General features: G+C 69.1%; 59 protein-coding genes and 1 pseudogene (2 of these 60 only partly in view). 31 read left to right on the top strand and 29 right to left on the bottom strand.

What is annotated here, in order from left to right; genetic code table 11:
• Positions 1–57, bottom strand: the beginning of a protein-coding gene (gene mdcA, locus FVA80_RS01085) for a malonate decarboxylase subunit alpha (RefSeq protein WP_147910127.1). It extends 1590 nt beyond the left edge of the window; the window shows 57 of its 1647 coding nt (coding positions 1–57); its start codon is at positions 55–57; the stop codon falls past the left edge of the window.
• 224 nt (positions 58–281) lie between these two features.
• Between mdcA and madL the strand changes: the two genes are divergently transcribed.
• The 3 genes from madL to FVA80_RS01070 are packed head-to-tail and all read left to right on the top strand — an operon-like array spanning position 282 to position 2224.
• Positions 282–719 (top strand): malonate transporter subunit MadL, encoded by a 438-nt coding sequence (gene madL, locus FVA80_RS01080; protein WP_147910126.1) that lies wholly within the window; start codon positions 282–284, stop codon positions 717–719.
• A gap of 41 nt (positions 720–760) precedes the next feature.
• Positions 761–1525 (top strand): malonate transporter subunit MadM, encoded by a 765-nt coding sequence (gene madM, locus FVA80_RS01075; RefSeq protein WP_147910128.1) that lies wholly within the window; start codon positions 761–763, stop codon positions 1523–1525.
• A 27-nt stretch (positions 1526–1552) separates the two neighbouring features.
• Positions 1553–2224, top strand: a complete 672-nt coding sequence (locus tag FVA80_RS01070) for a GntR family transcriptional regulator (protein ID WP_147856369.1) — start codon at positions 1553–1555, stop codon at positions 2222–2224.
• A 402-nt stretch (positions 2225–2626) separates the two neighbouring features.
• Here FVA80_RS01070 and zapA read toward each other — a convergent pair whose 3' ends face one another.
• Both zapA and FVA80_RS01060 read right to left on the bottom strand, forming a co-directional pair.
• The gene (gene zapA, locus FVA80_RS01065; RefSeq protein ID WP_147910125.1) at positions 2627–3022 is read right to left on the bottom strand and encodes a cell division protein ZapA; all 396 of its coding nucleotides are present in this window, start codon (positions 3020–3022) and stop codon (positions 2627–2629) included.
• Between the two features lie 38 nt (positions 3023–3060).
• Positions 3061–3348: a DUF4164 family protein gene (locus FVA80_RS01060; protein ID WP_147910124.1), complete on the bottom strand. Its 288-nt coding sequence runs from the start codon at positions 3346–3348 to the stop codon at positions 3061–3063.
• Between the two features lie 549 nt (positions 3349–3897).
• Here FVA80_RS01060 and gap point away from each other — a divergent pair.
• The 7 genes from gap to FVA80_RS01025 all read left to right on the top strand — a co-directional run bounded on the left by gap (position 3898) and on the right by FVA80_RS01025 (position 9831).
• Positions 3898–4902 (top strand): type I glyceraldehyde-3-phosphate dehydrogenase, encoded by a 1005-nt coding sequence (gap, locus tag FVA80_RS01055; protein ID WP_147910123.1) that lies wholly within the window; start codon positions 3898–3900, stop codon positions 4900–4902.
• An 82-nt stretch (positions 4903–4984) separates the two neighbouring features.
• A complete protein-coding gene (locus FVA80_RS01050) occupies positions 4985–5461 on the top strand; it encodes a hypothetical protein (protein ID WP_147910122.1) in 477 nt (158 codons plus the stop codon).
• A gap of 25 nt (positions 5462–5486) precedes the next feature.
• Positions 5487–6689: a phosphoglycerate kinase gene (locus FVA80_RS01045; protein ID WP_147910121.1), complete on the top strand. Its 1203-nt coding sequence runs from the start codon at positions 5487–5489 to the stop codon at positions 6687–6689.
• A 22-nt stretch (positions 6690–6711) separates the two neighbouring features.
• The gene (locus FVA80_RS01040; RefSeq protein ID WP_147910120.1) at positions 6712–6906 is read left to right on the top strand and encodes a hypothetical protein; all 195 of its coding nucleotides are present in this window, start codon (positions 6712–6714) and stop codon (positions 6904–6906) included.
• Between the two features lie 165 nt (positions 6907–7071).
• On the top strand, positions 7072–8142 hold the full coding sequence (fba, locus tag FVA80_RS01035) for a class II fructose-bisphosphate aldolase (RefSeq protein WP_147910119.1): 1071 nt from the start codon (positions 7072–7074) through the stop codon (positions 8140–8142).
• Positions 8143–8158: 16 nt separating this feature from the next.
• A complete protein-coding gene (locus tag FVA80_RS01030; protein ID WP_147910118.1) occupies positions 8159–8803 on the top strand; it encodes a thiamine phosphate synthase in 645 nt (214 codons plus the stop codon).
• Positions 8800–9831 (top strand): tetratricopeptide repeat protein, encoded by a 1032-nt coding sequence (locus tag FVA80_RS01025; RefSeq protein WP_147910117.1) that lies wholly within the window; start codon positions 8800–8802, stop codon positions 9829–9831. The genes FVA80_RS01030 and FVA80_RS01025 overlap by 4 nt, the downstream gene beginning before the upstream one ends.
• Positions 9832–10194: 363 nt before the next feature.
• On the opposite strand, the gene FVA80_RS01020 is transcribed toward FVA80_RS01025, so the two are convergent.
• From FVA80_RS01020 to FVA80_RS31805, 9 genes are all read right to left on the bottom strand, one after another.
• Positions 10195–10644 carry a cupin domain-containing protein gene (locus FVA80_RS01020; RefSeq protein WP_147910116.1) on the bottom strand — a complete coding sequence of 150 codons (450 nt, stop codon included), beginning with the start codon at positions 10642–10644 and terminating at the stop codon, positions 10195–10197.
• Positions 10641–11051: a carboxymuconolactone decarboxylase family protein gene (locus tag FVA80_RS01015; protein WP_147910115.1), complete on the bottom strand. Its 411-nt coding sequence runs from the start codon at positions 11049–11051 to the stop codon at positions 10641–10643. The genes FVA80_RS01020 and FVA80_RS01015 overlap by 4 nt, the downstream gene beginning before the upstream one ends.
• Positions 11052–11061: 10 nt before the next feature.
• Positions 11062–11487: a DUF779 domain-containing protein gene (locus FVA80_RS01010; RefSeq protein WP_147910114.1), complete on the bottom strand. Its 426-nt coding sequence runs from the start codon at positions 11485–11487 to the stop codon at positions 11062–11064.
• Between the two features lie 150 nt (positions 11488–11637).
• A complete protein-coding gene (adh, locus tag FVA80_RS01005) occupies positions 11638–13161 on the bottom strand; it encodes an aldehyde dehydrogenase (protein WP_147910113.1) in 1524 nt (507 codons plus the stop codon).
• Positions 13162–13514: 353 nt separating this feature from the next.
• Positions 13515–13862, bottom strand: coding sequence for a DUF3325 domain-containing protein (locus tag FVA80_RS01000; RefSeq protein WP_147910112.1), 348 nt, complete (start codon positions 13860–13862; stop codon positions 13515–13517).
• Positions 13859–15349: a PepSY-associated TM helix domain-containing protein gene (locus FVA80_RS00995; protein ID WP_187193561.1), complete on the bottom strand. Its 1491-nt coding sequence runs from the start codon at positions 15347–15349 to the stop codon at positions 13859–13861. The genes FVA80_RS01000 and FVA80_RS00995 overlap by 4 nt, the downstream gene beginning before the upstream one ends.
• 29 nt (positions 15350–15378) lie before the next feature.
• On the bottom strand, positions 15379–15690 hold the full coding sequence (locus FVA80_RS00990; protein WP_147910110.1) for an iron transporter: 312 nt from the start codon (positions 15688–15690) through the stop codon (positions 15379–15381).
• A gap of 320 nt (positions 15691–16010) precedes the next feature.
• Positions 16011–16280, bottom strand: coding sequence for a hypothetical protein (locus FVA80_RS00985; protein WP_147910109.1), 270 nt, complete (start codon positions 16278–16280; stop codon positions 16011–16013).
• 94 nt (positions 16281–16374) lie between these two features.
• The gene (locus FVA80_RS31805; RefSeq protein WP_147957770.1) at positions 16375–17184 is read right to left on the bottom strand and encodes a cold-shock protein; all 810 of its coding nucleotides are present in this window, start codon (positions 17182–17184) and stop codon (positions 16375–16377) included.
• A gap of 313 nt (positions 17185–17497) precedes the next feature.
• Here FVA80_RS31805 and FVA80_RS00975 point away from each other — a divergent pair, with 313 nt between their 5' ends.
• From FVA80_RS00975 to FVA80_RS00960, 4 genes are all read left to right on the top strand, one after another.
• Positions 17498–17971: a response regulator gene (locus FVA80_RS00975; RefSeq protein WP_147908202.1), complete on the top strand. Its 474-nt coding sequence runs from the start codon at positions 17498–17500 to the stop codon at positions 17969–17971.
• Between the two features lie 127 nt (positions 17972–18098).
• A complete protein-coding gene (locus tag FVA80_RS00970; protein WP_147908203.1) occupies positions 18099–19181 on the top strand; it encodes a Ppx/GppA phosphatase family protein in 1083 nt (360 codons plus the stop codon).
• Positions 19182–19191: 10 nt separating this feature from the next.
• The gene (locus FVA80_RS00965; protein ID WP_147908204.1) at positions 19192–19920 is read left to right on the top strand and encodes an RlmE family RNA methyltransferase; all 729 of its coding nucleotides are present in this window, start codon (positions 19192–19194) and stop codon (positions 19918–19920) included.
• A 10-nt stretch (positions 19921–19930) separates the two neighbouring features.
• Positions 19931–20686 carry a hypothetical protein gene (locus FVA80_RS00960; RefSeq protein ID WP_147908205.1) on the top strand — a complete coding sequence of 252 codons (756 nt, stop codon included), beginning with the start codon at positions 19931–19933 and terminating at the stop codon, positions 20684–20686.
• A 405-nt stretch (positions 20687–21091) separates the two neighbouring features.
• Here FVA80_RS00960 and FVA80_RS00955 read toward each other — a convergent pair whose 3' ends face one another.
• The 5 genes from FVA80_RS00955 to FVA80_RS00935 form a co-directional block, all read right to left on the bottom strand.
• Positions 21092–22084, bottom strand: coding sequence for a DUF4167 domain-containing protein (locus FVA80_RS00955; RefSeq protein ID WP_348644609.1), 993 nt, complete (start codon positions 22082–22084; stop codon positions 21092–21094).
• A gap of 420 nt (positions 22085–22504) precedes the next feature.
• A complete protein-coding gene (prmC, locus tag FVA80_RS00950) occupies positions 22505–23398 on the bottom strand; it encodes a peptide chain release factor N(5)-glutamine methyltransferase (RefSeq protein ID WP_147908207.1) in 894 nt (297 codons plus the stop codon).
• Between the two features lie 8 nt (positions 23399–23406).
• The gene (gene prfA, locus FVA80_RS00945) at positions 23407–24492 is read right to left on the bottom strand and encodes a peptide chain release factor 1 (protein WP_147908208.1); all 1086 of its coding nucleotides are present in this window, start codon (positions 24490–24492) and stop codon (positions 23407–23409) included.
• 221 nt (positions 24493–24713) lie between these two features.
• Positions 24714–26975, bottom strand: a complete 2262-nt coding sequence (gene ptsP / locus FVA80_RS00940) for a phosphoenolpyruvate--protein phosphotransferase (RefSeq protein WP_147908209.1) — start codon at positions 26973–26975, stop codon at positions 24714–24716.
• A 307-nt stretch (positions 26976–27282) separates the two neighbouring features.
• Positions 27283–28518 carry an aspartate kinase gene (locus tag FVA80_RS00935; protein ID WP_147908210.1) on the bottom strand — a complete coding sequence of 412 codons (1236 nt, stop codon included), beginning with the start codon at positions 28516–28518 and terminating at the stop codon, positions 27283–27285.
• Positions 28519–28799: 281 nt separating this feature from the next.
• Between FVA80_RS00935 and ubiG the strand changes: the two genes are divergently transcribed.
• The 6 genes from ubiG to FVA80_RS00905 all read left to right on the top strand — a co-directional run bounded on the left by ubiG (position 28800) and on the right by FVA80_RS00905 (position 33108).
• Positions 28800–29561: a bifunctional 2-polyprenyl-6-hydroxyphenol methylase/3-demethylubiquinol 3-O-methyltransferase UbiG gene (ubiG, locus tag FVA80_RS00930; protein WP_147908211.1), complete on the top strand. Its 762-nt coding sequence runs from the start codon at positions 28800–28802 to the stop codon at positions 29559–29561.
• A 46-nt stretch (positions 29562–29607) separates the two neighbouring features.
• Positions 29608–30180 (top strand): YbhB/YbcL family Raf kinase inhibitor-like protein, encoded by a 573-nt coding sequence (locus FVA80_RS00925; protein WP_147908212.1) that lies wholly within the window; start codon positions 29608–29610, stop codon positions 30178–30180.
• 163 nt (positions 30181–30343) lie between these two features.
• Positions 30344–30961 carry a PAS domain-containing protein gene (locus FVA80_RS00920; RefSeq protein WP_147908213.1) on the top strand — a complete coding sequence of 206 codons (618 nt, stop codon included), beginning with the start codon at positions 30344–30346 and terminating at the stop codon, positions 30959–30961.
• A gap of 207 nt (positions 30962–31168) precedes the next feature.
• Entirely contained in the window at positions 31169–31294 is a 126-nt protein-coding gene (gene ykgO, locus FVA80_RS00915; RefSeq protein WP_003601867.1) for a type B 50S ribosomal protein L36, read from the top strand.
• A gap of 180 nt (positions 31295–31474) precedes the next feature.
• The gene (locus FVA80_RS00910) at positions 31475–32098 is read left to right on the top strand and encodes a tetratricopeptide repeat protein (RefSeq protein WP_147908214.1); all 624 of its coding nucleotides are present in this window, start codon (positions 31475–31477) and stop codon (positions 32096–32098) included.
• Complete coding sequence (locus tag FVA80_RS00905; RefSeq protein ID WP_147908215.1) at positions 32095–33108, top strand: alpha/beta hydrolase; 1014 nt, start codon at positions 32095–32097, stop codon at positions 33106–33108. Before FVA80_RS00910 ends, FVA80_RS00905 begins: the two co-directional genes overlap by 4 nt.
• A 3-nt stretch (positions 33109–33111) precedes the next feature.
• Here FVA80_RS00905 and pyk read toward each other — a convergent pair whose 3' ends face one another.
• From pyk to FVA80_RS00890, 3 genes are all read right to left on the bottom strand, one after another.
• Positions 33112–34548, bottom strand: coding sequence for a pyruvate kinase (pyk, locus tag FVA80_RS00900; RefSeq protein WP_147854294.1), 1437 nt, complete (start codon positions 34546–34548; stop codon positions 33112–33114).
• 119 nt (positions 34549–34667) lie between these two features.
• Positions 34668–35159: a DUF1036 domain-containing protein gene (locus FVA80_RS00895; protein WP_246692219.1), complete on the bottom strand. Its 492-nt coding sequence runs from the start codon at positions 35157–35159 to the stop codon at positions 34668–34670.
• Positions 35125–36438, bottom strand: a complete 1314-nt coding sequence (locus FVA80_RS00890) for a glycerate kinase (protein WP_147908216.1) — start codon at positions 36436–36438, stop codon at positions 35125–35127. Before FVA80_RS00890 ends, FVA80_RS00895 begins: the two co-directional genes overlap by 35 nt.
• A 194-nt stretch (positions 36439–36632) precedes the next feature.
• On the opposite strand from FVA80_RS00890, the gene FVA80_RS00885 reads away from it, so the two are divergent.
• The 3 genes from FVA80_RS00885 (at position 36633) to FVA80_RS00875 (ending at position 38165) form a co-directional block, all read left to right on the top strand.
• The gene (locus FVA80_RS00885; RefSeq protein WP_147908217.1) at positions 36633–37397 is read left to right on the top strand and encodes an N-formylglutamate amidohydrolase; all 765 of its coding nucleotides are present in this window, start codon (positions 36633–36635) and stop codon (positions 37395–37397) included.
• 61 nt (positions 37398–37458) lie between these two features.
• Positions 37459–37767, top strand: a complete 309-nt coding sequence (locus FVA80_RS00880) for a DUF1244 domain-containing protein (protein ID WP_147908249.1) — start codon at positions 37459–37461, stop codon at positions 37765–37767.
• A 116-nt stretch (positions 37768–37883) separates the two neighbouring features.
• Positions 37884–38165: a DUF2312 domain-containing protein gene (locus tag FVA80_RS00875; protein WP_187193696.1), complete on the top strand. Its 282-nt coding sequence runs from the start codon at positions 37884–37886 to the stop codon at positions 38163–38165.
• Between the two features lie 111 nt (positions 38166–38276).
• On the opposite strand, the pseudogene FVA80_RS00870 reads toward FVA80_RS00875, so the two are convergent.
• Positions 38277–40103 (bottom strand): annotated as a pseudogene (locus tag FVA80_RS00870) (alkaline phosphatase family protein).
• Positions 40104–40664: 561 nt separating this feature from the next.
• Between FVA80_RS00870 and FVA80_RS00865 the strand changes: the two are divergent.
• From FVA80_RS00865 to FVA80_RS00850, 4 genes are all read left to right on the top strand, one after another.
• Entirely contained in the window at positions 40665–41822 is a 1158-nt protein-coding gene (locus FVA80_RS00865) for an ABC transporter substrate-binding protein (protein WP_187193695.1), read from the top strand.
• Between the two features lie 105 nt (positions 41823–41927).
• Positions 41928–42800, top strand: coding sequence for a branched-chain amino acid ABC transporter permease (locus FVA80_RS00860; RefSeq protein ID WP_147908219.1), 873 nt, complete (start codon positions 41928–41930; stop codon positions 42798–42800).
• 5 nt (positions 42801–42805) lie between these two features.
• Positions 42806–44860 carry a branched-chain amino acid ABC transporter ATP-binding protein/permease gene (locus tag FVA80_RS00855; protein WP_147908220.1) on the top strand — a complete coding sequence of 685 codons (2055 nt, stop codon included), beginning with the start codon at positions 42806–42808 and terminating at the stop codon, positions 44858–44860.
• A complete protein-coding gene (locus tag FVA80_RS00850; RefSeq protein WP_050732417.1) occupies positions 44853–45575 on the top strand; it encodes an ABC transporter ATP-binding protein in 723 nt (240 codons plus the stop codon). The genes FVA80_RS00855 and FVA80_RS00850 overlap by 8 nt, the downstream gene beginning before the upstream one ends.
• Positions 45576–45651: 76 nt before the next feature.
• Here the strand turns inward: FVA80_RS00850 and FVA80_RS00845 are convergent, their stop codons facing one another.
• Positions 45652–46692 (bottom strand): aspartate-semialdehyde dehydrogenase, encoded by a 1041-nt coding sequence (locus tag FVA80_RS00845; protein ID WP_147908221.1) that lies wholly within the window; start codon positions 46690–46692, stop codon positions 45652–45654.
• A gap of 343 nt (positions 46693–47035) precedes the next feature.
• Between FVA80_RS00845 and FVA80_RS00840 the strand changes: the two genes are divergently transcribed.
• Both FVA80_RS00840 and FVA80_RS00835 read left to right on the top strand, forming a co-directional pair.
• Positions 47036–47866 (top strand): hypothetical protein, encoded by an 831-nt coding sequence (locus FVA80_RS00840; RefSeq protein ID WP_246692218.1) that lies wholly within the window; start codon positions 47036–47038, stop codon positions 47864–47866.
• A gap of 136 nt (positions 47867–48002) precedes the next feature.
• Complete coding sequence (locus FVA80_RS00835; protein ID WP_147908222.1) at positions 48003–48425, top strand: hypothetical protein; 423 nt, start codon at positions 48003–48005, stop codon at positions 48423–48425.
• Between the two features lie 264 nt (positions 48426–48689).
• Here FVA80_RS00835 and FVA80_RS00830 read toward each other — a convergent pair whose 3' ends face one another.
• From FVA80_RS00830 to ruvA, 7 genes are all read right to left on the bottom strand, one after another.
• Positions 48690–49658: a hypothetical protein gene (locus FVA80_RS00830; protein ID WP_147908223.1), complete on the bottom strand. Its 969-nt coding sequence runs from the start codon at positions 49656–49658 to the stop codon at positions 48690–48692.
• Between the two features lie 123 nt (positions 49659–49781).
• Positions 49782–50426, bottom strand: a complete 645-nt coding sequence (locus FVA80_RS00825; protein WP_147908224.1) for an alpha-ketoglutarate-dependent dioxygenase AlkB — start codon at positions 50424–50426, stop codon at positions 49782–49784.
• Entirely contained in the window at positions 50427–51065 is a 639-nt protein-coding gene (locus FVA80_RS00820) for a 2,3-bisphosphoglycerate-dependent phosphoglycerate mutase (RefSeq protein ID WP_147908225.1), read from the bottom strand.
• A 24-nt stretch (positions 51066–51089) separates the two neighbouring features.
• A complete protein-coding gene (dapB, locus tag FVA80_RS00815) occupies positions 51090–51887 on the bottom strand; it encodes a 4-hydroxy-tetrahydrodipicolinate reductase (RefSeq protein ID WP_147908226.1) in 798 nt (265 codons plus the stop codon).
• A gap of 139 nt (positions 51888–52026) precedes the next feature.
• Positions 52027–52524: a bacterioferritin gene (gene bfr / locus FVA80_RS00810; RefSeq protein WP_147908227.1), complete on the bottom strand. Its 498-nt coding sequence runs from the start codon at positions 52522–52524 to the stop codon at positions 52027–52029.
• A gap of 43 nt (positions 52525–52567) precedes the next feature.
• Positions 52568–52840, bottom strand: coding sequence for a (2Fe-2S)-binding protein (locus tag FVA80_RS30870; RefSeq protein ID WP_147908228.1), 273 nt, complete (start codon positions 52838–52840; stop codon positions 52568–52570).
• A 227-nt stretch (positions 52841–53067) separates the two neighbouring features.
• Positions 53068–53685, bottom strand: coding sequence for a Holliday junction branch migration protein RuvA (ruvA, locus tag FVA80_RS00800; RefSeq protein WP_147908229.1), 618 nt, complete (start codon positions 53683–53685; stop codon positions 53068–53070).
• Between the two features lie 154 nt (positions 53686–53839).
• On the opposite strand from ruvA, the gene FVA80_RS00795 reads away from it, so the two are divergent.
• Together FVA80_RS00795 and FVA80_RS00790 are read left to right on the top strand one after the other, a co-directional pair.
• The gene (locus FVA80_RS00795) at positions 53840–54460 is read left to right on the top strand and encodes a YceI family protein (protein ID WP_147908230.1); all 621 of its coding nucleotides are present in this window, start codon (positions 53840–53842) and stop codon (positions 54458–54460) included.
• Positions 54461–54673: 213 nt separating this feature from the next.
• On the top strand, positions 54674–54915 hold the 5' portion of the coding sequence (locus tag FVA80_RS00790) for a hypothetical protein (protein ID WP_147908231.1). 130 nt of this gene lie beyond the right edge of the window; the window shows 242 of its 372 coding nt (coding positions 1–242); the start codon lies at positions 54674–54676; its stop codon lies off the right edge, out of view.

Here is a 54915-nt window from a genome sequence, read left to right as displayed (position 1 = left end):
GCGCCCCGCCGCGATGCGTGCGTCGCGCGCCTCTCGTTCGCCGCGCCACTGGGTCATCCGCGCGTTCCCCTTGTGTATGCAGTGACCGAGATAAGGCGCTGGTCGGGCATTTTCTAGCACGTTCTAATCACGGTTCCGTATACGGGATTGCCGATCTGTCAACATCCTGCATATTTATCCCAACAAGACAGCAGGCGATTCGGGAGGGAACGCAGCATGCCGAGCGCGTCGAGACGGGCGCTGCCGCGCGCCGCAAGTACCGCCGCGGGAGGGCAAGGCCGATGATCGTCCTGGGTGTCGCCCTCCTCGCCGCGTGCACGCTGGTCGGCGTGTATCTCGGCGATCTCCTCGGCGTCGCGCTGGGGGTGAAGGCCAATGTCGGCGGCGTCGGCATCGCCATGATCCTGCTGATCGTCGCCCGGCTCTGGCTGTCCCGCCGGGGCGGCCTGACCAAGGGCGTGCAGTTCGGCGTCGAGTTCTGGGCCGGCATGTACATCCCGATCGTTGTCGCCATGGCGGCCCAGCAGAACGTGGTCGCGGCGGTGAGCGGCGGCCCGATCGTGGTCATCGCGGCCACCGGCTCCCTGGTCCTGTGCTTCGGCGCGGTGGCGCTGCTGAGCCGGATCGGCCGGCGCGATCCCGGCAGCCCGGAGGTCGAGCACGGCGGCTCGGTGATCGGCGGCGAGGCCGTTCCGGCGCCGACCGGGAAACAGGGGTGAGCGCCATGGAACACGCGATGGACAACGACCTCGGACATCGGATCTGGCACGACATCGAGCACGTCTTCATCGAGCAGAGCCTGGTGGCGGCCTTCGCGGTGGTGGGCGCCCTGATCCTGGTCTCCAACCTGGCGGCCAAACGCTTCACGCGGGGCCGCGTTCACGGCTCGGCCATCGCGATCGTGCTGGGGCTGGGGCTCGCCTATGTCGGCGGGCTCTACACCGGCGGGAAGAAGGGCGTCGCCGACATCCCGGCGCTGGCCGGGATCGGCCTGATGGGCGGCGCGATGCTGCGCGACTTCGCCATCGTGGCCACCGCGTTCGAGGTCGATGTGATCGAGGCGCGCCGGGCCGGGCTGGTCGGCGTGCTGGCGCTGGCGCTCGGCACGATCATCCCGTTCCTGGTCGGCACGCTCACCGCGGTGGCGTTCGGCTACCACGACGCGGTCTCGATCACGACCATCGGGGCGGGAGCGATCACCTACATCGTCGGCCCGGTGACCGGGGCGGCGATCGGAGCGGATTCCACCGTCATGGCGCTCTCCATCGCCACCGGGGTGACCAAGGCCGTGATGGTCATGGTCGGCACACCATTGGTTGCTAAGCTGATCGGCCTCGACAACCCACGGTCGGCTATGGCCTATGGCGGCCTGATGGGGACGGTGAGCGGGGTCGCGGGCGGGCTCGCGGCGACGGACCCGAAGCTAGTCCCGTACGGGGCGCTCACCGCGACCTTCCATACCGGGATCGGCTGCCTCGTCGGTCCCTCGATCTTCTACTTGACGGTGCGGGCTCTGGTCGGTTGACCAACCGCGGGGGCGCGGGACGAAGTGATGCACGGCGAGTTCCAGAAGATCGACACCGGGCTTCTCTCCGACCGGATCCGCAACGCGCTCACCGACGCGATCACGTCCGGTGAGATCCCGGCCGGCACGGCCCTCGACGAGCAGAACCTCGCGCAGCGCTACGGCGCCTCCCGCACCCCGGTCCGGGAGGCCCTGCGCCAGCTCGCGGCCTCGGGACTGGTGGAGGTCCGCCCGCGCCGGGGCGTGGTGGTGGCCCGGCTGACGCCGGAGCGCATCGCCGACATGTTCGAGACCACCGCGGAGATCGAGGCGATGTGCGCCCGGCTCGCAACCTACCGGATGACGCCGCTGGAGCGCGGCCGGCTGATGGACCTGCAGGAGGATTCCGCCGCCGCCGTGGAAGCCGGCGACGTCGACGCCTACGACCGGCTCAACCGCGCCTTCCACGAATCGCTCTACGCGGCGACCCACAACAGCTTCATGGCCGAGCAGGCCCTGGCGATCCGCGAGCGCCTGGCCGCCTTCCGCCGGACCCAGCTCCGCCACGGCGACCGGATCCGCCGTTCACGGGACGAACACGGCGAGATTCTCGCGGCTATCGCCGAGGGGGATGGGGAATTGGCGGCTCGGCGGATGCGGGCCCACATGCTGCGGGCCGCGGCAGCGTTGGGGCGGTATATTGCGGATACGGTGGGTTGATGGGCTTTCAGACTTCCATCGTCATCATGCTGGCTGCCGGTTGCATCAACCCGCAGGATGTTTTGGTTAAAAACTGGCATAAGCCCGAGTTTGTTGATTAAATTTGCGAATTAAAAACTCTACATCGCAATAATCTTCAGGCTAAAAGCTCACTTAAAGCTATCGTGCCTCGACCACGTCGCGGTATTCGACTTCGAAAAATGCGACCGGGCAAACAAAAGGCATCCGGCCAGATTCTTGATCGATGCGGCTGAGATGAAATACAGTCGCAGCATCGGGCATTGTTCCAGCATTCAACGGAGCGGCCCGCAATATATCAGATCACTGCAGAACTGCGTAACACCACGGTGAGGCGGCCAAGCTTAATGGTCTTGCGGCTCATACCGAAGATCATCAGGGCCTTTACACCACCTCCCGCGCCACGCCCCCCTTCCCGGCCCCGCTTCCACCCAGCGCCTCCGCCAGCTTCCCGATCCGCTCGGCGGCTCGCCCGATCCCGTCGGCGGCGCGGGCGGCGTCCTCGGCCCGGGCACGGTCGGCGGCTTCGGTGGCTTTGCGGAGATCCGCCGTCTCGGCCTCCAGGGCGGCGTGGCGGGTGCGCAGCTCAGCCAGCTCGTCGGCGATGGTCAGGGCGGCCATCACCTGGAGGCGCATGTCACCGATCTCGCCGAAACTCTGGCGCATCTCGCCGATGCGCGCGCCAAAGCTCTCGGCCAGCCCGGTGAGGTGGGCCTCCTCGCCGGCACCGCAGGCCATGCGGTAGAGCTTTCCGTCGATGGTCACGTTGATCTGGGGCAAGGATCGCTCCGATGGACGGCGGCGCTGGACGGAACCGGTCAGGCCCGGCCGAGCACGCCCTGGACGGTCTGGATCGCGCGGTCGAGCCGCTGGCCGACCAGTCCGGTCGTGGCCTCGACATCGGCCAGATGCGCGCTCGCGGCGTCGAGGGCGGCGGCGAGCCGGGCCCGGTCCTCGTCCATCAGCGCCAGCTCGGCGTCCCGGTCGTCGGGTTCGGCCTCGGCCTCCAGGCGGCGGGCCACCACCGCGTCCAGGCGGCTCAAGGCGGAGTCGAGCCGGGCGAAGGCCGCATCGATGGGGTTCGTGTCCGTCCTGTCGTCGGCCATGGGGCTCCGCTCGCCGGACGCATCGTCCCGACGGGCGGGCTCACGGGCGACGATGCTTCGGGGCCTCAAGTTTCGGCCGGATGCGTCCGGAATTCCAGTCCGAAATGTTGGTGGGTGTCCGCGCCGTCGCGCCTCAGCAATCGCCGTCGCACAACCCAGTTTATTGGATGTGGGAGAGAACCGTGTTTGTCACGGGCGTGCGTTTGACAGGTGGAGACGCCATGTTAGACAGCCGCGCGCTCCCGTAAGGGGCCGCCCAAGATATGCCGGATGGCCGGTCCATGACAGTCCCGTGGCCTCAGCCAACGCCGTCGGATCCGATCGGCGCGACCGGAGCGGCCCGGCCTGTCACGGCACGGTTCATCGCAGGTTCAAACCCGCCCGCCCAGATCGGCCCCGCCCGGTCGGCCTGGAGGCGGGCCGCCACGGCGTCATCCCGAAAGGCGGGGTTCGGCTTTCGGACAGGATGAGGCCACACGAACGACACTGCGCCGAGGACCGGGTGACCGGCCCGGTGCGCGGTGCTCCGCAGCAGGAAGGAGTCACACCGTGACGAAGGTTGCCATCAACGGGTTTGGACGCATCGGCCGCAACATCCTGCGCGCCATCGCGGAATCCGGCCGGACCGACATCGAGGTCGTGGCGATCAACGATCTCGGCCCTGTAGAGACCAACGCCCACCTGCTCCGGTTCGATTCCGTCCACGGCCGGTTCCCGGGCGAGGTCGCGGTGGACGGCGAGTTCCTGGTAGTCAACGGGAAGCGCATCAAGGTCACGGCCGTGCGCAACCCGGCCGAGCTGCCGCACCGCGACCTCGGCGTCGACATCGCGCTCGAGTGCACCGGCATCTTCACCGCGAAGGACAAGGCCAAGGCCCATCTCGACGCCGGCGCCAAGCGCGTGCTGGTCTCGGCGCCGGCCGACGGCGCCGACCTCACCGTGGTCTACGGCGTCAACCACGACAAGCTGACCGCCGAGCACCTCGTCGTCTCGAACGCCTCCTGCACCACCAACTGCCTGGCGCCGGTCGCCCAGGTGCTGGACGCGGCCGTGGGCATCGAGCGCGGGTTCATGACCACGATCCACTCCTACACCAACGACCAGCCGTCGCTGGATCAGATGCACAAGGATCTCTACCGGGGCCGCGCTGCCGCGCTCTCGATGATCCCGACCTCCACGGGCGCCGCCAAGGCCGTGGGCCTGGTCCTGCCCGAGCTGAAGGGCAAGCTCGACGGCACCGCGATCCGCGTGCCGACCCCGAACGTCTCGGCGGTGGACCTGGTTTTCACGGCCAAGCGCGCCACCTCGGTTCAGGAGATCAACGACGCGATCAAGGCGGCCGCCGCCGGTCCGCTCAAGGGCGTGCTCGGGGTCACCGACCAGCCGAACGTCTCGATCGACTTCAACCACGATCCGCACTCGTCCACCTTCCACCTCGACCAGACCAAGGTGATGGACGGCGTGCTGGTGCGTATCCTGACCTGGTACGACAACGAGTGGGGCTTCTCGAACCGCATGGCCGACACGGCCGTGGCGATGGCCAAGCTCATCTGAAGACCCCGACGCCCGCCGGTCCCGACCGGCGGGCGCCTTTTCGACCGAACGGCCTCACCTCGAACCAGGGGATCATCCCGGGATGACCGACGCTTCGCAGGGCACGTCGAGCGGACAGGGCGCCGTCGTGACGCCCACGCCCACGCCCAAACCCGCACCCACGCCGGCGGCCACGACCGCCCCGGTGGCGACGGCGCCCGCGCAGGGGCTGCCGGCGAGCCACCTCCTCGATCAGCTCGCGCGAATCGAGGACAAGTGCTCGCGGATCGAGGACAAGTACGCGCGCTCCGAGTCCCTGCTGTCGCGGGTCGAGGACAAGGTCGAGAACGCCGCCAACCGGATGAACGAATCCGCCCGGCAATCCGATCTCGCGGCCCTGCGCACCGAGATGCGCGGGCTGGCCGACCGCACCCGGCGCCTGCCCGGCACCGGCGCGCTTGTGCTCACCGCGGTAATCACCGCGATCCTCACCGTCGTGCTGATGGTGGCGGTGCAGCGCCTCAACCTCGACCGCCTGATTCCGGCGCCGGCTGCCACGTCCGGCACCACCGTTCAATAACAGCCCTCGACCCGAACAGGACCGCATGAGCGCCTTCCGCACCCTCGACGACGCCGGCGCCCTGACGGGCAAGCGCGTGCTGATGCGCGTCGATCTCAACGTGCCGATGGAGAACGGCCGCGTCACCGATGCGACCCGCATCGAACGCGTCGTGCCGACCATCCGGGAGGTCGCTGAGAAGGGCGCCCGCGTGATCCTGCTGGCCCATTTCGGCCGCCCCAAGGGCAAGCGCGAGCCGAAGGATACCCTGGAGCCGGTAGTGCCGGCGCTGAGCCAGGCGCTCGGCCGGAACGTCGCCTTCGCGGCCGATTGCGTCGGCGACGACGCGGCCCGGGCCGTCGCCGCGCTGAAGGACGGCGACGTCCTGCTCCTGGAGAACACCCGCTACCATCCCGGCGAGGAAAAGAACGACGCGGCCTTCGCGGACGCGCTTGCGGCCAACGGCGACGTCTACGTCAACGAGGCGTTCTCAGCGGCCCACCGCGCCCACGCCTCCACCGAGGCTCTGGCCCATCGCCTGCCGGCCTATGCGGGCCGCGAGATGCAGGCAGAGCTCGAAGCCCTGACCAAGGGCCTCGAAGCGCCGCAGCGGCCGGTGATCGCGCTGGTCGGCGGCGCCAAGGTGTCGTCCAAGATCGACCTTCTGGAGAACCTGGTCGCCAAGGTCGACATGCTGGTGATCGGCGGCGGCATGGCCAACACCTTTCTGCACGCGCAGGGCAAGGCGGTGGGCAAGTCCCTGTGCGAGAAGGACCTCGCCGAGACCGCCCTGCGCATCCTGGCGGCCGCGGACAAGGCCGGCTGCCGGATCATCCTGCCGGTGGACGCGGTGGCGGCCACGGAGTTCAAGGCCCAGGCCCCGCACGAGACCGTGCCGGTGGATGCGGTGCCCGCGGGCAGCATGATCCTCGATGCCGGCCCGCGCTCGGTCTCCGAGATCAACGCCGCCATCGATGACGCCAAGACCCTGGTCTGGAACGGCCCGCTCGGCGCCTTCGAGCTCGCACCGTTCGACGCCGCCACGGTGGCCGCCGCCAAGCACGCGGCCGCACGCACGGCGGCCGGCCAACTGGTCTCCGTCGCCGGCGGCGGAGACACCGTGGCCGCGCTCAACCACGCCGGCGTGGCCGCCGCCTTCACCTACGTCTCGACCGCGGGCGGTGCCTTTCTCGAATGGCTGGAGGGTAAGGCCCTGCCGGGCGTCGAGGCGCTGCGGGCGCAGGGCTGACTGAGGACGGCGCGGCTCTCTCATGCGCTTCTCCCCCGCCACCGCGCACCGATCTATCTGTCCGGCGTTGGAAGTCGGGGGTGTCGAATGGCTGCGTGACGACGGGCAGAACGCGCGGATCGAGATCCTGACCGGCGTTCGGGCCGCCATAGCGCCGTCGCAGGCCAGGCCGCTCACGCCGAGGCGCGCCACGACCTTGGAGGTGCGGGCGCTGTAGACAACAGCATTCCCACCGGTCGAGACCGGCTCCGGGGATGCTATGTTGCGCATTCGATATGCGCGTGTCCGAGGGTGGATCCGGTATCCGGACTCGGGCGCTCTATTTCCGTCGCCGTGGGCGATCGGGCAAACCATCAGACGGCAAGCGGGAAGACAGACGACGATGGCACGGATCACCCTCAGGCAGCTCCTCGACCACGCGGCCGAGCACGAATACGGCGTGCCGGCGTTCAACTTGAACAACATGGAACAGGGTCTGGCGATCATGGCGGCGGCCGACGCCACCGACTCGCCCGTGATCCTGCAGGCCAGCCGCGGTGCCCGCGCCTACGCCAACGACGTGGTGCTGGCCAAGCTGATCGACGGCCTGGTCGAGATCTACCCGCACATCCCGGTCTGCATGCATCTCGACCACGGGAACAACGAGGCCACCTGCGCCACCGCGATCCAGTACGGCTTCACCTCGGTGATGATGGACGGCTCGCTCAAGGGCGACGGCAAGACCCCCGCCGACTACACCTACAACGTTGAGATCACCCGCAACGTCACCCAGATGGCTCATTGGGCGGGCGTCTCGGTCGAGGGCGAGCTCGGCGTGCTCGGCTCCCTGGAGAGCGGCCAGGGCGAGGCCGAGGATGGCCACGGCGCCGAGGGCGTCCTGAGCCACGATCAGCTGCTCACCGACCCGGACGAGGCGGTGAAGTTCGTCGAGGCCACGAAGGTCGACGCCCTCGCGGTTGCTATGGGCACCAGCCACGGCGCCTACAAGTTCACCCGCCAACCCGACGGTGACGTGCTGGCGATGAACGTGATCGAGGAGATCCACCGCCGCCTGCCGTCGACTCACCTGGTCATGCACGGCTCGTCCTCGGTGCCGCAGGACCTGCAGGACATCATCAACCAGTACGGCGGCCAGATGAAGCCGACCTGGGGCGTGCCGGTCGCGGAGATCCAGCGCGGCATCAAGCACGGCGTACGCAAGATCAACATCGACACCGACAACCGCATGGCGATGACCGGCCAGATCCGGAAGATCCTGACCGAGAACCCGTCGGAGTTCGATCCGCGCAAGTACCTGAAGCCCGCGATGGATGCGATGACCAAGCTGTGCAAGCAGCGCTTCGAGGAGTTCGGCACTGCCGGCAAGGGCTCGAAGATCCGCCCGGTCTCCGTCTCCGAGATGGCTAAGCGCTACGCCAGCGGCGCGCTGGACCCTAAGATCGGCGCGCGTTGACGGTCCGGCCGGCCCGATGAGCAGCAATCAGCGCCTCGCCCTCCTCGGGCCCCACAACCTGGATGCCGACGGCATCGACGCCTTCGCGGCCGCGCTCGGCGCGGCCTGCGGGGTGGGCGATGTCGCGGCCGTGATCCTGCGGCTCACCGCCACCGACGAGCGCGGGCTCACCGCCCGGGTGAAGCAGGTCGCGCCGATCACGCAAGAAGCCGGCGCGGCCCTCGTCGTGGCCTGCCCGGGGTTCACCGGCGACCTCGTCTCGGTGGCGACGAGGGGTGGCGCCGACGGGGTGCATGTCGACAAGCCGCGCGACCTGAAGGACCTGCGCGACCGTCTCCGGGACGGGCGCATCCTCGGGGCGGGCGGCATCGAGACCAAGCACGGTGCCATGGAGGCGGGCGAGGCCGGCATCGATTACCTGATGTTCGGCGGACTCTATCCGGACGGCGTCGCTCCGGAGGCCGAGACCGTGCTGGCACGCGCCGAATGGTGGGCCGAGATCTTCGAGACGCCCTGCGTCGCGGTGGCCGCGACGGCGGACGAGATCGCCTCCCTGGTCGCCACCGGGGCCGAATTCGTCGGCCTGGAGAGCGCCCTGTGGCTGCCCGGGACCGAAACGGTCGCACGGGCGCAAGCCTTGATCGCGGAGCGGGCCGCGTGAGCCTGCGCGTCCTGGATCTGCCCGTCCTGGTCCTCGCGGTGGCGCTGGCCACGGCGCTGCCGGCGCTCGCCGCGCCCGGCCCGCTCGATCCGGCCAAAATCGTCGCGCCGTCCGACAAGACCACGATGCCGGAGCTTCCGAGCCCCTACACGCCGAACTATTCCCGAGGCGCCGTCCCGCCTACCAGCGGCCAGCCGGCGGACCTCGCCTACGGTGCCTATCAACGCGGCCAGTACGTCACCGCCTTCCGGGAGGCGACCAAGCGGATCGAGGCCAATCCCAAGGACGCCGCCGCGATGACGCTGTTGGGCGAGCTCTACAACCAGGGGCTCGGCGTCAAGCAGAACCCCGTGAAGGCGGCCGAGTGGTACCGCCTTGCCGCCGCCCAGAACGACGCTGCCGCGATGTCGTCGCTCGGCCTGATGGCGCTCGACGGGCGCGGCATGCCGAAGGATCCCAAGGCCGGCCGGCGTTGGTTGGAACAGGCCACGGCCCAGGGCTCGTCCACGGCCGCCTACAATCTCGGGCTGATCCTGATCGGTACCGGCGCCACCGCCGACGAGACGGCGGCCGCCACGCAGTTCCGGAAGGCCGCCGACGCCGAGATCGGCCCGGCCCAGCATGACCTGGGCGTGCTCTACCTCCAGGGCCGCGGCGTCCAGAAGGATTCGAGCCAGGCGGCCCAGTGGTTCCGCCGCGGGGCCGACAACGGCGACCTCGCCAGCGAGGTCGAGTACGCGATCCTGCTGTTCAACGGCAACGGCGTGACCAAGGACGAGCGCTCGGCCGCCCGCTACTTCCTGCACGCGGCCTCGCGCGGCAACGCCATCGCGCAGAACCGGCTTGCGCGGCTCTACGCGGTGGGCCGGGGCGTATCCAAGAACCTGATCGAGGCCGCGGCCTGGAACCTCGCCGCCGCCGCGCAGGGCCTGTCCGACGCCTGGCTCGACCAGACCCTGGCGGGCCTCAGCGGCGACGAGCGCACCCGCGCCGAGCGGCTGGCCAACGAGCGCATCGAGCAGCGCTGAGGCGGACAGTGGCCGGTTGGGCCTGGCGGTACAATCCAGCCGCACTCTCATCCTAAGCGGCTCCGCGTCGATCCGTCGTTTGTCCTTCGCTCCACGATCAAACGGACGCGGGTGCGGCCACCGACAGATGGGAGCGCCAGGACGTCGCGCGAGACCCGTCTCTCGGGTGAGCGTCCAGATTAACTTATCGAACTCTAGACTGGCCCTGGCGGCATGAGACGTTCTCCCGAAGCCAAGCGCGCCCTCTCCCACGGATAGGAGAGCGCATCTGGCACCGGCCGTTGCGCACGTCCGGTCACGATCCGTGGATATAAAAGCCTGCCTGAGACCGGGCCCTGTCGCGCTGCGTCATCGACGGAGAGCTCAAACCTCCGGCGCCTCGGCCTTCGACCAATCCACCCCGGCTTCCAGTTCCGGCAACAGGACCACGCTCTCCTGCTCGTTCGGGTCGGTCCGGGCGATCACCGCCGTGACCGGCTCGGTCCGGCTGCGGTTGTAGGGCAGGTGCGGCACGTCGGCGGCGATGTACACGAACTCGCCGGCTCCCGCGATCACGTGGTGCTCCAGGCGCTCGCCCCAGAAGCAGCCCGAGATGCCGGACAGGACGTGGATCGCGGTCTCGTGCGATTCGTGCTTGTGGGCGTGGGCACGTTCGCCGGGTGGAATTTCCAGAAGCTGAAGATGCAGCGCTTTGGCGCCCACCGCCTCGGCCGAGATCGCGGGCCGGTAGATATGCCCCTGCTTGCCGCGGAACGGCGCACTCTCGCGCAGGACCATCAGGCCGGGCCGTGATGTCTCGGATGCGTCGCTCATGATTCGCCGACCTTGAACGCGGAATCGACTGGGATCTGCATGCCGTTGACGAGGGCGTTGGTCTGGTTCGCCATGCCGACCACCGCCAGGAACTCGCCGTGCTGCTCCGCGGTCAGGCCTTTCGCGCCGGCCGCGGCGGTGTGGGAGTGGATGCAATAGGGACAGCCGTTGGCGATCGAGACCGCGATGTAGACCAGCTCCTTGGTCAGCGGGTCCAGGCTGCCAGGCCCCATCACGACCTTGAGGCTCGCCCAGGTGCGCTCCAGCAGGCCCGCATCGTTGGCGAGACCGCGCCAGAAGTTGTTGACGAAGTCCGAGCCCCGGGTCGCCCGGATGTCGGCGAACACCGCCCGCACCCGCGGGTCGGCCTCCGCCTCGGCATCGCTCCACAGCGTCACAGTCGCCATCTTGCCTCGCTCAGAGCTTGCAGGCGCCGTCGAGCGCCCGGTTCTCGGCCTCGGTGAACAGGCGCGAGCGGATATGGAAGCGCTTTTCGCGGCCGTTTTCCAGGGAGAACATGCCGCCGCGCCCCGGCACCACGTCGAGCAGGATGTGGGTGTGCTTCCAGACGGTGAATTGCGAGCGCGAGATGAAGAAATCTGCGCCGCCGACCTGCCCGAGATGGACGTCGCCGTCGCCGATGATGAAGTCGCCGACCGGGTAGCACATCGGCGAGGACCCGTCGCAGCAGCCGCCGGACTGGTGGAACATCACCGGCCCGTACTCGGACCGGAGCTCGTCGATCAGTGCCAGCGCCGCCGGCGTCGCGGTGACCCGCAGGGGCGTGCCGTCGGCGCCAGCCTGCTCGGCCGTGGTGGCGTCGTTCGTGGAAACGGCGGTCATGCTTCACTCCCCTGCTGGCTGTGGGATATGCGCGCCGGGGTTCGGATTTCTACGGCGCGGCCCGGTTCGGCAGCAAACCCGGCCCCTAAAAGAAAAACCCCGGCCGCGAGGCCGGGGTGAAGTCGGCTCGGGGGTAACCCGGACCAGGACTCAGAAGAATCCGAGCTTCTTGGCCGAGTAGCTGACCAGCATGTTCTTGGTCTGCTGGTAGTGATCGAGCATCATCTTGTGGGTCTCGCGGCCGATGCCGGACTGCTTGTAGCCGCCGAAGGCCGCGTGGGCCGGGTAGGCGTGGTAGCAGTTCGTCCAGACGCGGCCGGCCTGGATCGCCCGGCCGAAGCGGTAGGCGCGGGTGCCGTCGCGGGTCCAGATTCCGGCGCCGAGGCCGTAGAGCGTGTCGTTGGCGATCGCCAGCGCGTCGGCATCGTCCTTGAAGGTCGTGACCGACAGGACCGGGCCGAAGATCTCCTCCTGGAAGATCCGCATCTTGTTGTGGCCGCGGAACACCGTCGGCTGCACGTAGAAGCCCTCGGCCAGCTCACCATCCTTCACGTTGCGCGCGCCGCCGGTGAGCAGCTCCGCGCCCTCCTGACGGCCGATGTCGATGTAGCTGAGGATCTTCTCCATCTGCTCGCCCGAGGCCTGGGCGCCGATCATCGTGGCGGGATCGAGCGGCGAGCCCTGGGTGATCGCCTCGACGCGCTTCACCGCCCGCTCCATGAAGCGGTCGTAGATCGACTCGTGCACCAGCGCCCGGCTCGGACAGGTGCAGACCTCGCCCTGGTTGAGGGCGAACATCGTCAAGCCTTCCAGGGCCTTGTCGAAGAAGTCGTCGTCCTCGTTGGCCACGTCGGCGAAGAAGATGTTCGGCGACTTGCCGCCCAGTTCCAGCGTAACCGGGATCAGGTTCTGCGAGGCGTATTGCATGATCAGGCGGCCGGTAGTCGTCTCACCGGTGAACGCGATCTTGGCGATGCGCGGCGACGACGCCAGCGGCTTGCCGGCCTCCAGGCCGAAGCCGTTGACGATGTTGATGACGCCCGGGGGCAGCAGGTCGGCCAGCAGCTCCATCACCACCAGGATCGAGGCCGGGGTCTGCTCGGCGGGCTTGAGCACCACGCAATTGCCGGCGGCGATCGCCGGGGCCAGCTTCCAGACCGCCATCAGGATCGGGAAGTTCCACGGGATGATCTGGCCCACGACGCCGAGCGGCTCGTGGAAGTGGTAGGCCACCGTGTCGTGGTCGATCTCGGAGATCGAGCCTTCCTGCGCGCGGATGCAGCCGGCGAAGTAGCGAAAATGGTCGATCGCCAGGGGGATGTCGGCGTGGGTCGTCTCGCGGATCGGCTTGCCGTTGTCCCAGGTCTCGGCCAGCGCGATCAGATCGAGGTTCTCCTCCATCCGGTCGGCCATCTTGTTGAGGATGCGCGCGCGCTCGGCCGGGGCGGTGCGGCCCCAGGATTCCTTGGCCGCGTGGGCGGCGTCGAGCGCCTTGTCGACGTCGGAGGCGTCGGAGCGGGCGACCTCGCAGATCACCTTGCCGGTGATCGGCGAGGTGTTCTCGAAGTAGCGGCCGGCGGTCGGGGCGACCCACTGGCCGCCGATGAAGTTGTCGTAGCGGGCCGAGAAGGGCGACTTGGTCCGGGCGTCGCCCAGAAATTCCGGCTTGTTCATGGCTCTGTTCCCTCCGTAGGCCCCGGCCTCGCGAACCGCGGCTCTTGGGCTGAAGCTGGAACGCGGACGGCCGATTCGATCGGCGGCGTCCGGTTCGGCTCTGGTGGCAGCCAATGGCTTTTGGCGTGCCGAATCAAGGTGGACTTTTGGCCAGTGCGCGAGCGAGCGGATCCTACGCCCTCCCGGTCAGGATCGCGACAGGACAAGTGTCCGTCAACCCAGGACCCGGTGGTTCAAGCGTGAAAACCCCTCGGATGTCCGGCCGCGCCGAGACAGGCTCGACCAACACTTCGGCATTATTCTCATGCCAGATCGCTGACCTTGAGGGTTAGCTTGGCAGGCGCGCCGAGGCCTTACGATCCGAGCGCGAAGGGCAGCGCCAGCATCGCCAGAGGCAGCGCGGCAACGGCCGCCGCTCGCAGCAAGGCCGGGCGGTAGGACATCACTGCAACGACCAGTAGCGCCGCGCCGGTCAGGGCGCCGATCCACTGGACTGGGCCGAAATTCCAGCCGGCACAGGCCACCGAGGCCGCGAACGACACCGCAAGACCGGACCATCCGGCCGCGCGGAGGCTCTTGGTCCGGCTCCGAGGCGCGGGCACGCGGAACACGGCGCGGTGATGCCGGTCGAGGCTGAGCGCCAGGGCGGCGAAGCTCGAGAAGCTGAGGCACAGGCTCAGCGCCAGGGCGGCGGCGGTCACGCTTCCACCGTCCGCGACAAAGCTGGTTTGGCCGCCCAAACCCGGCCCGGTCGCCGGTTCGCGAAACGGGCACCGATGGCGAGCAGGATCGCCACCGCGAGCATCGCCGCGTCGAAGCCCAGGAAGCGGGTCTGGCCAACGGTCACCGCGTCCACGACCGGGATCGCCACGAAGGCGAGCGCCGCCGCCGAGAGCCCGGCTGGCCAAGCCTTCGCGCTGGGGACCAGCGTCGAGGCAACGGCTGCGAGGATCCAGGCCCCGAAGAAGGCGCGCACCTCCCAATCCGCCCGGGCGGCGAGGTCGAGGGGCAGCAGCCGGTTGGCCAGGAAGTAGGCGGCCAGGCCGGTCGGCAGCCCGGCGATCGTGCCGAGGTTGAGCACCCGCACGAGGCGCAGGCCGAAACCCGCCGGGTTCGCGCCCTTCGGCATGCGGGCGACTGTCCAGAGAACGAGGCCCGACGCGATGGTGGCGGCGCCCATCACACCGCAGAGGAAGAAGAGGATGCGCAGGGGCGCGGCGGCGAAATGCGCCTCGTGTAGGCCGATCATCACGGCGCCGGTGCGGGTCGCGCCGCCGGCCTCGCCGGTCCGGGACAGCTCAGTACCGGTATCGCCCGCGTAGACGATCTGCGGATGCAGGTGTGCGAGGCCGGGCGGCTCCTCGAAGAAGGCGGTGACGCTCGAGGCCGCATCGCCCGGCATCGTCACCATGACGACCTCCGGTGGCTCGCCGCCATCCGCGGTGGCGCGGGCCACGATCTCGCCGAGCGGCGACTGGATACCCGGCCTGCCCGCAGGCTTGCGTGCCGCCGCCATGATCCCGGACTCGGCGTAATACGCCAGGACATCGTCCTGGTAGGCCGCCTTCACGCCCCAGGGCATCAGCATCGGGCCGAGTTCGATCAACCCGGTGTAGACGATCATCAGGTGGAACGGCAGCGCCAGCACGCCGAAGACATTATGGGCGTCGAGCCAGCCGCGCTGCGCCGAGCGGTCCCGCCGGAACGTGAAGAAGTCGGCGAAGATGCGCCGGTGGGTGACGATGCCGGTGATCAGCGACACCAGCAGGATCATCGCGCAGATGCCGACGATCCAGCGGCCCCACATCGACGGCAGGGCCAGCTCGAAATGGAAGCGGTACAGGAAGTCCCCGCCCTTCGTGTCGCGCGCCCGGGAAGGCTCGCCGGTCGTGGGATCGAGGAGCGCGTGGTGGTACGGCCCGCCGGGATTCTTCCACCAATAGACCTCGACCTGTGGCGTCTCGACGGTCGGAAGCCGGACCGACCAGGCCATGGCATCCGGCATAACGCGCCCGAGATAGGCCGCGGCGCGGGTGGCGGCCGCGGACGGGTCGACCGCCGTCCCGGACAATTCGGGTCGCATCCAGTGCGAGACCTCGGCGCGGTAGTAGCTCGCCGTCCCGGTCACGAAGATCGCGAACAGCACCCATCCGATGACCAGTCCGGACCAGGTGTGCAGCCACGCCATCGACTGCCGGACGCTTCTTCCGGGCCCGCTCATGGCGCCACGGCCCCGGTGAATGCGCCGGCGAGCCACAGCCCCCCGGCCAGGGATGCGGCGATCAGGCCGAGGAACAGCGCTGCGCGGCCGAGGGTCCGGGCCGCGAACACCCAGATCACCGCGCCGGCCATGATGGCGAAGCTTACGAGCGTCCCGGTCGAGACCGCCTCGGAGCGCGGCATCGGCAGGATCAGGGCCAGCAACGCCGCCGAGAGGGCCGCGACGCCGTAGCCGCCGAAGGCCGCCAGCACGACGCGTCCGGCTACCGCCAGACGGTCGATCAAACCTGGCATGGAGCGGGCGCTCATCGCGCGGCCTCCCGGTTTCGTGATCTCATTCCCGCGGCCTAGCAGCGGCGTACCGCGACTCGCAACGGCTATGTTCCGGAACGATTCCAGTGTTGCCCCGGCCGCTTGAAGATGTTCCCGACCGCTGTGCAATCGTGAGTCGCTCAAAGCTCGGATCGTCACGTACCGAACCGGCCGCTCGTTCGGCGGTGGCGGTGCGGCTTCGATGCGCATGGACGAGCCGGGGACGCCAAGCCTCCCAAGCCCTCAAATCCCTCAATGCCCCTCCGGGAACTTCAGGAGCGAATCCCCACGGCTGATCAGCCGCGACGTCCCATTGCTCAGCGTCCGAGTGTCGTACCCGCATTGTTGCGGCCGGCTCTCTGCAGGGCGGCGGCGGCGCTGCTTGCGCTCGGCGGCAGATCCGGGCCAGCGCTGGATCGGCCGGATCCGGTGTGCGGCCCTGGATTCGGCATCGTCCCGATACGGTCTCCGCTCTTGCCCCAGGCGAGGCCGGCATTGAGGCCCGCGTAGAAGCCGGTGAAATCTTCAGCCCGCGCCGGCGCCACCGCGAGAATCAGCAGGATCGTCGGCATCAGCACGCGGCGCATGGCGGCTCCGAAACAAGAAAGGCGGCGACCCCGCTGAGGGCCACCGCCTTGGAGAATTTCGAGGGATCGCGGCAGCAAAACGGCCGCGAGACCGCTAGTCTTCGACGTTGATGCTGGAGGCCTCGCGGCCCTTCTGACCATCGACGACGCCGAGGGTGACCTGCTGGCCTTCGGCCAGAGATTCCAGGCCGGCACGGGACAGGGCGGAGCGATGGACGAACACGTCCTTGCCGCCGTCGTTGACCGAGACGAAGCCGAAGCCCTTGGCGGGATCGTACCACTTCACGGTGCCGCTCATCTCGACCGAGGGACCGGACGCAGCCCGGCCACCACCGCCGAAGCCACCACCGCCGCCACCGGCGCCGTAACCACCGCCGCCGCCACCACCGTAGCCACCACCGCCACCGCCACCGCCGGCGAAGCGGTCGGCGCCGAATCCGCCAGTGCGCGGGCGCAGCTCACGCCGGGGCGCGGGCGCCTCGGCCGTGGAGGTATCGACGCTGGTGACGCTCGTGACCTGCGGGCCCTTCTGGCCCTGCGCCGTGGTGACCGTCAGCCGGGTGCCCGGCATCAGGTCGGCGTGGCCAGCAGCCTCGACGGCGCGAATGTGGAGGAAGGCATCGCCCGAGCCGTCGCCGAGTTCGACGAAGCCGAAGCCCTTCTCCTTGTTGAACCACTTGACCGTCGCATCACGCTCCGGCCCGGTTGCCACCGGCGCAGCGCCGGGACCGCCGCGGGGCGGGCCGCGGTCGAAACCACCGCCGCCGAAACCGCCGCCGCCGCCACCACCGAATCCACCACCGCCGTATCCGCCGCTGGGGGGAGCCTGATCAGGCCATCTCGGCTCGCCAGCCTCGTCGAAGCCGCGCTTCTGCGGCCCCCTGAAATCACGACCACGTCCCATCGAAAGCTCGCAAAAACCGTCCGCCGCCCTGGTCTTGAATACCGCGTGCGCGCCATCCCAGACAGCCCACGCCCCGCACTATCATTACCCCCGGTCGCGGTAACCAAGAATAACGCCCCAGTCCTGACGCAATCGGGCCTTGACCGCAAGGACCTTCTTCGCCAAGACGCGCCCGTTTCGTTACTTTCTTGCGATAAACAACGCAGGTTGCGGGCCCTTTGGATCCAGGCGTTCGCCTTGGACGAGAGGGCGTTAGCGAAACGCAAAGGCTGTTCGGCTAGACTCGCGTCGCGCCCCGCAACGGCACCCGGCCATGATCGCGACTCCGACCTTCCCCGATCTTTCGGCCCTCGTGGTCGATGAGAGTCTCTACATCCGGCGAATCGTGCGCGACATGCTCATGCGCGTCGGCATCAAGCGCGTGCTGGAGGCGCCGGACGGCGCCGAGGCGCTGGGCGTGCTGGCCGAGAGCAAGCCCGACATCAGCATCATCGACTGGGACCTGTCGATCCTGTCCGGGGAAGAGTTCATCCGGCTCGCGCGCACGCCCACGACCTCCCCCTGCCCGACCATCCCGATCATCCTGATGCTGGCCCAGCCGCGCCGGAACGTGGTCGACCGCGCCGTCGCGCTGGGGGTCAACGAGATCATCGCCAAGCCATTCTCGCCGAAGACCCTGTGGTCGCGGCTCGACGAGGTGATCAACCGGCCCCGCCCCTATTCCCAGGTCAAGAGCCTGCTGCGTCCGATCCCGCGCCGGTCGGGCGCCATGAAGGCAGTCGCATGACGACCGCGGCCTAAGGTGGGTCGCGACGATCGGACATTGCAGTTCCCGACCGACCCTGTAGGGTCTTCCATCAAGAATGGCCGAGCGCGACGCTTCTGGCTGACCCGAAGGACCGACGGCCGCGCCGATGAGGGACGAGACCGCTGCGGCCGCGCCGTCCCGCACGTCGGCCGGCGCAGTGCCGCTCCAGCCGACGGCCCCGTCGCCGGGCCGTGACAGACGACGCGTCGCCTACGCGGCGCTGGATCTCGGCACCAACAATTGCCGCCTTCTTATCGCCGAGCCGACCTTCAGCGGTTTCCGGGTGATCGACGCCTTCTCGCGCATCGTCCGCCTCGGCGAGGGACTGGGCACCTCGGACCGTCTCAACGACGCCGCGATCGAGCGCACCGTCGAGGCCCTGCGGATCTGCCGGACCAAGATGCAGGCCCGGGGCGTCCGCCGGGCCAAGGTAATCGCCACGGAAGCATGCCGCCTCGCGGTGAACGGCGCGGCCTTCGTCGAGCGCGTCCGCCGGGGCGTCGGCCTCGACCTCGAGATCGTCGACCGGCAGACCGAGGCGTATCTCGCGGTGACGGGCTGCGCGGCGCTCGCCGACCCGGACGCGGAATCCGTGGTGATCTTCGACATCGGCGGCGGCTCCACCGAGATCGCGTGGCTCGACGGCGAGGCGGCCAACCCGTCCACCGACCCGACTCTGCGGATCCGCGCTTGGGATTCCCTGCCGGTCGGCGTCGTCACCCTGGCCGAACGCCATGGCGGCGCCGAGGTGACCCGGCGGATGTTCGAGGGCATGGTCGAGGAGGTGGCGGAAAAGCTGTCCGCCTTCGCGATCCGGGCGGCGGCGGCGGCCACGGCCCCGCATTTCCACCTGCTCGGCACGTCCGGCACGGTGACCACGATCGCCGCCATGCATTTGCGGCTGGCCCGCTACGAGCGGCGGCGGGTGGACGGCCTGTGGATGAGCGACCATGAGGTCTCCGCGGCCATCGACGATCTGCTCGACACGCGGCTGGAGCAGCGGGCCGACAATCCCTGCATCGGACGCGATCGCGCGGATCTGGTACTCGCGGGCTGCGCGATCCTGGAGGCGATCCGGCGGGCCTTCCCGTCCGAGCGCCTGCGCATCGCCGACAGGGGCCTGCGCGAAGGATTGTTGATGAACATGATGCGGGAGGACGGCGTCTGGAACCGGAAGGCCGTCCGATGAGGACACCACGATGACGGACCGGCGCGGGGGCGCGGGCTCCACGGGCGGCGTGCGCGGCGACCTGAAGCAGCGGGTGAAGACCGGCCGCGGCCGGACGCTGTCGCAGAAGCGGTGGCTGGAGCGCCAGCTCAACGATCCCTATGTGGCCCGGGCCAAGCGCGAGGGCTATCGCTCCCGCGCGGCCTACAAGCTCATCGAGATCGATGAGCGCTACAAGCTGCTCAAGCCCGGCCAGCGGGTGGTCGACCTCGGGGCAGCGCCGGGCGGCTGGTCGCAGGTGGCGGCCCGGATCGTGGGGACGACGGGCCGCGTCGTCGGCATCGACCTCCTTGAGATCGAGCCGATGCCGAACGTCGAGTTCATCACCCTCGACTTCCTGGATCCCGAGGCACCGGTGAAGCTGACCACGCTGCTCGGCGGCCCGGCCGACCTCGTCCTGTCCGACATGGCCGCCAACGCCACCGGTCACAAGAAGACCGACCACCTGCGGATCATCGGCCTGGCCGAGACCGCGGCCGAGTTCGCCCGCGAGATCCTGGCCCCAGGCGGCGCCTACCTCGCCAAGGTGCTGCAGGGCGGCACAGAGAACGCCCTGCTGGCCGACCTGAAGCGAGACTTCACGGCGGTGCGCCACGTGAAGCCGGCGGCAAGCCGGTCCGATTCCAGCGAGCTCTACGTGCTCGCGACTGGCTATCGCAGCGTCGCGGCGCGGGCGGCCGCGGCGGCCGACGAGGCCTGAACCTCCCCCGATGCTGTTCGAGTGGGCGCTGTCGCTGGTCAATCCCGCGCCGTTGCGCCTGCGCCGCCTCGGCTATGTCCGCCAGAGCGGCCGTCTCCACGCCCGGTCCCGCCGCTGCCGCGCGGCCTGGGCGCCGCACCTGACCCGGGCGCGCGGCGTGATCATCGCCGCCGCCGAGGCGACGGCCGGGCGCGGGTCGGTGGTGGTGCTCGGGTCCGGGCTCCTTGACGACGTCCCGCTCAAGGCCCTCGCGGACCTGTTCGACCGGGTGTCTCTGGTGGACGCCGTCCATCCCTGGCCGGCACGGCTCACCGCCCGCCGACACCGCAACGTCGCCCTGGTGACCGCGGAGATCAGCGCGGGCTTGGGCGATCCAGGCCTTGCCGAGGTCTGTGCGTCCGCCGACCTGATCGTGTCGGCCAACCTGCTGTCGCAGCTCCCGATCGTTCCGATCGAAGCTCACGAAGCGCGGGGCCGTGAGGCGCCGCCGCAACTGGGCACCCAGATCGTCGAGACTCATCTCGCGGCCCTGGACCGGCTCGCATCCGGGACCGCGCGGGTCTGCCTGGTCACCGACATCGTGCAGCGTGTGGAGGACCGGGCCGGGCGGGTGACCGACAGCCTAGACCTGATGTTCGGGGTGGCTCTGCCGCCGCCAGTCCAGGTTTGGGACTGGGAGATCGCGCCGTTCGGCGAAATCGGCCGACGCCACCGGCTGATCCACCAGATCCATGCCTACCCGGACTGGCGGGCCGCCCGGGCCTGATCCGTTTGCGAGCCGACAGTCCCCGCTCACCGTCGTTGCGAGCGGAGCGAAGCAAGCCAGGGCATCACATGATTCGCGAAAGTGGCGCCTCACTGGACTGCTTCAGCGCGCGCGACGATGGAGAGCGATCATCAACTGAGGGTGCCAACCGACCAGCATGACCCATGCAAAAAGCCGCCCCGGTGTCCCGGGACGGCTTTCTCAGGTGGCGTCGGCGTTCCGCCTCACTCGGTCGGGGCGTCCTCGGCGGGTGCGCGGGCCTCGCCCTCTTCCGGGGCGATTCCCTCGAAGCGCGGCCGGCGACGGCGGCGCGGCTTCACGGGCGCCTCCTCGGCTGCGGCCTCGGGGCCGGGACCGCCGGCTGCTCGACGGGAGTCGTGGCCGCCACCGGACGGGGCGGCGTCATCAGGAACGCCGGCAGGCTCGCCGGATCCTCCGCCGTGACCGGAGCCGGAGCGGCCTCGCGGCGACGCTCGCGACGGGCGCGGGCTCGGCCTGACGGGGCGTCTCGCTGCGAGCGACCGCCTCGCCCCTGGGTTCGCTCCGGCGCGGCTGACGCTCGTCGGAGCGGGTATCCTGGCGGGCGTCCTGGCGGGCGTCCTGGCGAGTTTCCTGGCGGCTCTCCTGCTGCCGGGGCTCCGCACGCGCGGTCTCGGACCGGCCGGACTCGTAGCGGTTCTGATCGCCGCGGGCGTCCTGCCGTGTCTCCTGGCGCGTCTCCTGCCGGTAATCCTGGCGGCCGTAATCCTGCCGTCCGTCCTGGCGGGTGTCTTGGCGGTTCTCTTGCCGGCTGTCCTGCCGATTATCCTGGCGGGTGTCCTGCCGATCCTGCCGGTAGTCGGGACGCTGCTGATAGTCCTGCCGCGGGGAATCCTGCCGCTGGTAATCCTGCCGGGGCTGATCCTGGCGCCGGTAATCCTGGCGACCATTGTTGTCGAAGCGCCGCTGGTCCCGGTTCTGGAAGCGATCGCGGCCCTGCTGCTGACGACCGTCCTGCTGCTGGTTCAGGTCCTGCCGCATCTCGTAGGGCTGGGGCTGCTGACCCGGGTCGCCGTCGTCGTAGCCATTGTAGGGCTGGCCGTTCTGCGACGCGCCGTTGCCCTGGCCCTCGTCGTCACCCTCGTCCATCTCGTCGTCGTAGGCGCGGCTGGCATATCCACCGGTATTCGTCGGCCGAGTCTGCTCCTGGGCGCCGGATACGATCCGGAAATAGTGTTCGCCGTGCTGGAAATAGTTTTCGGCCGCTACGGGATCGCCGGCCGCCTGCGCGTCGCGGGCGAGCTGCGCGTACTTGTCGGCGATGTGTTGCGCCGTGCCGCGGATTTTGACGTCGGGGCCGTTGGATTCGTAAGAGCGCGTCAGCGGATTCGGACCTTTCGGCCGGTTACGGCCGCGCATCCGTCGATTCTGGTTTGGTCTCATCGGTCTTCAGTGACCCTCGTTCACGCAAACGACGTTCTTCGGGGCGTCCGGCGTCGATCTTCAGACGCGCTCCGGCCAAATGCACCCGGTGAAGCCGCACGGTCGACCGCCTCACGGTCCGCGCGTTCGCCTGACCATCCCTCGCACCGCGCGTCCGGGCACAGACGCCAGAAACCAGTCGATTGTCAGGTTCGAGTGTTGTCGAACTGACGCGCAGTCGCACGCGCGCTCAAGTCCAACAATACGGGGGATCAGCGAACCGGGCGGGGACCTGCGATCGTTGCCGACCGTATAATCGTCCGTCTTAACGAACCGTTCGCGACCTTCAAACGGACTCTAGCGTTCCCCGGGAGATGCAACAAGCATTTTCTCAGCCCACCGATCGTCGTCGCGGATCTAGGCATCCGTGTGGCCGAATGGAAGGCCGAATGTCAGGACGCGATCGTGGCCCGCCAGATCGCGCCTGAGCCCCAGGTCGGCGTAGCCGGCACCGCGTCCAAGCGTTCGCACCGCCTCGGCCTGATCGTACCCGATCTCGAGCAGCAGCCGTCCGCCCGGCGCCAGCAGCGCGGCGTCCCGGACCCCATCGAGGATCCGTCTGTAGGCGTCGAGCCCATCCGGCCCACCATCGAGAGCGGCGTGGGGATCGTGCAGCCGCACGTCCCGGTCGAGGTGCTGGATGACGTGGCGGACGATGTAGGGCGGGTTCGAAACCACAAGGTCGAAGCCGCCCCGGAGGGCGTCGCACCAATCCCCCGCCGCGAAGGCCGCCCGGCCGCCGACCCCGTTGGCGACCGCGTTGTGCCGGGCGATGCGCAGGGCTGCCGGTGACCGGTCGAGGCCGAGCCCGTTGGCCTGCGGCAGCTCGCTCAGGAGCGCCACCAGGATACAGCCAGAGCCGGTGCCGAGGTCGAGGCACCGGAGTGGTGCCGCCCGGTCCGGAGCGCAGGCGAGCGCCGCCGCCACCAGGGTCTCGGTATCGGGACGCGGAACCAGGGTTTCGGGCGCCAGCCTGAATGGCAGGCCCCAGAACTCCCAGGCGCCCAGGATGCGGGCCACGGGCTCGCCGGCGAGCCGCCGCGCGAAAGCCGCGTCGAGGGCGTCGCCAGCCTGCGCGTCGAGAATCCGGTCCCCGTCGAGAAGGAGGTCGCGCACGTCGAGGTCGAGCAGGCCCAGCAGGAGGAAGCGCGCGTCCCCCGCGGCTTCCGCGTTGCCGCCGGAGCTGAGCAGGGTGGTTCCCCGACGCAGGGCCTCCCGCCGCGATAGGCCCCGGCTCGTTCCCGCGATCACGCCGCCGCTCAGGCCATGCCTTCGGCGGCCAGCAACTCGGCCTGATGCTCGGTGATGAGCGCGTCCACCACCTCGTCCAGCGCGGTGCCGGCCATGACCTCCTCCAGCTTGTAGAGGGTCAGGTTGATGCGGTGGTCGGTCACCCGCCCTTGGGGGAAATTATAGGTCCGGATGCGCTCGCTGCGGTCGCCGGACCCGACCTGCGCCCGCCGGTCGGCGGCACGGGCGGAATCCTTTGCGGTCCGCTCGGCGTCGTAGAGCCGGGCGCGCAGCAGCGACATCGCCCGGGCGCGGTTCTTGTGCTGCGACCGCTCCTCCTGGACGAAGACCACGATACCGGTGGGCAGGTGGGTGATGCGGATTGCCGATTCCGTCTTGTTGACGTGCTGGCCGCCGGCGCCCTGGGCCCGCATCGTATCGATCTTCAGGTCGGCGTCGTTGACGACGATGTCGACCTCCTCGGCCTCCGGTAGCACCGCCACGGTGGCGGCCGAGGTGTGGATGCGGCCCTGCGTCTCGGTGTTCGGCACCCGCTGCACGCGGTGCGCGCCGCTCTCGAACTTCAGGCGCGCGAACACGCCCTTGCCCTTCACCTCCGCCACGACCTCGCGGAACCCGCCGACGGTGCCCTCGCTCTCGGATATCACCTCGACCCGCCAGCCCTTCGACTCGGCGTATTTAGCATACATCCGGAACAGGTCGCCGGCGAACAGTGCCGCCTCGTCGCCGCCGGTGCCGGCGCGGACTTCCAGGATCGCGCTCTTCTCGTCGGCGGCATCCTTGGGCAGCAGTATGAGCTGCAATGCCCGGTAGGCGCCTTCGAGCTGATCCTGGGCCTCCGGTTTCTCCTCGGCCGCAAGGGCGCGCATCTCCGGATCGGTGCCGGCCTCGTCGATCATCGCCTCCAGGCCCGCCAGGTTCGCAAGCGCCGACCGGTAGGTGTGGATCGCGTCCACCACGGGATCGAGATCGGACAGCTCACGAGAGAGCTGGATCACGGTCTCGGATTCGCCTTCGCCGGTGGCGAGCTGCGCGGTGACGAATTCGTGCCGCGCCAGGATGGCGTCGAGGCGCTCGGTGGGAAAGGGGATCATCGCCCGTGTTTCTGCAGGTTCTGGCGCACGACGTTCCAGGCCGGGCGTGGTCTCGTCTCAGGGGTGGGAGCGCGGGATCTTAAAGTTGACCGACGCGGCAGGACAGAGGCCCACCCCACGCCGCCTCCCTTCGCGCGCGGAAACCGCAGCGCACCGACGGAAAGCGTCGTGGCTGTGCCGTACAACCCCGGCCGAACCTTCGGCAAGAGCGGCATCACGGGTTAGATAGGAACGCCGTGGGCGTGTGCGAAGGCGGTGAGCGCCGGGCGCAGGGAATCGCCGTCGTGCATCCGGGCCATCTCGGCGTCGATCAGCTCCGACACGGCGGCCGCATCGAGGCTGAGCACCATCGCCTTGACCGGGCCGATGGCGGCCGGCGACATCGACAGGCTGCGGTAGCCGATGCCGATCAGCGCCATCGCGTCGAGCGGCCGGCCGCCGATCTCGCCGCAGACCGTCACCGGGCAACCGGCCGCGTTGGCCCGCTCGGCGATCAGCCGGAACGCCCGCAGGGCCGCGACGCAGAGCGGGTCGAACCGGTCGGCGACCCGGCGGTTCTCGCGGTCGACCGCGAACAGGAACTGCATCAGATCGTTCGAGCCGACGGAGAGGAAGTCGGCTTCCTTCGCGATCTCGTCGATCTGGAACAGCAGCGAGGGCACCTCGACCATCGCACCCAGCCGGCACTCGGTGGGGAGCTGGTAGCCGTGGCGGCGCAGATAGGCCTTCTCGCGTTCCACGATGCCGCGGGCGCGGACGAACTCGTCCACGGTGGCCACCATTGGGAACATGATCTTGAGCGGATCGCCGTCAGCGGCCTTCAGGAGGGCGCGCAGCTGCATCCGCAGCAGGGCCGGCCGGTCGAGGCCGATGCGGATCGCCCGCCAGCCGAGCGCCGGGTTCTCCTCCTCGAGCTTGGCCATGTAAGGCAGGATCTTGTCGCCGCCGATATCGAGCGTGCGGACCGTCACGGGCTTGCCGGCGGAGGCCGCAAACACCTTGCGGTAGAGCTCCTGCTGCTCCGCGGCCGACGGCATGCGCTGGGCCACCATGAACTGCAATTCGGTGCGGAATAGGCCGACGCCCTCGGCGCCGGTCTCGTGCAGGTGGCTGAAATCGACCAGCAGGCCGGCATTCAGCTGCAGGCCGACGCGAACCCCGTCCCGGGTCTGGGCCGGGACGTCCCGAAGGGCCCGATACTGCTCCTGCCGACGGGCGCGCAGCCGCACCATCTCGGCATAGGCCGCCTCGACCTCGGGGCCGGGCCGGACGTGGATCTCGCCGGCCACGCCGTCGACGATGATGGCATCGCCGGCATCGCACAGGGCGGAGGCGTTCTCGACTTCGCCCACCGCCGGGATGCCGAGCGCCCGGGCCACGATGGCGACGTGGCTGGTGGGACCGCCCTCCTCCAGGACGATGCCGCGCAGCGTCGAGGAATCGTAGTCGAGCAGCGCGGCCGGCCCCATGGTGCGCGCCACCAAGATGGCGTTCTCCGGCAGGATGACGGCTCCACCGGCCTCCGGACCGATCAAGGTGCGCAGCAGCCGGTTGGCGAGGTCGTCGAGGTCGTGCAGGCGCTCGCGCAGGTACGGGTCCGCCTGGCGCATCATCCGGGCGCGGTTGTCCGACTGCACCCGCTCGACGGCGGCCTCGGCGGTCAGGCCGGAGGCCACGGCCTCACGCATCCGCCGGAGCCAGCCCTTGTCGTGGGCGAACATCCGGACGGTCTCCAGCACCTCGCGCGATTCGGCGGTGCCGATCCGGTCGCCGCGTTCGACCAGCGCGTCGATGGCGGAGCGGACCTCCTCGATCGCCGCGTCGAGCCGCGTGACCTCGCGCTCGACGTTCTCGGCGATCAGCGTCTTCACCACCACGCGCGGCTCGTGAAGCACGACGTGGCCGAGCCCGATGCCGTCCGCCAGCGCGATGCCGCGGGCGACGACCGGGCGGCGAGCGGCGGTGCCGGCATCCGGCGCCAGGCCCTCCAGCTCGCCCGAGGCGATCATCTCCGAGAGGACCATCGCGGTCGTCTGGAGCGCCTCGATCTCCTCCTCGGAATAGACCCGGTAGGTCTGGTTCTGGACGGTAAGCACGCCGAGCGTGTTGCCGGCCCGCAGCAGGGGCACGCCCAGGAACGCGTGATACGCCTCCTCGCCCGTCTCCGGCCGATAGGAGAAGGCCGGGTGGTTCTGCGCGTCCGAGAGGGAGAGCGGTTCGGCGGTCCGGGCGATCAGGCCGACGAGGCCCTCGTCGGCGTTCATGCGCGTCTGGTGGACCGCCTCGCGGTTCAGGCCCTCGGTAGCGAACAACTCGAGGGTGTTGTCGTCCCTCAGGACGTAGACCGAGCAGACCTCGGCCACCACGTTAGCGGCGATCAGGACGACGATGCGGTCGAGGCGTGCCTGGGGACTGACCGGCTCCGCCATCGCTTCGCGGAGGCGGCGCAGCAGCAGGCGCGGGCCTCCGGGCGCAGCGGGCATCGATTCGTCGTTCCAACGTCGGCGAGCGGCCTTGGCGTCGACCACCCTGCAACCTTGGCGCCGACTGGGAAACGTCCGGCGCCGGATGGACCGCGCCGCGAGCCCCCGGAAGATCTCCGGGTTCGGCGGAAAGGCCCGTGACTGTTCTAGCTCAAGACACCCGATCCGCTGATGAGACCCCGACCGCTCGCCATGCGAGTGGACGTGATTCCAACCCCTTACCTGATCTCTTGTTTCAGCGCGCCCTCGTCCACCGAGCCGACGTTCCGGTCAGGCCGTGGGCGCTCTCGTCGAGAACCCCCCAGGCTCAGGCCTGATCCAGGCCGTATAGCGAGTGGAGCGTGCGCACGGCAAGCTCCGTATAGGCCGCATCGATCAGCACGGAGAACTTGATCTCCGACGTGGTGATCGCGCGGATGTTGATGCCCTTTTCGGCCAGAGCCCGGAACGCCTTGGCTGCGACGCCCGCGTGGCTGCGCATCCCGACGCCGATCGCCGAGACCTTGACCACGTCGGTGGCCCCTTCGATCTGCGCGTAGCCGATCTGCGGACTCGCCTGGTTGAGGATCGCGCGGGTGCGCTCGTACTCGGCGGCCGGCACCGTGAAGGTCATGTCGGTGGTCGACTGGTCGCCCGACACGGTCTGGATGATCATGTCGACGTTGATGTTCGCGTCGGCCAGCGGCCCGAAGATGGCGGCGGCCACGCCGGGGCTGTCCTTGACCCGGCGCAGGGTGATCTGCGCCTCGTCCCGGGAGAATGCGATCCCGGTGATGATCTGCTGTTCCACGATGTCGTCCTCGTCGCAGATGAGGGTGCCCGGGCGCGCTGCGTCCGGCGGATCGAAGGAGGACCGGACCGTGGTCGGCACCCGGTGGACCATGGCGAGTTCCACGGAGCGGACCTGCAGGACCTTGGCGCCGAGCGACGCCATCTCCAGCATTTCCTCGAAGGTCACGCGCTCCATGCGCCGGGCCTTCGGCACGATGCGCGGATCGGTGGTGTAGACCCCGTCCACGTCCGTGTAGATGTCACAGCGCTCGGCCTGGATCGCGGCTGCCACGGCCACCGCTGAGGTGTCCGAGCCGCCGCGCCCGAGGGTCGTCACCCGGCCGGTCTCGGCATGGATGCCCTGGAAGCCGGCGATAACCGCCACCTCGCCCTTCGCGAAGCCCGCCTCGAGGTTCTTCGGGTCGATCTCGGCGATGCGGGCCGAGCCGTGCGCATCCGAGGTCAGCACGGGAATCTGCCAGCCCTGCCAGGAGCGGGCCTTGAGGCCGTCCTTCTGCAGGGCGACCGCCAGGAGGCCCGCGGTCACCAGCTCGCCCGAGGCCACCACGGCGTCGTACTCGCGCGGGTCGTAGAGCGGGTTGGCGTCCTTCACCCACTCGACCAGCTCGTTGGTCTTGCCGGACATGGCCGACACGATCACGGCGACCTCGTAGCCGGCCGCGACCTCGCGGGCGACGTGGCGGGCCACGTTGCGGATGCGGTCGAGCGTGGCGACGGAGGTGCCGCCGAATTTCATCACCAGACGGGGCATGATGGTTCTTCGCGGGTTCCCGGCGGCGACTGGGGACGAACCGCCCTGGCGGGTCCCGGACAGTGCCCGGCGGGTACAAGCGGCTCGTTGAGGTGTCAACAACCGGCCAAGCATGGAACCCGCCAAGCACGGTGCCGGCGCGCCGCGGCGACGGCCCCGGGGCAGCCGTGCTATGGCGGCCCGGATATGCCGCGTCGGCCGCCCCGATCCGGACCGCCCGGCGACGGCCTGGCGTTCGGGCATCGCAGGCGGACCGCCGGCCTCGACGGAACGGATCGCGCATGGACAGGGCAGCCACGAACCCCGGGACGGACGGCTTCGTCGATCGCGGCGAGGTCGCGCGCTTCGACGCGCTCGCCGCGACCTGGTGGGACGAGGCCGGGCCGATGCGGGTGCTGCACCGGTTCAACCCGGTGCGCCTGGCCTATATCCGCGACGCGCTCTGCCGCCGGTTCGACCGGGATCCGCAGGCGCCGTTCCCCCTGGACGGCCTGACGCTGTGCGATGTCGGCTGCGGCGGCGGCGTGCTGTCGGAACCCCTGGCCCGGCTCGGCGCCACCGTGACCGGCCTCGATCCCGCGGAACAGAACATCGCGGTGGCCCGCGCCCACGCCGCGGCCGGCGGCGTGCCGGTGGATTATCGCGGCGAGACCATCGAGACGGTGGTCGCGTCCGGCCAGATCTTCGACGCCGTGCTGATCATGGAGGTGGTGGAGCACGTCTCCGATATGCCGGCCTTCGTGCGGACCGCCTGCGCCGCCGTGAAGCCTGGCGGGATGCTGTTCGGCGCGACCCTCAACCGGACCCTGCGCTCGTTCGGGCTCGCCATCGTGGGCGCCGAGTACGTGCTCGGCTGGTTGCCGCGGGGCACGCACGATTGGGAGAAGTTCGTGACGCCCGACGAGTTTCGCCGCGCCATCCAGGCGGGTGGCCTCGACGTCACCGACACGATCGGCGTCGCCTACAATCCCCTGACCGACGGATGGCGCACCAGCCGGGACAAGGCGGTGAACTACATGGTCGCGGCCGAGCGCCGCGCCTGAACCGGAGCCTCCGCGCGCGGTTGAGACCGCAGCGGAGGCCCGAACCATGCTCGAAAAGATTCCCCACGCGCTCGGCGCGGCCCTGTCCGGCCTCAAGGCCGGGATGGAGAAGACCGCCTTTCACGCGGATTTCGCCGACGTCCCGGAGACGCTGACGCTGACGAGCCCCGCCTTCGCGGACGGTGCCGAGATCCCCGTACACTACACCACGGACGGGCCGGGCCTCTCGCCGCCCCTGGCCTGGAGCGGCGTGCCGGCGGGGACCGGCACGCTGGTCCTGCTGGTCGAGGATGCCGGCAGCCCCACGCCGCAGCCCCTCGTTCACCTGATCGTGTGGAATGTTCCGCCCTCGGTCGACAGCCTCGACGAGGGGGCGCTGGCGAGCCCCGACCGGGCTGGCACCCCGATGAGCCTCGGAAAAAACAGCTTCTTGCAGCCCGAATGGCTCCCGCCCGATCCGCCGAGCGGCCATGGACGCCACGCCTACCTGTTCCAGATCTACGCGGTTGGGAGCGTGCTCGACCTGCCCGACAGCCCTGGTCGGGGCGCCGTCCTCGACGCGATGCGCGGGCGGGTAATCGGCAAGGGCCAGCTCGCGGGTGGCTATGCCCGCCCCTGAACCGGACCGATCGATGGGCGGGGATTGGACCGGCCCGCGGCTTCGTTTGCGTTGTGCCGCAGGGGGCGCCGGGCTAGTGAGTCGACCAGATACCGCGTGCGCGCACAAGGACTTCCGCCGCGTGCGTGGACCTGGATTTCCCCTCAGTTTCGGAGCGTGACCGGTGGGCTTGGATGCGCGCGCGCGGCGGAAGGACACGGACATCGTCGCCCGCGCCCTCGCGGCGTCGAATGTCGGGACCTGGGAATGGCGGATCGCCGACGATGTCGTGCGTTGCGATTCCGTCGCCGCTACGATGCTCGGCATCCCACGCTCGGCCACCGGCCACGGCACGACCTACGCGCTGTTCTTCGAACGCGTCCATCCGCAGGACCGGCAGCGGGTCGGCGCGATCGTCAAGAACCTCCAGCGTCACGGTGGGCTGTACGTCGCCCAGTACCGCACCGTGCTGACGCCGGACGACGTCCGCTGGGTCCTGGCGCGCGGCCGCTTCGTGGTGAGCGCGGACGGGATCGTGAGCGAGGCCCGCGGCATCGTCATCGACGTGACGGAGAGCAGCCGCGACGGCTTCCTCGACGAGTCCGCCTTCTGCGCGATCGATGCGCCCGGCAGCGGGATCGACCGGGTGGCCGAGCTGGCGCTGGCGCTGTTCAACGTCGCCGAGGGCCTGGGCGAGTCGGATTTCGTCCGGCTGAAGCCCCTGATGGACGCGCTGCTGCACGAGATCGGGCGGCAGCTGGTCGAAAGCCCCGCGGTCCCGGCTGCCGACAGCGTCCATTGAGGCACCGCGGCTTCCACGCCTCGCCTGCCTGCCTCACCTGCCTCACCTTTGCCTGCGACGCCTTGCCTTGCGGTGGCGAATCCTGATATGGCGGCGCCATCCCGCGATGCGTGTTTCGTGATCGCTGGACGCGACCCCGCGTCCCGCCTCGCTGACACGTTCCCGATCCCCCGTGAATGGACGGCCCCGCCCGGGCTCGAGAAACCGATGAAGATCCGTAATTCCCTCAAGTCCCTGCGCGGCCGTCACCGCGACAACCAGCTCGTGCGCCGCAAGGGCCGGGTCTACGTGATCAACAAGACCCAGAAGCGCTTCAAGGCTCGCCAGGGCTGAGGCCGTCTGCCCGGCTCCGGCCGGGTATCGGAGCGACGTCCCGTCAGGCCGTGCTCGGTCTTTCGGGAGTGTGCAGATCGTCACGCGAAAGCAGCCGCGCCCGGCCGGGCCGCGGCTGCTTTCGCGTGCGCGGCACCGCGGCACGTTGACGAGCGCGACACCCGCGCACACTCTACCGGCATCATGCCGACACGCTTCATCGCCGCCCTGGTCTGCCTGCCGGTTCTGGCCGCGACGCCCGCCGACGCGGCACCCGATGCCATCCGGCCCGGCCGCGCCGCGCCGGAGGTCAAATCGGCGCCCGAGGCCAAGCCGGCGCCGAAGCCGGTGAGCCTCGATGACCTGTTCACCCGCCTGCGCGCCAGCGAGGATCCCGCCGAGGCGAAAGGCATAGCGAAGCTCATCGAGCGCCGTCTCGACGCGTCCGGCAGCCCGACCGCGGACCTGCTCACCGATCGTGCCCGGCAGGCCATCTCGGCTCACGATTTCCCCCTGGCGGCCGAGCTGATGGACCGGGTCACCGCCCTGGAGCCGAACTGGTCGGAGGGGTGGAACCGCCGCGCCACGGTGTTCTGGCTTCTGACCGATAAGGACGACGCCATCGCCGACCTGCGCCGGGCACTGGTTCTGGAGCCGCGCCATTTCGAAGCCTGGGCCGCCATGGGCAGGATCTACGAATCCCTCGATGACAAGGCACGGGCACTTGCGGCCTTTCGCCGGGCGCGGGCGCTGTATCCCAAGATGGAGAAGATCGGCGAGGCGGTCGACCGCCTGGCCCCGGAGGTTGACGGCCGCGACCTTTGAGCCGCGTGGCCGGACTGCTCCTCACGCTCCTCGCCCTCCCCTTCGCGATCCTGGGCCTGGTTCTCGGCCTCAGCGCGCTCGCGAGCCTCGTGATCGACCTGAAGGTCGGGGCCGCGAACCCGCCCGCCGGACCCTTCGTCGAGGTCGCCGGCGGGCGTCTGGCGACGATCCAGGCCGGTCCGGCGAACGGCCGGCCGGTGGTCCTGCTGCACGGTGCCTCGGCCAACGCCTCCGATCCGATGGAGGGTATCGGCCGCCGACTGGCAGCGGCGGGCTATCGGGTGATCGCCTTCGATCGGCCGGGCTTCGGGTGGAGCGACCGGATCGACGGCGGCGAGGCGGCGGCGCCCGCGATCCAGGCCCGGATCATCGCGGAGGCGCTCGACCGAATGGGCGTCGGCCCGGCGCTGGTGTTCGGGCATTCCTGGGCCGGAGCCCTGGCCCTGGCGCTCGCCCTCGACCATCCGGCGCAGGTCTCGGGCCTTGTTTTGGCCGCTCCGGTCGCGATGCCGATGCCGTCGCGGATGCTGGTCCTGCCTTGGTACTGGCGTCTCGCCATCAAACCGCCCGTGGCCTGGCTTCTCAGCCGCACGATCGGGGCGCCCGTCGCCCAGTATTTTCTTCCCGAGACGGCCAAGCGGGTCTTCCTGCCCCAGTCGGAGACACCCGGATACCCGGAGCTCGTCCGGGCCCCCCTCGTGCTGAGACCCGGGACGCTGCTCGCCAACGTTCAGGATCTCGTCGGCCTGCCGGCCGCCCTGGCGGCTCAGAGCCCGCGCTACGGTGACCTGCGCGTTCCGACCCTGGTGATATCCGGCGATGCGGACCCGATCGTCCGCAGTGAGAGCCAAGCGGTGCCTCTGGCGAAGGCGATCCCAGGCGCTCGGCTCGTGCTCCTGCCCGGGATCGGTCACATGCTCCACTTCGTGGCGGCGGAGCGCGTGACCGACGAGATCGTCCGGTTCGCGGGTGAGCAACGGCGCGAGGCTGCGCCGCTGCTCAAGAATTAGGACTCACGCCTTCTCGGCGTGCTCCCGGGTGATGAAGGTTAGCCGCACGAGGTTCGTGGCCCCAGGGGTGCCGAACGGCAGGCCCGCCACCACGATGACCCGGTCGCCCACCGCGGCGAACTTCTCGCGCACGGCGAACTTGGCGGCGCGGAACGACATGTCGTCCACGTCGCTGGCATCCTTGGTGACGATCGGGTGCGTGCCCCAGGCGAGGGCCAGGCGCCGGGCGGTCTCGCGCCGGGGCGTGAGAGCGATCACGGTGGCGTTCGGGCGCTCGCGCGACAGCCGCAGGGCCGTCGAGCCCGAATTGGTCCAGGCCATGATCGCGTCGAGATTGAGCGCGTCGACCATCTGGTGGGCGGCCGCCGCGATCGCGTCAGCCGCGGTCTCGTCCGGCGTCGCGCTCTGCGCCCGGATGATCGACCAGTAGACCGAGTCCCGCTCCACCTGCTCGGCGATGCGGTTCATGGTCTCCACGGCCCCGACCGGGAAGGCGCCCGAGGCGCTCTCGGCGGAAAGCATCACGGCGTCCGCACCCTCGTAGACCGCGGTGGCCACGTCCGAGACCTCGGCGCGGGTCGGGACCGGCGCCGTGATCATCGATTCGAGCATCTGGGTCGCCACCACCACGGGCTTGCCGAACCGGCGGGCGCTGCGGGTGATCCGCTTCTGCACGCCGGGGACCTGCTCCAGCGGCATCTCCACGCCCAGATCGCCGCGGGCGACCATCAGGCCGTCCGAGATCTCGATGATCTCGTCGAGCCGGGTCAGGGCCTGCGGCTTCTCGATCTTGGCCATCACCAGGGCGCGCCCGGCGCAGACCTTCTTGACCTCGGCTACGTCTTCGGGACGCTGGACGAAGGAGACGGCGATCCAGTCGGCGCCGGCGTTGAGGCCGGCATCGAGGTCGGCCCGGTCCTTCTCGGTCATCGCCGGCACCGGGATCACCGTGTGGGGCAGCGACACGCCCTTGCGGTTCGAGATCTTCCCGCCGACCTCGACCCGGGTCACGGCCCGGTTCTCCGAGGTCTCCAGCACGGTCAGACGCAGCTTGCCGTCGTCCAGCAGGATGGCGTGGCCGGCCTCGAGCGCCTCCAGGATCTCCGGGTGCGGCAGGTGGCAGCGGCTGGCATCGCCGGGCGTGGGATCGCCGTCGAGCACGAAGGTCGCGCCGGTCTCGATCATCACGGCGCCCTCCGCGAAGGTGCCCAGCCGAAGCTTGGGGCCCTGCAGGTCGACCAGGATGCCGATCGGGTGCTTGGCCTCGCGCTCGATCGCCCGGATCACCTCGACCTTCTCGGGCAGCTTCTCGCGTGGCAGGTGGCTCATATTGAGCCGGAACACGTCCACGCCCGCCCGGAACAGGCGTTCGATCATCTCCGGCGAGTCCGAGGCCGGCCCAAGGGTGGCGACGATCTTTGTACGGCGCGAGCGTTTCAAGCGGGATCCTCCGGGTATTCCGCGGCGCTCGTCTCGGGGTTGGACCCGGACGGCGTCGGTTCGTTGGGTGCGGGTGTAGGCATCCCGCCCGGGGCAGCGTCAAGGGCGCGACGGCATCCTCAAGGCTTGGCCGGCGCGTCCGCCCGGTTGGGATCGGTGAGCTGGATCGTCCAGCTCTTCTGCTCGCCGGTATCGACTTCGAAGAAGCCGTTCCGGTCGTAGCCGCGGGCAAGGCAATCCTCGACCCCGCGGATCGTGAATTCCGAGTCGCGGGTGCACATCAGCGAGCGCCCGCTCCACTCGCCGCCGCGCGTGTAGTCGACGGCGAACACGTAATAGAAACGCGCCGCCAGCGCCCCCTTCAGGAGCGTCTCGCAGGCCTTCGGGGCCAGATCCCACCAGCCCTCCGTGACCCAGCCCTGCGGATCACGGTAGCCGAGCGAGATGCCGACCTTGCTGGCGGTCTGGTTGCACAGGCGCAGGTCGGCCTTCGCGGGGCCGGCGCCGAAGAGCGCGATGCCGAGCCCCAGGATCACCGGCACGGCGGCCGGCGAACCGGTCGCCCCCCTCAAGAACCTACCCGACGAGGATGATGCGGCAATCGTTGACATTGGTACGGGTCGGACCGGGGTTCACGAGGTCGCCAAGAGCCGCGAAGAACGCGGTCGAATCGTTCTGCTCCAGCATCGCGGCCGGGTCGAGGCCGGCGGCGCGGGCGCGATCGAGCGTCGTCGGGTCGACCAGGCCGCCGGCCGGATCGGTGGCGAGGCCGCGTCCGCCGTCGGTGCCGTCGGTGTCGGCGCTGATCCCGGAGATGCCGGGCGCGCCGTCCAGCGCCACGGCGAGGGCCAGGGCATATTCCTGGTTCGGGCCGCCATGGCCCTCGCCCCGGATGGTGACGGTCAGTTCCCCCCCCGAGATCAGCGCGACGCGCTGCCCGGCCGCTTTGTAGCGCTTGGCCTCGCTCGCGTGCACGGCCGCCACCTCCCGGGCCTCGCCTTCGAGGTCGGCGCCCAGCATGATCGGCTCGTAGCCCGCGTCCCTTGCCGCCTGGGCGGCCGCCTCCAAAGCGTCGATCGGCCGGGCGATGATGCGGTACTCGGCCCGGGCGAAGGCGGGATCGCCGGCCTTGGGGGTCTCGTTGTTCGGGTCGTTCAGGAGCCGGACGGCCGTCTCCGGCAGCGGGATGCCCCGGCGCTCGCAGATGGCGCGGGCATCCGCCAGGGTCGAGGGATCGGGCACGGTCGGGCCCGAGGCGATCACCGCCGGATCGTCGAACGGCACGTCCGAGATGGCGAGCGTCAGGATCCGCCGGGCGTTGCGGGCGGCCATGGCCAGCCGGCCGCCCTTGATCCGCGAGATGTGCTTGCGGACGGTGTTGATCTCGCCGATCGGGGCGCCGGAGCGGAGCATCGCCCGGGTGATCGCCTGCTTCTCGGCGAGCGTCAGGTCCCCGGCCGGCGCGATCCAGTTGGCGGAGCCGCCGCCGGACAGGAGCACCAGAACCTCGTCGTCCGGACCGGCCTCGGTGGCGAGCCGCAGGGCCTCCTGGGTCGCGGCGATGCCGGCCTCGTCGGGGACCGGGTGTCCCGCCTCGACCATGTGGATGCCCGGAGCGTCCTGTCCGTAGCCGTGCCGCGCCACCGCGAGGCCGACGATGCGGTCGTCACCGAGCCCGTGCTTCTGCCGGTAGAACCGGCTGGCCACCGCGCTCATGCTGCCGGCCGCCTTGCCGGCCGCCAGGATGATCAGGCGTCCCGGGCTCGGTTCCGGCAGGTGCGCGGGCAGGCACAGGTCCGGATGGGCGGCCCGGATGCCGGCGGTCAGGAGGGCTTCTAGGAGCGCGCGCTGCTCGGCGGGGGCGGCGATAGGCGGGACGGTTTCGGACATGGCGTCGGACGGGCTCCTCACAGGATGTTCTTGCGTGCGATCCCCGCCCACGCATTGGTGGACGGCGGGCCCGTTTCTTGCCGTGAGCGCACGTTGTTTGGTAGGCATCTCGCCTCGTCAGGTGATCTGCCCGAGCCGCCGCCCCACGGCAAGCGCGATCGGCGCCGTCCCACAAATCCAACCCTCGGAGCCCCGTGACCCGTCCGGAAACTGAAGCGCGCGCCGACGCCCCGCACCCGTGCGAAATCCTACCCGGAGATCCCGCCTGCGGGCTGATCATCGCGTGCGATCATGCGTCGAACTTCGTGCCCCCGGACATCGAGCTCGGCGTGCCGGAATCCGAGTTCGCCCGGCACATCGCGTACGATATCGGCGCCGCCGCGGTGACGCGCGGGCTCGCGGCCCGGCTGAACGTGCCGGCGATCCTGACCAACTTTTCGCGTCTGATCATCGACCCGAACCGCGGCCGGGCCGACCCGACCCTTGTGATGCGCCTCTCCGACGGCGCCGTGGTGCCGGGCAATGCCCGCATCGACGAGGCCGGCAAGCAGGCCCGGATCGCGCGCTTCTACGCGCCGTTCGATGCAGCCATCGACGCGGCGATCGCGGCGGCCCAGGCGGCCGGGCGTCCCCCGGCGATCCTGACCATGCACAGTTTCACGCCCTACTGGCGCGGGACGGCACGGCCCTGGCAGGTCGGCATCCTGTACGACCGGGACGAACGCCTCGCCCGGCCGCTGATCGAGGCGCTCGCGGCCGATCCGGCCGGGCTCACCGTGGGCGACAACCAGCCTTATGGCGGCGGCTTGCCGGGCGATACGATCGACCGCCACGCCACCGCGCGCGGCTTGGCCAACGCCCTCGTGGAGATCCGCCAGGACCTTATCGCCGGCCAGGAAGGGCAGGAGGAATGGGCCGAGCGCTTCGCCCGCATCCTGCGTCCGCTGATCGGAGCTTGATCGCGACGCCGGCGATCCCGAGATGCGTGCGGCCGTCCTCAACCGGAAAGCGTTCCACACCATGCCCGAGATCGACCCGCAGACCCAGACCGAACTCGAAGCCGCGGTGTTTCGACGGCTCGTGTCGCACCTGCGCACTCGCACCGACGTGCAGAACATCGACCTGATGAACCTGGCGGGCTTCTGCCGGAACTGCCTGTCGAACTGGCTCAAGGATGCCGCCGACGAGACCGGCGTGCCGCTCACCAAGGACGAGAGCCGCGAGGCCGTCTACGGGATGCCCTACGGCGAGTGGAAGGCACAGCATCAGACCGAGGCGAGCCCCCAGCAGCAAGCGGGATTTTCGGCTTCCCAGGCCAAGGATCACTGACCGGGCGAAAGGGACGGCGAGAATCGGCTAAGCTTCCGGTAAGTTCGGACCGTTAACCACCGGTCCAGGGCGCACCTGCGCCGCGCATCCCGGAGAGCCCCATGAACGCCCATTCGATGCCCACCGCAGCAGCCCAGCGGCCCGGTGGCGACGTCTCGTCCTCCGAGGGCGTGGCCGCCGACGAGCTTAAGCAGTTCATCGAGCGCCTGGAGCGGCTCGAAGAGGAGAAGGCCGGCATCATGGGCGATATCAAGGAGGTGTTCGCCGAATTGAAGGGCCGGGGCTTCGACGCGAAGGCGGTGCGGACGATCATCAGGATCCGCAAGCAGGATCACAGCGAGCGCCAGGAGCAGGAGGCGATCCTCGAGCTCTACATGCAGGCGCTGGGCATGGCGTAGTCCTGCCGCCGATCCGGACCCCGGTTCGGCCAAGGGATGAGATTGGAATGCGAAGGGCCGTACCCCGCCGGGTACGGCCCTTCGTTTACTCCATGATATGCCGGTCGGAGGTCAGTGGCCGCCCGAAGCGTGCGTCTCTTCGACCAAGCCGAGCGTCCGGCCCGGATAGCCGGCGGCATCGAAATATCGGGTCTCGCCGACCGTCTGGTAGTTCAGCACCGTCACGATGCCGGCGGCGTCCGGCTCCGAGCGGCGGGTATGCGTCTGGGCTGTTGGGCGGGCACCGTTGACCATCGCTTCCGTCAGGACGCGGCCGACCAGCTTGCCCTTGTCGGAGATGTCCAGGTTCAGAATCTGCGCGATGGTTTTGCCGAGGTCGGCGTTGCTCGCCGGGATGTCGCTGTCCAGGCCGCCCCGGAAGCTCGGCCCCACGGCGCCCATGACGTTGCGGGTGTCGGAGCGCGCGAAGCTGCCGTGCATGCCCTGGCCCTGCTGAAGCGTGGTGTCCGATACCTCGACGCCGCAGGTCGTGGGATCGACGCAGCCCGTGGTGAAGCTGCGGAAGTTCACCACGATCGCGGGCATCGGCGTCAGGGCCGAGCCGTCGAGGGCGATGGCCGAGAGCGGCAGGGTCCCGGGGATGGCGCCGAGCGCGTCGCTGACGAACAGGCCGCTGACGTAATCCTGGCGGGACAGCGCCGCGACGACCTTCCGGGCGAGCGCGGTGTCGCCGTTCGGCACGTAGACGAGGTCCGAGCCGCCATTGGCCGCCACCACCACGTCGGGCTTGGCCGGATCAGTGCCGATCAGGCCGTTGGCGCGGCTCGGGAACGTCCCGGCCTCCACCTTGGCGCCTTTGGCGTCCGGGTCGAACAGCGTAAGCCCGAGGTCGTGCGCCAGGTCGATGGCGAGGAACCCCGGGGGCAGTTGCCGGGCCGGCACGCCCTTGTAGGTTTGCCCAGCGGCGAAGCTCGACGCGCTCTCCTTCGAGATGGTCGAGAAGCCGTGATCCGAGGTTAGGACGATGTCGGTGGTCTCGGCCAGCCCTTGCTCGAGCAAGGCGGCCTGGAGGGCGGCGAGGTTGTCGTCGGCGTTGTGGATGGCGGCCAGGCTCGTCGGCCCGTTGATGCCGGGCACCAGCCGCCCGAGACTGTCGCCCTGGTTGTGCTGCGTCCCGTCCGGATCGCGCGACCAGAACACCAGCACGAACGGCTGCTGGCGGGTCTTGAACAGCGGCAGCACCGCCTTGGTGGCGACCGCGGTGAAATAGGCCTGCTACTCGACATTGGCCGCGACTGTACCCGGCGTCTCGGCGGTGCCGGCCTGACCGTTCGCGCCCCGAGCGGGCGCCTGGGCCGGCAGGCCGACCTCCGTCAGGCGGGCGCGGATCGCGTCGCCCAGCGGGATGCCGCCGGCCCGGCCGGTGCTGTCGTCGATATGGATGTTGGACTGGCCGGAACGCTCGGTGTGATCGAAGACCAGGGATGGTCCGAGCTTGCCGATGCTGGCGGTGGAGAACCCCTTGGCGCGGGCGGCCTTCAGGATCGTTTCCTCGTTGAGGTAATTGCCGGCGAAATGCTCGTCGACATCGCCGAGCACGGGGTCGCTCTCGAGGAACGGGGTCAGGCTGTCGCCGGCGCCGGGCACCGGGAAGGCGGTGTAGATCGTGTTCCCGAACTGGCCGGTATCACCGAGCATGTGGCCGGTCGCCATCGCGGTGGCGTTCGGCATCGTGAAGGTCGGGAACATCGAGTGCGAGTTGGTGAAGCGCACGCCGGTCTTCATCAGCCGGTCCATGGTCGGGGTGTTCTGCGCATTCACCATGCCCGCCCTCAGGCCGTCGGCCACGAACAGGACGACGTTGTGCGGCCGCGTCTCGGCGCGAGAGGCGCCCGAGGCGCACAACCCGACGAGGCCTGCAATGACGACGCGACGCATGACGAATCTCCGACCGTACCGGCCAGCGGCGTGGCCGGGGAACATCACAGCGCCATGACAGGCGCGGGCCCGGCGGCGCCGGTCCGGTCCGGGGCATTGCTCCCGATATGGGCACGGAGACTTTCGGATCGCGCAGTCGCGGCGCCCAAGATCGCCGGAAACACGTAGAGCGCGGGGTCTTAATCCGAACCGGTCCGATCCTTCCAGGCGGAGGAACCGGAGGATAAATGCTGAGGACCGGGTTTCTTCCACAGACAACGTCCGACGTCGCGTAACGCCGTCGCCGAGACCTTGACGGTAGCGAGTTCTTTCCTGAAAGAGTGAGTAACCGCATCCGGTATGCCACATTGAAGGGCAGCCCGCGGACGCTCGAACGCTCTTGAGACGCAGCCTTCACGGGCCTGTCGACTGCAGGCGCGCAGCGGATCCAACACGATCGACATGCCAGACCGGGATGCGCCGATGCGGACGCGGCCCGCGACGCGCTTGGGAGAGGAAACGATGATCCTGACGAAACGCTCTCTTGTGGCCGCCCTGCTCGGTGCCACCGCGCTCGGGCTGATGCCGGCCCAGGCCGCCGACCCGATCAAGATCGGGCTCACCGGTCCCTACACGGGGGGCTCCTCCTCGATGGGCGTCTCGATGCGCGACGGCGCCAAGCTCGCCGCCGCCGAGATCAACAAGAACGGCGGCGTCCTGGGCCGCCAGATCCAGCTGATCGAGCGCGACGACGAGGCCAAGAACGAGGTCGGCGCCCAGGTCGCGCAGGAGCTGATCAACAAGGAGAAGGTCGTCGCCACGGTGGGCTTCATCAACACCGGCGTGGCGCTCGCGGCCCAGCGCTTCTACCAGGAAGCCGAGATCCCGGTGTTCAACAACGTCGCCACCGGCACGGTCATCACCAACCAGTTCAAGGAGCCGGATTACGACGTGAACTACGTCTTCCGGAACTCGGCCTACGACGTGCTGCAGGCCGGCATGATGGTCGATGAGGCCCTGGCGCAGAACTTCAAGAAGATCGCGATCCTGGCGGACTCGACCAATTACGGTCAGCTTGGCCGCGAGGACATCGAGAAGTACCTTGCGACCAAGGGCGTGAAGCCGGTCGCGGTCGAGAAGTTCAACATCAAGGACGTCGACATGACGGCCCAGCTGCTGAAGTCGCAGCAGGCCGGCGCCGACGTGATCCTCGCCTATGGCATCGGCCCGGAGCTGGCTCAGGTCGCCAACGGCATGGCCAAGCTCGGCTGGAAGGTGCCGATCATCGCGTCCTGGCCGGCCTCGATGCAGAGCTTCATCGATATCGCCGGCACCAACGGCAACGGCGTGATCATGCCGCAGACCTTCATCGAGGATAAGACGCTGGCCAAGCGCGCGTCCTTCCTCGACGATTACTACAAGACCTACGGCGTGACGAAGATTCCGACCCCGGTGGCCGGTGCCCAGGGCTACGATTCGGTCTACCTGATCGCGGCGGCGATCAAGCAGGCCGGCTCGACCAACGGTCCGAAGATCCGCGAAGCCCTGGAAGCCCTGAACACAAAGGTCGAAGGGGTGGTGACCACCTACGATCACCCGTTCACCGCCAAGGACCACAACGCGATCTCGCGCAACATGGTCGTGTTCGGCAAAGTCCAGGACGGCAAGATCGTCTACGCCAAGCCGGACGACGCCAAGAACGCCGGCGTCGTCCGCGTCAAGGAAAAGTCCTCGAACTGACGCGCGCGGACCCGTGCCCTTCGGCATGGGTCCAGACGACGGGCAGCTGAGCCTGCACGGCCGGCTGCCCGCCTGCCCCGTGACGCCTGGGACGGCTTCGACACCATGACAATCTTCCTTCAGCTCGTCGCCTCGGGGGTCGCGGTCGGCATGATCTACGCCGCCATCGCGTTCGGCTACCAGCTCACCTTCGCCACCTCGAAGACCCTGAATTTCGGCCAGGGCGAGGCTCTGGCGCTGGGCGCGCTGTTCGGCCTGACGCTGGCTCCGTTCACCGGCTACTGGCTGATGATCCCGCTGGTGCTGGTCTTCGGCTTCGCCCTCGGCGCCGTGGTCGAGCGGCTCGCCGTCCGTCCGGCGATCAAGATCAAGTCCGAGTACGGGTGGATCATGGCCACCATCGCTCTCGGCATCATATTCCGGAACCTCGCCGAGAACATCTGGGGGCGGGACGATCTGAAGTTCCCCTCACCGCTGCCCGACGCGGCGGTGGAGGTCGGTGGCGTCCGCGTCCTGCCGATGGAGATACTGATCGTGGCCGGCGCACTGCTGATGATGCTCTGTGTCGAGATCTTCAATCGCAAGTCGATCTGGGGGAAGGCGGTCGTGGCCACCTCCAACGACATCGACGCCGCCGGCCTGATGGGCATCAACACCAAGCGGATCATCACCCTCTCCTACTCGATCAGCGCCATGACGGCGGCCTTCGCGGGCGTGCTCGTGGCCCCGGTGACGCTCACTGGGGCCACCATGGGCGCGGTGCTGGCCCTGAAGGCGTTCGCGGTGGCGATCATCGGCGGGCTGGAATCCGGCCTCGGCGTGATCGTCGGCGGCCTGATCCTCGGCGTCGCGGAGACGCTGACCGGCTTCTACATCTCGACCGGCTACAAGGACGTGCCGGGCCTGATCCTCCTCCTCGTTGTGCTCTCGATCCGCCCGGTCGGCCTGTTCGGCAAGGCCGTGATCAAGAAGGTCTGACATCTATGGCGCAATCCGCCCTCGCGCCCGCCGCCGCCGGTCACGCGCCGGCCCCGAACGCCCGCGGCCTCGGCCTCGTCGGCGCCGTGCTGCTGGTCGTCGCCCTCGTGGCGTTCCCGCTGGTGGTGACGAGCACCTATTACATCCACCTGCTGACCGTGATCGCGATCTACGCGATCCTGATCCTCGGCCTCGATATCGTGGTCGGCTATACCGGCCAGGTCTCGCTCGGCCATGCCGGCCTGTTCGGTATCGGAGCCTACGCGGCCGCGACGCTGTTCCTGCACTTCAAGATCGGCATCTGGCTCGGGCTTGTCGCGGGCGTCGGCGTAACGGCGGCCTTCGGGGTCCTGCTGGCGGTTCCGGCGCTGCGGGTGACCGGGCCGTATCTCGCGATGGTCACGCTGGCCTTCGGCACGATCATCCAGATCTTCATCAACGAGCTGACGCCAATCACCAACGGCCCGCTCGGCATCACCCTGCCACCGGCCCGGGTGCTCGATTTCTCGCTGATCGGCATGCAGGCCCCCTGGGGGGCGGCCGGCCGGAAGCTCGAATTCTACTATCTCGTCTGCGCCGCGCTGCTGCTCACGATCCTGGTGGTGAACCGGGTGGTGCGCTCGCCCTTCGGCCGGGCCTTCGAGGCGCTGCGCGACTCGCCGATCGCCTGCGACTGCATGGGCGTCAGCGTCTACCGCTACAAGGTCTACGCCTTCGTGGTCTCGGCAGCGCTGGCCGGCCTCGCCGGAGCGCTGTTCGCCTGGTCCGAGCGCTACGTCGCGCCGAACTCCTACGGGTTCGAGCTGACGGTGCTGTTCCTGCTGGCCGTCACCATGGGGGGCCGCAAGTCACGCTCGGGCCCGCTGATCGGCTCCGCGATCATCGTGATGATGCCCAACATCCTGGCCGATATCGAGCTGGTCCGGATCATGGCCGGGATCATCGCGGCAGCCGCAATCATCGTCGGCGCACTTGCCTTCATCCGCAAGCAGCCGAACCGCTACGCCATCCTGGTACCGGTGGTGCTGTGCGTGCTGTTCCTGCCGGCGACCCTGGCGCTGCAATCGGTAACCGATTTCCGCCTGACGGTCTTCGGCCTGATGATCCTGTTCGTGGTCTACTACCTGCCGGACGGCATCGTCGGCTTCCTGCGCCAGACGATCCCGGCCCTGCGCCCGGCCCACACGGCCGAAGGGCGCGACCTCGCGGCCAGCGGTGCGGCGCTGATCGCCCAGCGCGGCGATGCGGGCGGGGACGCGCTGCTCAAGGTCGAGCAGGTCCTGATGCAGTTCGGCGGCCTGAAGGCGCTCGCCGGGATCGACCTCACCGTGAAGCCCGGCACGATCCACGGCCTGATCGGGCCGAACGGTTCGGGCAAGAGCACGATGATGAACGTGCTCACCGGCATCTACAAACCCACGGCCGGCTCGGTGACGCTGGCGGTGGCGGGCGGCCGGCGCATCGACGGGCGCACGCCCTCCGAGATCGCCCTGTCTGGTGTCGCCCGCACCTTCCAGAACGTGCAACTCTTCCATGAGATGACCGCGCTGGAGAACGTGCTGGTCGGCCTGCACCACACCTTCCGGGGCACGATCTTCGACGCGATCCTCGGCACGCCCCGCCGTCGGCGCGAGGAGCGCGAGGCCCGGGCCCGCGCCATGTCGATCCTCGACTTCATGGGCTTGAGCGCCCTCGCCCAGGAGGAGGCGCGCAACTTGCCCTACGGCAAGCAGCGCCTCCTCGAGATCGGCCGCGCGCTGGCCCTAGACCCCGTGCTCCTGCTGCTCGACGAGCCGGCTGCCGGCCTCACCGCGCCCGACATCGCGGACTTGGTGGCGATCATTCGCAAGATCCGCGACGCCGGCATCACGGTGATCCTGATCGAGCACCACATGGATGTCGTCATGGGCCTGTGCGACCGGGTCAGCGTCTTGGATTTCGGCCACAAGATCGCCGAGGGCGGTGCGCGCGAAGTGCAGCAGGATCCCAAGGTGATCGAGGCCTATCTCGGCGCCCCCGACGACATGGGCGGCAGCAGCCCGGAGCACGCCCATGCTTGAGGTCTCCGATCTTCACGCCGGCTATGGCCAGATCGAGGTCCTGCACGGCCTCACCTTCCAGGTGCCGAAGGGCCAGGTGGTGACGCTGATCGGCTCCAACGGCGCCGGCAAGACCACCACCATGCGGGCGCTCTCGGGCATGATACGGCCGCGTGCCGGCACCATCCGGCTCAACGGTCGCGAGATCGGCGGCCTCGACAGCCACGACGTCGCCCGCGAAGGCCTCGCGCATTCGCCGGAGGGCCGCCGGGTGTTCCCGACGCTGTCGGTCGAGGACAACCTGACGCTCGGCGCTTTCCCGCGGCTGACCGGATCACGGCCGAAGGGCGATGTCGCGGCCGACCGCGAGCGGGCGTTCAGCCTGTTCCCGCGCTTGAAGGAGCGGCGCACCCAGCTCGCCGGCACCCTGTCGGGCGGCGAGCAGCAGATGCTGGCCATGGGCCGGGCCCTGATGCTGCGCCCGGAGATTCTCCTGCTGGACGAGCCGTCCATGGGGCTGGCGCCCAAGCTGGTGGAGGAGGTGTTCCGCATCATCCGCCAGCTCAAGGAGGAGCGTGTGACGATGCTGCTGGTCGAACAGTTCGCCATGGCGGCACTCGGCGTCGCCGACCACGCCTACGTGCTGGAGAACGGACGCATCCGGTTCCAGGGGCCGGCCGCGCAGCTCAAGAGCGATCCGGCGGTGCGCGCGGCCTATCTCGGCGGCGGTCATTGAGCCAGACAGCCACCTGAAACGACGACGGCCGTGATCGTTTCCGATCATGGCCGTCCGGCTGGCTTGTCGGGCCGGCTTACATCGACTTGGGCTTGGCCCGGGTGAGCAGCTTGCGGTTCACCAGAACCTCGGCGATCTGCACCGTGTTGAGGGCGGCACCCTTGCGCAGATTGTCGGACACGCACCAGAAGTTCAGGCCGTTCTCGATGGTCGCGTCCTCGCGGATGCGCGAGATGTAGGTCGCATCCTCGCCGGCCGCCTCGTGCGGGGTCATGTAGCCGCCGTTCTCGCGCTTATCGACCACAAGCACACCGGGGGCGGAGCGCAGGATCTCCGTGGCCCGCTCGGCCGAGAGCGGACGCTCGAACTCGACGTTCACCGCCTCGGCATGGCCGATGAACACCGGCACGCGCACGGCGGTCGCCGTCAGCTTGATCTTCGGGTCGAGCATCTTCTTGGTCTCGGCGACCATCTTCCACTCTTCCTTCGTGTAGCCATCCTCCATGAACACGTCGATGTGGGGGATGACGTTGAAGGCGATCCGCTTGGTGAACTTGCCGCCTTCCTTGATGTCGCCGGCGGTGAAGACAGCGCGGGTCTGGTTGAACAGCTCGTCCATCGCCTCCTTGCCGGCGCCCGAAACCGACTGATAGGTCGAGACCACCACCCGCTTGATCGTGGCAGCCTCGTGCAGGGGCTTGAGGGCGACGACCAGCTGGGCGGTCGAGCAGTTCGGGTTGGCGATGATGTTGCGCTTGGTGAAGCCCACGACCGCGTCGGCATTCACCTCCGGCACGATCAGCGGCACATCCGCGTCGTAGCGGAACGCCGACGAGTTATCGATCACCACGCAGCCCTGCTGGCCGATGCGGGGCGACCACTCCTTGGAGGTCTCGCCGCCCGCCGACATCAGGCAGATGTCCGTGTCGGAGAAATCGTAGGTGTCGAGGGCTTTGACCTTGAGCGTTTTGTCGCCGAAGGAGACTTCCTGACCCTGGCTGCGGCGCGAGGCCAGCGCCACGACCTCGTCGGCGGGGAAGGCCCGCTCGGCCAGGATATCCAGCATCTCACGGCCCACGTTGCCCGTGGCGCCTACGATGGCGACCTTGTAACCCATCTCTCGTCTCCGCGCGGAAAGCCCCGGCTGATCCGGGTGCCGCGCTCCTGCCAGCAAAATCGGCCGAAGGATCGTTCGCGCCGAAGGGGCACCCGCCGAACGGGCACGGCCGCGAACACCCACGAGGTGGGTGTGGCAGCCGCGTCGAGCAAGGCGCCGATGGCGCGGGGCTGTCAAGACTAGCGACCGCGGTGCAAGGATCGATTCACCCTGTGGCGGGAATGCCGGGCATGACACCCGCTTGGAGGGTGGTGATCAACCTCGTGCAGCGATGATCGGGGGCGGCCGAGACTTCCGGCCGAGCCTTTCGGCCAAGATCCTGCGGCCGTCCGCACGGGGCATCATGCACGCCGACGATCCGAGCCGAGATAGGGAGCGCTCGCCCGAAGAGCCCGAAGGCCGCCGCAAGCTCTCGCTGGCCGGTTTGGGCCTGCGCCTTGTCGTGGCCTCGGCGATGATCGCTACACTCTACCTCTATGCGCGGCCGGCAACACCCGTGTCTCCGGACGCCGTGGTCGCGGTCCGGCCCGAAGCACCCTTCGTGCCGTCGACCCCCGCCGCGAAGGTTCCCACCGTGGCGGCGCCCGCCCGTTTCGGGCTTGCGGAACCCGGGATCGATCCGGTCCGGATCACCCCCGGCCGGATCGACCCCTCAACCGGCCTTCGCGAGGATGCGCTGACGCGCGGCGCGTTCGAAGCCCTCGAAGCCCCGGCGCTCCGGGTTACGCTGATCCGCGGCGCCGCCGCCCGGGCGGCAACGGGTCTGTTCATCCTGATGGCCCGGCGTGCCGCGGGCGGCCCGGCCACCGACGGGCCGGCGCTGGCGGTGGTCCGGACCGGCCCGGGCGGCCGGATCGTCACCAAGTTCGGTGTGGTGGAAACGCTGGAGGTGACGCTCGGAGGGCCGACACGCCGGACCTGCACCGGCTTCGTCACGCGCGACCGAGCGTTCCGGCTCGACGGCTGGCTCTGTGCACCGCTCGGTCATCCCCCCGAAACACGCGCCCTGGGCTGCATGATCGACGCGCTCAGCCTCGACGATCCGGCGGATCCCGATGCGACCGCGGCTTTCATGGCGCCGCGCCCCGACCGCGGCTGCAGCGTGGCGACGATGGCCGACGCCTCCGATCCGACCGGTTCGCTCGGCCATCGGCGGTCGCACACGAAAAAATGAGGCCATAATACGGCAAATCGAAGAAGCTCGGCCATTTTGGCGGAACCACAGCCCCACTCAAGCGTCGTTCTATCAAAGGCGGCGAACTGTTAAGCTTCGGTCGCCATACTGGTGGCACTCACAGACAAGGTTGGCCATGCGCTCGCTTAAGATCTCTCTTCTCGGCGTCATCGCCGCCACCGGCTTCGGCGCCCTGGCGTCTGCGCCCGCCCAGGCCCAGGAGGGTTTCGGTCCGGGTCGCGTCTATAGTGTCAGCCGTCCGCTTCCGATCCGCGTTCGCCCGCGCAGCTGGCTCGACGCCGGCAACGTGCCTCTGACCTCGAACGTTCCGGGCGCCGGCGGTTCGCGCAACCCGGCCCTCAACCCCTACCTGATCGCCGCCTCGAACCAGCTGAACCCGGCCTTCGGCCCGAATGACCGCTTCGGCCGTGGTATCCTGCCGGATCCGATCACCAACGGCCCGTTCATCGGCGCGCGCTCCTCGGCCATCCGCAACGTCGACCTTTCGTTCGTCGACCGTCTGGACCCGACTTCGCCGCTGTACGGCCGCCCCTACTAAGCCAAGCGTCATTTTCGGAATATTTGAAGCGCGGGCCTTCGGGTCCGCGTTTTCTTTTGTGGGTCGCCCATCCCCGCGGTCGGGCATGCCCCGACACCGGCTTCGACGGCATCGTCCGTGCAGCCGCACGACCTCCGAAGCCGTCCGTCGAGACACGTGACGTGCTGACCGTAGTACGCGGGGTTCGAACACCAGGGTGGGCGAGCGCGGCGTATTCCCGACACTGTCCACCCCGAACGCAAAACGCCGAGGGGACAGCGCGGATTACTTCAACTGCACGCTGTCGACGACGGAGCGGAACTTGGCGAGCACGCCGGTCCGCTGATCCTCCCGGACCACGCCCAAGGCACGCAAATAGCCGTCCGGATTGAAGCGGATCGTCTGCGAAACGACCACAGGCACGTTGGTGGGCATGTCGACGGCCCGGGCCACGATCTCGTGCCAGTCGACCCCATTCGAACGGTAGCTCTGTGCGCGCTCGATCACGAAGTCCTTCATGGTTTGGTTCGAGGCCAGGGCCGCCCTGGCGAAGGCGTCGCGCTGCTCGGCGGTGGGCGGCTGCTGGACTGCCTGGGCTAAGACCAGGATCGGCTGTTCGAGGTTCTGCATCTGGTCCTTCGGACCCGCGGTGAGCAGGACCGAATTGCCCGCCATCACGCGCACCGGTCGGAACCCGGCCATGTCACCGATGCGGAAGGGCAGCGCGTCGACCTGCTGGGTCAGGGTCAGGGCCGGGCGCAGGGTGACGCCGGTCACCAGCTTGCGCATCGTCTCTTCGGTTTCCGCATCCGGAAGCGCCTGCGCGATGATCAGGCCGGTCACGGAGGGCGTACCGACCACGAGGATCCACTTGCGGATCGCGGGCGCGGTGGCGTTCGGATCGGCGGGCTGCTCGCCGGTGTAGAGCATGCCTTCGTTGTCGCCGATCTTGACCTCTTCGCGCTTCTCCACCGCGAAACCCTGGCTGAGCAGGTTCGCGTCGGTGAAGCCGCTCACGAGTTCCGCGAAGGCGTTCGGCGGCAGTTCCACCACCGACACGGTAGCGCCGCCCTCCTTGCGCTCGAAGCCCGAGAAGCGCCGCGACAGCGACATGTCGGCCGGCGGCTCGAAGCCGAAACGGGAGCCCGGCGGGAAGACCGGTTCGGCGGCCTGCGTCACGGAGCCGTATCCGGCCAGCAGGACGGCCAGGGACAGAACCCGTCCGAGACGCAGCGTCAGGTTACCCACCAGCATCGGAAACCGGTTCTCCTCAAGCCAAAGCCCACATGGGCTCGCCTTGTGCGATGGGTCCGACGGCGGGCAGCCAGTGTCAAGCGCCTGCGGGATCAGGAGATCGGGAGATCCGCTGCCGCGCCGTCACGCCGTCGGCGTGCTGACCCGGCGCAGCGTCAGGTTGCAGCGGCCGCCGGCCGGCAGGAAGCGCGGCAGCGGGTTCTCGGCGAGCAGGCCGTCGTCAGGGTAGAGCCGGTCGATTCCGTGGTGGATCAGGCGCGAGGCGCCGCCGATGACCAGGGCGTCGCCGGGACGCAGGCGCACCGAGCGTGTCGGGTCCGAGCGCCGGAGACCGCCGTAGCGGAACAGGGCCTCCGCCCCCAGGGACAGGGACAGAACCGGGGCGGAGAAGTCGGCCTCGTCGCGGTCCTGGTGCAGGCCCATGCGAGCGCCCGGTCCGTAGAGATTGATCAGGCAGGCTTCCGGCAACGCCGGGAAGCCGGAGAGCGCTTCCCAGGCGGCTAGGGCGATCGGCGGGATCGCCGGCCACGGCGCGCAAGTTCCGGGATGGGTCGGCTGGTACCGGTAGCCCTGCCGGTCGGACACCCAGCCGAGAGGGCCGGCATTCGACATCCGGACGGAGAACGGTTTCCCGGTCCGCGGCATGGACGGGGTGATGGGCGGCGCAGCTGACAGGACGGCATCGACCTCGGCGGCGAGGCGCGTGCGGGCCGCCAGGTCCAGCAAGTCCGCGTGAAGAATCAGCCCGGGCGCGAGCTCAGTCGCCAATCAGCCACCCGCCGCGACGTCGCGGGTCAAGATCTCCTTGGAGGCCACCGCGGTGTCGGCGCCGAGCTGGTAGATCAGCGGCTCGCCGGTCCTGATCTCCAGGCTGGCGATGGTGTCCGGCCCCAGATGGTCGAGGACCATCACCAGAGACCGCAGGGAATTGCCGTGGGCTGCGACCAGGACCCGCTGGCCGGCCATCACCCGTGGCAGGATCGTCTCGATGTAGTAGGGCAGCACCCGGGCCGCGGTATCCTTGAGACTCTCGCCCCCGGGCGGCCGAACATCGTAGGAGCGCCGCCAGAGGTGGACCTGCGCCTCACCCCACTTGGCGATGGCATCGTCCTTGTTGAGGCCGGCCAGGTCCCCGTAATCACGCTCGTTCAGCGCTTGCGCGCGTACGATTTCGATGTCCGAAACACCCATCGCCTCCAGCATCAGTGCGCAGGTGCGCTGTGCCCGGACGAGTCCGGAGGTGAAGGCGACATCGAATCCGTAGCCTGCGCGCCGGAGCGCCCCTCCCGCGGCCTGCGCCTCGGCGACGCCGCGCTCGGTCAGCCCGGGATCGCGCCAACCGGTGAACAGGTTCTTGAGGTTCCATTCGCTCTGGCCGTGGCGAGCGAGGACGAGCAGGCGCTCCATCGGACGGTCGTATTCCCTGATGGTCTAAAGCCCGAGCACGTCCGCCATGGAGTAGAGACCCGGCGGCTTCGGATGCGCCCAGAGGGCGGCCCTCACGGCGCCGGCGGCGAACAACCCGCGGTCGGCGGCGTGGTGGCTGATGGTCAGGCTCTCGCCGGCCCCGGCGAAGATTACGCTGTGGTCGCCGACCACGGATCCGCCCCGCAACGTGGCGAAGCCGATATCGCCCGGCCTGCGGGCGCCCGTATGCCCGTCCCGGGTCGAGACCCGCACGTCCTTGAGCTCGACGCCCCGCCCCTCGGCGGCAGCCTCACCCAGGAGCAAAGCCGTGCCGGAGGGCGCATCCACCTTCATCCGGTGGTGCATCTCGGTGATCTCGATATCGAACTCGTCGCCCAGCGTCTTGGCGACCCTGCGGACCAGTTCGGCCAACAGGTTGATGCCGAGCGACATGTTGCCGGAGCGCACGAGGCGGGCATGGTAGGCGGCAGCCTGCAGCTTCCCGAGGTCGTCGTCGGACAGGCCGGTCGTCCCGATCACGTGGACGATGCGCGCCTGGGCGGCCAGTTCGGCGAACTGCACGGTGGCGGCCGGGGCCGTGAAGTCCAGCACGCCGTCGGCGGTTGCGAACGCGGTCAACGGGTCGTCGGTCACCGGCACGTCGAGGGGAGGGAGGCCGGCGAGCACCCCGGCATCCTGCCCGAGGACCGACGAACCCGCGCGCTCGATCGCCGCCGCCAGGGTACACCCCTCGGCCTCGGACACCGCGCGGATCAGCATCCGCCCCATGCGCCCGTCTGCGCCGACCACCACGAGCCGCATCTGTCGTTCCTATCGTCGTTCCGTCTCGGACGACCCTGGCCGATGCCGGGCGCCCCATCAATGGGCCCGACCTCGGCGAAGGGCCGTCGGGTTCCCGCGTCGCCGCTTCGAGGAGCGCGACCTGGGAACCCGGGCCGGCTCAGGCCTTCTCGGGGGCGATCGCCTCAAGGCCGCCAATATGCTTCTGGGCGTAGAGCGGCAGGCCGATCTGCTTGATCAGCTCGAGTTGGGTCTCAAGGAAATCGATATGGCCTTCCTCGTCCGTGGCCAGATCCTCGAACAGGTTCTTCGAGACGCGCTCGTTGATCGATTCGCAGTACTGCGCGGCCTCGAGATAGAGGCTGCGGGCGCCGTTCTCGGCAGCCAGGTCGCACTCGATGATCTCCTGCACGGTCTGGCCGATGCGGAGCGGCTCCAGCTCCTGCAGGTTCGGGAATCCGTCGAGGAACAGGATCCGGTCTACGAACCGGTCGGCGTGGTTCATCTCCTCGATCGATTCCTTGCGCCAGAACTTGGCCAGATCGATATAGCCCCAGTCATTGAGCATCCGGAAATGCAGCCAGTACTGGCTGACCGCAGTCAGCTCGCTCTTCAGGCCGCGATTCAGGTACTCGATGACCTTGGTGTCGCCCTTCATGCCCCCGTACTCCTTACAGCTCTTTTGGCGGGGGGCTTAGGCGTTACGCCGTGATTCCATCCTCCGCAGTTTGGAATAAGACCAAACTGCAAGCGTTAGCGCAAGTCGTCGAGCATTCATGGCTGCCCTGATCGGCTGCCGCTTCTCCCAGCGCGCTGCGCATGATCTCCCGAATGGTCCGGGCGCAGCGCCCGCATTTCGGGCTGCAGCCGAGGCAGGCGTAGACCTGCGCCGGGGTGCGGGGACAACCTGGGCCGGGTGACAGGCAGCTGCGAACGGCGCCATCGGACAGGACGTTGCAAGAACAGACGATCATGCGCGCTGCAGAACCCGTCTTCCTAGGGCCTGACCCGACCGTGTCGGACAAGGCGTTTCGGACCTACCAGATTAGAACGACTGAAAAGTAGAAGCTTTTTCAATAGTTTACTGGTCGCCGAGGGAGATGGCACCCAAGGCGGCCTCGGTCAAGACGGTGCAACTCTCAGCGCTTCGAGCGAATCGTCCCCATCCGATCGACCAGCCGGCGGCCCGAACCGGCCGGCGTCAGCGCGCGAGTTCGCGCAGCCCGAGCCGAATCAAAACCTTCGCCTCGGCGCCCTCCCCGGCCCCCTTCAGGACCGACGCGATGGCCGAGGCCGCCTGCACCTGTGGATAGCCGAGATTGACCAGCGCCGAGATCGCGTCGGCCACCGGTCTGGGCGCGGCGCCGTCCTCGACCGCGCCGGTCAGGGCGACCAGGGCGGGGTCGATCGGTGCGAAGGTGGGCGCCTTATCCTTCAATTCGGCGGTCAGCCGGGCGGCGAGCCGCGGCCCGACTCCGGGTGCTCGGCTGATCGTGCCCTTGTCGCCTGTGGCGATGGCGTTCGCCAGGGCATCGGGTTCCAGGACAGACAGGATCGCCAGGGCGACCCGGGAGCCGACGCCCTGGACGGTCTGGAGCAGCCGGAACCACTCCCGCTCGGCATCCGAGCGGAATCCGTAGAGCCGGATCATGTCCTCGCGGACATACGTTTCGATCGACAGGTCCGCCGGCTCGCCGACCTTCGGCATGCGCTGGAGCGTCCGCGCCGAGCAATGCGCGATGTAGCCGACGCCGGAGACGTCGAGGATGACGAAATCCTCGCCGAACGAATCCACCACGCCCCTGAGCTTGCCGATCATTCTGTGCCCGTCCGCTGCCGTCGCGATGCCTATAGAAGCCGGGGCGCGTCCGCCAGACGCGCTTGAGCCCGTGGGCACTTCGTGGAATCAGGGGCGCCGTGACGGCCAGGCTTGAGGACGACCGAGATCCGGCCGGACGAGCGGGGAAACGACCATGCGCGCGCCCATTCTCGCCCTGATCGGTCTTCTGTGCCTCGGCCCCGCCCGGGCCGCGGACGATCCGGCCGCCACGACGCCGAGCAAGGACCCGACCCAGGTCCGGCCGGGCGCCTACGTCCTGGATCCGGATCACGGCAAGGTCACATGGTCGGTGAGCCATCTCGGCTACTCGACCTATTACGGCCAGTTCACCGGCCTGACCGGCACACTCACGCTCGACCCGAAGGCACCCGACAAGAGCCGCCTGGAGGTCAGCGTGCCGCTCAGCGGGGTCAGCACGGGCAGCACTCGCCTGAACGAGAATTTGGCGGCAGCCGATTTCTTCGACACGACCAAGTTCCCGAGTGCCACCTTCACGGCCACCACCGTGGAGCCGACGAGCCCGACCACCGCGCGGATCACCGGCGACCTGACCCTGCGCGGCGTCACCCGGCCGCTGGCGATCGACGCCACGTTCAATCAGGCGGGCATCCACCCGGTGGACAAGCGCTACACCGTCGGCTTCGACGGACGCGCGATGGTGAAGCGCTCGGATTTCGGCGTGAACGCCTACCTGCCGGCCCTCGGCGACGAGGTTTCGCTGCGCATCGAGGGTGAGTTCAAGGCGGCTCAATGACCTGCGGGAAGGATCGTGGCCGCAGGAAGGATCGGAGACACGGAAAGCAACGTCGGCCCGGCGCGTCGGCGCGATCGGACCGGCTCGACGTTGGCGCAGGCGGCCCCACCGGTTAAAGGCAGCCCAGGTCGCGCCCTCGCCGCGGACAGGTCGCCGGATGCGTCCGGGCCTGTCGCGGACGGCGCGCCGATCGCTGCCATGGAGATCTGAGCGTTGCGCGGAGCTTGGCTGATTTCGGTTCTGGTGCTGGCGGGTCCGGCCTGGGCGCAAGCGCCGGCGGTGCCTCCTGCGTCCACCCCCCTCGACAATTATGCCGAGGCGGCGGCTACGACCATTATCGCCGAGCAGGCCTGTCCGGGCATCCAGGTGAAGGCCGGGCAGCTCACGACCCTGCGGCTCGCGACCAAGGTCGCCGCGGCGCAGGAAGCCATCCTGCAGGAGAAGTTGCGGACCCG

Origin of the sequence: Methylobacterium sp. WL1, assembly GCF_008000895.1 — a bacterium.
Classification (GTDB): domain Bacteria; phylum Pseudomonadota; class Alphaproteobacteria; order Rhizobiales; family Beijerinckiaceae; genus Methylobacterium.
Note: the sequence above shows the minus strand (reverse complement) of the source record. Positions and strands in the feature narration are given on the sequence as shown.

Excerpts from the sequence above, each read along its gene's own strand:
- madL (WP_147910126.1), top strand. The coding sequence starts at position 282 with ATGATCGTCCTGGGTGTCGCCCTCCTCGCCGCGTGCACGCTGGTCGGC.
- FVA80_RS01070 (WP_147856369.1), top strand. The coding sequence starts at position 1,553 with ATGCACGGCGAGTTCCAGAAGATCGACACCGGGCTTCTCTCCGACCGG.
- FVA80_RS01060 (WP_147910124.1), bottom strand. The coding sequence starts at position 3,348 with ATGGCCGACGACAGGACGGACACGAACCCCATCGATGCGGCCTTCGCC.
- FVA80_RS01050 (WP_147910122.1), top strand. The coding sequence starts at position 4,985 with ATGACCGACGCTTCGCAGGGCACGTCGAGCGGACAGGGCGCCGTCGTG.
- FVA80_RS01045 (WP_147910121.1), top strand. The coding sequence starts at position 5,487 with ATGAGCGCCTTCCGCACCCTCGACGACGCCGGCGCCCTGACGGGCAAG.
- FVA80_RS01040 (WP_147910120.1), top strand. The coding sequence starts at position 6,712 with ATGCGCTTCTCCCCCGCCACCGCGCACCGATCTATCTGTCCGGCGTTG.
- fba (WP_147910119.1), top strand. The coding sequence starts at position 7,072 with ATGGCACGGATCACCCTCAGGCAGCTCCTCGACCACGCGGCCGAGCAC.
- FVA80_RS01030 (WP_147910118.1), top strand. The coding sequence starts at position 8,159 with ATGAGCAGCAATCAGCGCCTCGCCCTCCTCGGGCCCCACAACCTGGAT.
- FVA80_RS01020 (WP_147910116.1), bottom strand. The coding sequence starts at position 10,644 with ATGAGCGACGCATCCGAGACATCACGGCCCGGCCTGATGGTCCTGCGC.
- FVA80_RS01015 (WP_147910115.1), bottom strand. The coding sequence starts at position 11,051 with ATGGCGACTGTGACGCTGTGGAGCGATGCCGAGGCGGAGGCCGACCCG.
- FVA80_RS01010 (WP_147910114.1), bottom strand. The coding sequence starts at position 11,487 with ATGACCGCCGTTTCCACGAACGACGCCACCACGGCCGAGCAGGCTGGC.
- adh (WP_147910113.1), bottom strand. The coding sequence starts at position 13,161 with ATGAACAAGCCGGAATTTCTGGGCGACGCCCGGACCAAGTCGCCCTTC.
- FVA80_RS00995 (WP_187193561.1), bottom strand. The coding sequence starts at position 15,349 with ATGGCGTGGCTGCACACCTGGTCCGGACTGGTCATCGGATGGGTGCTG.
- FVA80_RS00990 (WP_147910110.1), bottom strand. The coding sequence starts at position 15,690 with ATGAGCGCCCGCTCCATGCCAGGTTTGATCGACCGTCTGGCGGTAGCC.
- FVA80_RS00985 (WP_147910109.1), bottom strand. The coding sequence starts at position 16,280 with ATGCGCCGCGTGCTGATGCCGACGATCCTGCTGATTCTCGCGGTGGCG.
- FVA80_RS31805 (WP_147957770.1), bottom strand. The coding sequence starts at position 17,184 with ATGGGACGTGGTCGTGATTTCAGGGGGCCGCAGAAGCGCGGCTTCGAC.
- FVA80_RS00975 (WP_147908202.1), top strand. The coding sequence starts at position 17,498 with ATGATCGCGACTCCGACCTTCCCCGATCTTTCGGCCCTCGTGGTCGAT.
- FVA80_RS00970 (WP_147908203.1), top strand. The coding sequence starts at position 18,099 with ATGAGGGACGAGACCGCTGCGGCCGCGCCGTCCCGCACGTCGGCCGGC.
- FVA80_RS00965 (WP_147908204.1), top strand. The coding sequence starts at position 19,192 with ATGACGGACCGGCGCGGGGGCGCGGGCTCCACGGGCGGCGTGCGCGGC.
- FVA80_RS00960 (WP_147908205.1), top strand. The coding sequence starts at position 19,931 with ATGCTGTTCGAGTGGGCGCTGTCGCTGGTCAATCCCGCGCCGTTGCGC.
- FVA80_RS00955 (WP_348644609.1), bottom strand. The coding sequence starts at position 22,084 with ATGCGCGGCCGTAACCGGCCGAAAGGTCCGAATCCGCTGACGCGCTCT.
- prfA (WP_147908208.1), bottom strand. The coding sequence starts at position 24,492 with ATGATCCCCTTTCCCACCGAGCGCCTCGACGCCATCCTGGCGCGGCAC.
- ptsP (WP_147908209.1), bottom strand. The coding sequence starts at position 26,975 with ATGCCCGCTGCGCCCGGAGGCCCGCGCCTGCTGCTGCGCCGCCTCCGC.
- FVA80_RS00935 (WP_147908210.1), bottom strand. The coding sequence starts at position 28,518 with ATGCCCCGTCTGGTGATGAAATTCGGCGGCACCTCCGTCGCCACGCTC.
- ubiG (WP_147908211.1), top strand. The coding sequence starts at position 28,800 with ATGGACAGGGCAGCCACGAACCCCGGGACGGACGGCTTCGTCGATCGC.
- FVA80_RS00925 (WP_147908212.1), top strand. The coding sequence starts at position 29,608 with ATGCTCGAAAAGATTCCCCACGCGCTCGGCGCGGCCCTGTCCGGCCTC.
- ykgO (WP_003601867.1), top strand. The coding sequence starts at position 31,169 with ATGAAGATCCGTAATTCCCTCAAGTCCCTGCGCGGCCGTCACCGCGAC.
- FVA80_RS00895 (WP_246692219.1), bottom strand. The coding sequence starts at position 35,159 with ATGTCAACGATTGCCGCATCATCCTCGTCGGGTAGGTTCTTGAGGGGG.
- FVA80_RS00890 (WP_147908216.1), bottom strand. The coding sequence starts at position 36,438 with ATGTCCGAAACCGTCCCGCCTATCGCCGCCCCCGCCGAGCAGCGCGCG.
- FVA80_RS00880 (WP_147908249.1), top strand. The coding sequence starts at position 37,459 with ATGCCCGAGATCGACCCGCAGACCCAGACCGAACTCGAAGCCGCGGTG.
- FVA80_RS00875 (WP_187193696.1), top strand. The coding sequence starts at position 37,884 with ATGCCCACCGCAGCAGCCCAGCGGCCCGGTGGCGACGTCTCGTCCTCC.
- FVA80_RS00865 (WP_187193695.1), top strand. The coding sequence starts at position 40,665 with ATGCCGGCCCAGGCCGCCGACCCGATCAAGATCGGGCTCACCGGTCCC.
- FVA80_RS00860 (WP_147908219.1), top strand. The coding sequence starts at position 41,928 with ATGACAATCTTCCTTCAGCTCGTCGCCTCGGGGGTCGCGGTCGGCATG.
- FVA80_RS00855 (WP_147908220.1), top strand. The coding sequence starts at position 42,806 with ATGGCGCAATCCGCCCTCGCGCCCGCCGCCGCCGGTCACGCGCCGGCC.
- FVA80_RS00850 (WP_050732417.1), top strand. The coding sequence starts at position 44,853 with ATGCTTGAGGTCTCCGATCTTCACGCCGGCTATGGCCAGATCGAGGTC.
- FVA80_RS00845 (WP_147908221.1), bottom strand. The coding sequence starts at position 46,692 with ATGGGTTACAAGGTCGCCATCGTAGGCGCCACGGGCAACGTGGGCCGT.
- FVA80_RS00840 (WP_246692218.1), top strand. The coding sequence starts at position 47,036 with ATGCACGCCGACGATCCGAGCCGAGATAGGGAGCGCTCGCCCGAAGAG.
- FVA80_RS00835 (WP_147908222.1), top strand. The coding sequence starts at position 48,003 with ATGCGCTCGCTTAAGATCTCTCTTCTCGGCGTCATCGCCGCCACCGGC.
- FVA80_RS00830 (WP_147908223.1), bottom strand. The coding sequence starts at position 49,658 with ATGCTGGTGGGTAACCTGACGCTGCGTCTCGGACGGGTTCTGTCCCTG.
- FVA80_RS00820 (WP_147908225.1), bottom strand. The coding sequence starts at position 51,065 with ATGGAGCGCCTGCTCGTCCTCGCTCGCCACGGCCAGAGCGAATGGAAC.
- dapB (WP_147908226.1), bottom strand. The coding sequence starts at position 51,887 with ATGCGGCTCGTGGTGGTCGGCGCAGACGGGCGCATGGGGCGGATGCTG.
- bfr (WP_147908227.1), bottom strand. The coding sequence starts at position 52,524 with ATGAAGGGCGACACCAAGGTCATCGAGTACCTGAATCGCGGCCTGAAG.
- FVA80_RS30870 (WP_147908228.1), bottom strand. The coding sequence starts at position 52,840 with ATGATCGTCTGTTCTTGCAACGTCCTGTCCGATGGCGCCGTTCGCAGC.
- ruvA (WP_147908229.1), bottom strand. The coding sequence starts at position 53,685 with ATGATCGGCAAGCTCAGGGGCGTGGTGGATTCGTTCGGCGAGGATTTC.
- FVA80_RS00795 (WP_147908230.1), top strand. The coding sequence starts at position 53,840 with ATGCGCGCGCCCATTCTCGCCCTGATCGGTCTTCTGTGCCTCGGCCCC.